This window comes from Kitasatospora sp. NPDC093102, from assembly GCF_040683915.1.
Taxonomy (GTDB): Bacteria; Actinomycetota; Actinomycetes; order Streptomycetales; family Streptomycetaceae; genus Kitasatospora.
Genome location: NZ_JBFBFA010000002.1, coordinates 56,113 through 112,678 on the forward strand (window position 1 = coordinate 56,113; position 56,566 = coordinate 112,678).

Here is a 56,566-nt window from a genome sequence, read left to right on the forward strand (position 1 = left end):
GGTCGGAGCGGCGGGGCCGGCGGTGGGGGAGGAGGTCACCTGGCCCGTCCCGGCGGTGCTCTGCCCGTCCAGGGTGCGGTCCTCGCGCAGCAGCTTCCAGAGGGTGTCGGCGTCCGGCTGGACCAGCCGCACCCGGTCGCCGGCGAACCGCCAGGGGGCGGTGACGAAGGAGACGTCGGAGAGCTTGATGTCCTGGACCGAGCGGGCGAAGTCCACCAGCTTCATCGCGGTGCCCAGCCCCTCGTCCACGGTGAGCGACTTGGTGGCCGCGTCGGCCAGCGGCAGCAGGGTGGGCAGCGAGAAGCCCTGGCCCTGCACCTTCTTGATCATTGAGGAGAGGAAGGCCTGCTGGCGCTTCATCCGGCCTATGTCGGAGTTGTCGCCGATGCCGTGGCGGGCCCGCAGGTAGTCCACCGCGGACTGCCCGGAGAGCTTCTGGAGGCCCTTCTTGAGGTGGATGCCGTACTCGTTGACGTCGTTGGGCACGCAGGCCTCCACGCCGCCCACGGCGTCCGACATCGCGGCCGCGCCCTTGAAGTCGACCACGACGGTGTGGTCGATCCGCAGCCCGGTGAGCTTTTCGACGGTGTTCTGGGTGCAGGCCGGATTGCCCTTCTCGGCCAGGCCCACGGTGAAGGCGGAGTTGAACATCTGGTCGGTCTTCGGCGCCGTCCAGGTGCCGTTCGGCAGCTTGCAGGACGGGATGGTGACCAGGGTGTCGCGGGGTATCGAGACGCCGACGGCGTGCTTGTGGTCGGCGTAGATGTGCACCAGGATCGCGGTGTCCGAGTGGCCGACGCCCTCGTCACCGCCGCCCAGCGAGTCGTTGCCCCCGTCGCGGGTGTCCGAGCCGAGCAGCAGCACGTTGACGGGGACGGAGGCGCCCGGGCTGGCCGGGACGGGGGCCGGCGGGCGCTCGGTGGCGACGCCGCCCGAGTCGAAGGTGGTGATGTTGTTGTCCAGCCGGTGGTAGAACCAGGCTCCGGCGCCCACGACCGACAGCACCAGTACGGCGGCCAGGCCGATGGCGGTCCGCAGGTAGCGGCGCCGACGCGTGCTGCTGCTCATCCTCTGTGCCCCCCGTCTTCAGGTTTCTCGCGTTCGATGTTCGAACGTTAGACGCTCCGGGAGGCGGTTCGGTTACCCCCCCGGGGCCAACGGGCAGCCCCCGGGGTCTGTGATGCTGGTCACGCACCCGGGCCGGAGGCGCCCGCGAGCATCCGCCGGAGCAGGTCGCGCAGGGCCGTCCGCTCCTCCGGGCCGAGCGCGGCCAGCGGCTCGCGTGCGAAGTTCAGCGACTCGCGCAGCTCCTCGGAGGCGGCCGAGCCGGTGTCGGTGGCGGCGACCAGCTTGACCCGGCGGTCCTGCCGGTCGGCCTCACGGGTGACGAAGCCGCGGGATTCGAGCCGGTCGACGATGCCGGTGATGTTGGACGGCTCGCAGCTGAGCGTCTGGGCGATCTGGCGCATCGGCATCGGTCCGCGCCGCAGCAGGGCGAGCACCTTGGCCTGGGCGCCGGTGAGCGAGCGGGCGGCGGCGGCGTCCTCGTACTCGCGGTGGAACAGTGCGACCAGGTTGGCCATCAGGTCGACGACCTCGCGGGTGATCTCGTCGGGCTGCGGCGTGGCGTCCTGGATCGGCTGAGTGTCCATGGTCCAGAGTCTACCTGAAAAGTTGACAAGATGAACCTTTCATGCTCATCGTTACTTAAGTTGCTCAACTTTTCATGCACCTGAACCGCACCTGAACCGCAAGGAGTGCCCCCGATGGCAGAGCAGGCCGCCGTCCCCGCGACCGCCCGTGAATGGCACCTCGCCGCCCGCCCGCAGGGCTGGCCGGTGTCGGCCGACTTCGCCCTGGTCGAGGCCCCGGTCCGGACCCCGGGCCCGGGCGAGATCCTGGTCCGCAACGCCTACCTCTCGGTGGACCCGTACATGAGGGGCAGGATGAACGACGCGAAGTCGTACGTCCCGCCGTTCCAGCTGGGCCAGGCCATGGACGGCGGTGCGGTCGGCCACGTCATCGCCTCCGGGGCCGAGGGCTTCGCCCCGGGCGACGCGGTGCTGCACGGGCTCGGCTGGCGCGAGTACGCCACCCTGGACGCTCGGCACGCGGTCAAGGTCGACCCGGCCGCCGCCCCGCTCTCCGCCTACCTCGGCGTGCTCGGCATGCCCGGCCTGACCGCCTACGCCGGCCTGCTCGCCGTCGGCGGCCTCAAGGAGGGTGACAAGGTCTTCGTCTCCGGCGCGGCCGGCGCCGTCGGCTCGCTGGTTGGCCAGATCGCCAGGCTCAAGGGCGCCTCGCTGGTGGTCGGTTCGGCCGGCTCGGCGGAGAAGGTGGCCAAGCTGGTGGACGAGTACGGCTTCGACGCGGCCTTCAACTACAAGGACGCCCCGGTCGCCCAGCAGCTCGCCGAGGCCGCCCCGGAGGGCATCGACCTCTACTTCGACAACGTCGGCGGCGACCACCTGGAAGCCGCGATCGGTGCGCTGAACGTGCACGGCCGCGCGGTGCTCTGCGGCGCCATCGCCCAGTACAACGACACCACCGCGCCCGCCGCCCCGCGCAACCTCGCGCTCGCCATCGGCAAGCGGCTGCGCCTGGAGGGCATGCTGGTGCGCGACCACGCCGGGCTCCAGCCGCAGTTCGTCGCCGAGGTGGGCGGCTGGCTGACGTCCGGTGAACTGCGCACCGAGGAAACCGTGGTGGACGGCTTCGAGAACGCCGCCGAGGCCTTCCTCGACCTGCTGCGCGGCGTCAACACCGGCAAGATGGTCGTCCGCCTGGACAGCTGACGCCACGTCAGGAACACCGACCGCCCCGCCGCCCCGACCGGGCGGCGGGGCGGTTTGCCGTGGACGGTTCGCGGCCGGGCGCGGGCGGTCCGGTCGCATTACCGTATTCCGGCCGGATCCGATAGTGCGTCATCCATCCTGCGGCGCCGCGCGGTACGGTGGTCCCGCCGGCGATGGGGCCGTTCGGGGGAGAGATCCGGCCGAGGGGTAGACCTCGTTGAGGATTCGACTAGCATTGAGCGAAAGCCTGTCCGTTTTGCTCAATTTAGTAGCTTAATGTCGGCTAACGTGGGTAACTGCGGATCAACTGCAGGCACGAGGCAGCTGGGGAAGGCGACCCTCGTCCACAGCCTGGAGGTCCCGGTGACGACACGTGGAGTTCTGTACATCCACTCCGCGCCCCGCGCGCTGTGCCCGCACGTCGAGTGGGCCGTCGCGGGGGTGCTCGGTGTGCGGGTGAGCCTGGACTGGATCCGCCAGCCGGCCGCACCCGGGCATTGGCGTGCCGAGCTCTCCTGGCAGGGGGAGCCCGGTACGGCTTCGAAGCTCGCCTCCGCGCTGCGCGGGTGGCAGCTGATGCGGTACGAGGTGACCAGCGAGCCCTGCGCCACGGCGGAGGGGGAGCGGTACAGCAGCACGCCCTCGCTCGGCATCTTCCACGCCGTCACGGGCATCCACGGCGACATCCTGATCCCCGAGGACCGGTTGCGCGCCGTCCTGCTGCGCGCCCGCAGCGAGGGGGCCGACCTGGAGGCCGAGATCGCCCGGCTGCTCGGCAAGCCCTGGGACGACGAGTTGGAGCCGTTCCGGTACGCGGGCGAGGGCGCGCCGGTGCGCTGGCTGCACCAGGTGGTCTGAGGCCGCCCAGGAGGATGAGGTCCGGCAGGCACGACGAAGGGGCCGGCGCTCGCGGAGAGCGCCGGCCCCTTCGTCGTGGGCGTCAGCGGGTGCGGAAGGCCAGCACCACGTTGTGGCCGCCGAAACCGAACGAGTTGTTCAGCGCGGCGATCCGGCCCTCGGGCAGCTTGCGGCTCTCGTCGCGGACGATGTCGGCGTCCACGTCGTCGTCCAGCTCGTCCACGTTGATGGTCGGCGGGGCGACCCGGTGGTGCAGGGCCAGCACGGTGGCGACGGTCTCGACGCCGCCGGCGCCGCCCAGCAGGTGGCCGGTCATCGACTTGGTGGCCGAGACGGCGATGTGGTCGAGGTCGTCGCCCAGCTCCTTGCGCAGCGCCTTCAGCTCGGCGGTGTCGCCCTGCGGGGTGGAGGTGGCGTGCGCGTTGACGTGCACGATCTCGGCCTTGTCCAGCTCGTTGCGCTCGAACAGGTCGGCCAGCGCGCGGGCCACGCCGGCGCCGGTCGGCTCGGGCTGGGCGATGTGGTGGGCGTCCGAGGACAGGCCCTGGCCCACGGCCTCGCAGTAGATCCGGGCACCGCGCGCCTCGGCGTGCTCGACCGACTCCAGCACGACCACACCGGCGCCCTCGCCCAGCACGAAGCCGTCGCGGGCCTTGTCGTACGGGCGGGAGGCGCGCTGGGGGTCGTCGTTGTTCTTGGACATCGCCATCATGTTGGCGAACGCGGCGATCGGCAGCGGGTGGATCGCCGCCTCGGTGCCGCCGGCCACCACGACGTCGGCGCGGCCGGTGCGGATCATCTCGATCGCGTAGCCGATCGCCTCGGCGCCGGAGGCGCAGGCGGAGACGGGGGTGTGCACACCCGCGCGGGCGCCGACCTCCAGACCGACGTTGGCCGCCGGGGAGTTGGGCATCAGCATCGGGACGGTGTGCGGGGAGACCTTGCGGGCGCCCTTCTCCTTCAGCACGTCGTACTGGTCGAGGAGGGTGGTCACGCCGCCGATGCCGGAGGCGATGACGGTGCCCAGACGCTCGGGGGCGAGCTTGGAGGACTCGTCGGTGGCGGGGGTCTCGAAGCCGGCGTCGGCCCAGGCCTCCCGGGCGGCGATCAGCGCGAACTGGGCCGAGCGGTCCAGCTTGCGGGCCAGCGGCCGGGGCAGGATCTCGCCCGGCTCGACGGCGGTCCTCGCCGCGATCTTGACGGGCAGGTCCTCGGCCCACTCCTCGGTCAGGGCCGACACGCCGGACCTGCCGGCGAGGAGGCTCTCCCAGGTGGTGGCGGCGTCGGCGCCCAGCGGCGTGAAGGCGCCGATACCCGTGACGACCACGGTGCGGTTTTCAGCGGTCACTGGTTTCTTCTTCTCTCACGTGTGCGGGGGTCGGCGGGGTGCCGAGGACGGGCCCGGCCGGGCGCCCTGGTGAGGGCGTCCCGGCCGGTGGGGTCGGCCAGGCTCCACGAGCCCGGCCGACCGGTCAGCCTTCGCCGGCGTACGGGACGCCGGACGGGCTGGCCGAGTCGAACGAGTCGATCGCTCAGGCGTTGAGGATGTAGTTCACCGCGTCGCCGACGGTCTTCAGGTTCTTGACCTCGTCGTCCGGGATCTTGACGTCGAAGCGCTCCTCGGCGGCCACGACGACCTCGACCATGGACAGCGAGTCGACGTCCAGGTCGTCGGTGAAGGACTTGTCGAGCTGGACGTCCTCGGTCGGGATGCCGGCGATCTCGTTGACGATCTCGGCGAGACCTTCCAGGACCTCTTCCTGGGTAGCCATACTGGCTGCTCCTCTTCGGTGTTGAGCGTGTCCGGCCGGCGGCCGGACACAGGCTGTGGATTGGGCGAATGCGCCTAGGGGAGAGTAACGACTGCCGCGGCGTACACGAGACCCGCCCCGAACCCGATGATCAGGGCCAGGTCCCCGCTGTGGGCCTCACCGCTCTCCAGCATGCGCTCCATCGCCAGGGGGATGGAGGCCGCGGAGGTGTTGCCGGTCTCGGCGATGTCGCGGGCGACGGGCACCGAATCCGGCAGCTTGAGAGCCTTGATCATGGCATCCGTGATCCGCATGTTGGCCTGGTGGGGGATGAACGCACCGAGCTGGTCGGCGGTGATCCCGGCGGCGTCCAGCGCCTGCTGGGCCACCTTGGCCATTTCCCACACCGCCCAGCGGAAGACCGGCTGGCCGTCCATCCGCAGGGCCGGCCACTTGGGGTCCTCGCCCGCGCCGTTGACCGCGTCGGACTTGGCGAAGGCGGTGTCCCAGGCCTCGGTCTGGGTGATGAGGTCGGCCTGCGAGCCGTCCGAACCCCAGACCAGCTTGCCGATGCCGGGCGTGTCGGACGGACCGATGACCGCGGCGCCGGCCCCGTCGCCGAAGATGAAGGCGGTGGAGCGGTCCGACTGGTCGGTCAGGTCGCTGAGCCGCTCGACACCGATGACCAGCACGTACTCGGCGTTGCCGCCGCGGATCATGCCGTCGGCCAGGCCCAGGCCGTAGCCGAAGCCGGCACAGGCGGCCGAGATGTCGAAGGCCGGGGCGGTGCCGCAGCCGAGCCGCTCGGAGATCTCGGTGGCGATCGCGGGGGTCTGCTTGAAGTGCGAGACGGTCGAGACGATCACGCCGCCGATCTGCTCGGGGGAGATCCCGGCCTGGGCGATGGCCTTGCCGGCCGCCTGGACGGACATCTCGGCGACGGACTCGTCCGGGCCGGCCCAGCGGCGCTCGGCGATCCCGCTGCGGGTGCGGATCCACTCGTCCGAGGAGTCGATCCACTCCAGGACCTCGGAGTTGGGGATCACCCGGACCGGACGGTAGCCGCCGACACCGAGGATGCGCGAGTACTGCGCGCCGCTCACCGGACGGATCTGGGGCTTCGTCATGCCTGTGTCTCCTGCTCCTGACCGCCGTGCTCCGCGACGAGCTCGCGGGCCTTGTCCAGATCGGCGGGGGTCTTGAGGGCGAGCGTGGCCACACCCTTGAGGTTGCGCTTGAGCAGTCCGGTGAGGGTGCCCGCGGGGGACAGCTCGATCACGGCCGTCGCGCCCAGCTGCCCGAGGGTCTCCATGCAGAGGTCCCAGCGGACCGGGTTGGAGACCTGCGACACCAGGCGCGCCAGCACCTCGGCGCCGGAGTCCACGACCGCGCCGTCCTTGTTGGAGACGTAGCGGACCTGCGGATCGGCCGCGGTCAGGGTCGGGGCCAGCGCGGCCAGCCGCTCGACGCCCGGGGCCATGTGCTCGGTGTGGAAGGCGCCGGCCACCTTGAGGGCGATCAGCTTGGCGCGGGTCGGCGGGTCCGCCTTCAGCGCCTCCAGCTGGGCCAGCGTGCCCGCGGCGACGATCTGGCCGCCGCCGTTGTTGTTGGCCGGGGTCAGGCCGTGCTCGGCGAGCTTTGCCGTGACCTCCTCCGGCTCGCCGCCGAGCACCGCGAGCATGCCGGTCTCGGTGACGGCGGCGGCCTCGGCCATGGCCCGGCCGCGCTCACGCACGAAGGTCAGCGCGTCGTGGGCGGTGAGCACTCCGGCACCGGCGGCGGCGGTGATCTCACCGACGCTGTGGCCGGCCACGGCGCCGACCAGCTTGCGGGCGGCGTCCTCGTCCGGGAACAGCTCCCGGGCGGTCACCAGACCGGCCGCGACCAGCAGCGGCTGGGCGACGGCGGTGTCCTTGATCTCCTCGGCGGACGCCTCGGTACCGGCGTGCACCAGGTCGAGCCCGGCGACCTCCGACCAGCCGCGCAGGCGGTCGGCGACGCCGTCGAGCTCCAGCCAGGAGCTGAGGAAACCGGGGGACTGGGCACCCTGTCCAGGGGCGACGATTACGAGCACGGTTCAACCCTCTCTCGCCAGGCGCCCAGGGGCGGGTAGGCGACGGTAACGAAGAAAACCATCCGGGATTGTATGGTCCCTACACTCCGGCTCAGCCGGGCTCGCCGACGGCGTCCAGCCGGCCGAGGGCCAGCGCGATCCGCAGAGTGAACGCCGAACGCACGTCGGAGGGGGCGTACCCCGTGACGTCAGTCACACGTCGCAGCCGGTAGCGCACCGTGTTGGGGTGGACGAAGAGCATCCGGGCCGCGCCCTCCAGAGAAGAGGCCTGCTCCAGGTAAACGCTCAGCGTCTCCAACAGGGCGGAGCCGGCCTCGTCCAGCGGTGTGTAGATCTCCTCCACCAGCTGACGGCGCGCGGCCTGATCGCCGGCCAGCGCCCGCTCCGGCAGCAGGTCGTCGGCCAGCACCGGGCGGGGGGCGTCCGGCCAGGCGGCGCAGGCACGCAGGCCGGCCGCGGCGGCGTGGGCCGAGCGGGTCGCGGAGAGCAGGTCGGGCACGGTCGGGCCGACCACCACCGGACCGGGGGCGAACTGGCCGATCAGCGCCCGGGCCGCGTGCACCGGCTCCTTCTCGCCGCCGACCACGACCACCAGGCGCTTGCCCAGCACCCCGGTCAGCACGTTCAGCTTGGCGTACCGGGCGGCCCGCCGGATCGCCTCGACCACCAGCTCGCTGTCGCCGTCCGGCGCGCTGCCCATCACCACCCGGACCTGGCTGGGCTGGCCCCAGCCGAGCGCCGCGGCGCGGGAGAGCACGCCCTCGTCGGCGTCGCCGGACAGCAGCGAGTTGACCACCAGCGCCTCCAGCCGGGCGTCCCAGGCGCCGCGCGCCTCGGCGGCCTGGGCGTACACCTGGGCGGTCGCGAAGGCGATCTCCCGGGCGTAGACCAGCACCGACTCGCGCATGTCCGCCTCGTCGCCGGGGGCGGCCACCTCCTCGATGGCCTCCTCCATCACCTCGATCGTGGTGCGGATCAGTTCGACGGTCTGGCGCAGGGTGATCGCCCTGGTCAGCTCGCGCGGGGCGGTGCCGAAGACGTCGGTGGAGATCGCCTGGGCCGTGTCCGGGTGGCGGTACCACTCGGTGAAGGCGGCGATGCCCGCCTGGGCGACCAGTCCGATCCAGGACCGGTGCTCCGGAGGCATCCGCCGGTACCAGCCGAGCTGGTCGTCCATCCGGGAGATCGCGGCGGTGGCCAGCTTTCCGGAGGACTTCTCCAGCCGCTTGAGCGTCGCCGCCCGGCGCTCGGCGCGCTCGGCGGCGTTTCTGCGCTCCTGCGCGGTCAGACGGGGTGCCGCGCGGCCGGGGCGGTCACGGCCCGGCCGGGCGGCCGGGCTCTTCCCGGTGGGCTCGGGTACGGGGCTGGGACTGGGTTCGTTCTTGGAGTTCGCGGAAGCGGCTGGCACAAGGACAAGACTGCCTCACGAGAGTGACTGCTCGTGCACACACCCCGGTGCAGCGGCGCGGTGGCAAGAGTCACACCCCGGGCCCCAGCCACTACGGTGGGGGCGTGAACGAAGCCGCCGACCGTCCCCGCGCCGACCTGCGCCGCACCGCCGAGCGCTACCGCTCCGCCCCGGCCGAGGGCGTCGAGACCAGGCACGCGTTCTCCTTCTCCGGCCACTACGACCCGAAGAACACCCACTTCGGCGCGCTGCTCGCGTGCAACGAGGAACTCCTCGCCCCCGGCGCCGGGTTCGAGGAGCACAAGCACCGGGACACCGAGATCCTCACCTGGGTGCTGGAGGGCGCGCTGGCCCACCGGGACTCGCACGGCCACAGCGGAGTGGTCCGCCCCGGGATGGTCCAGCACCTCAGCGCCGGCTCCGGCGTCACCCACACCGAGCGCAACGTCGGCGGCGCCACCGGGCCGGTCCGCTTCGTCCAGATGTGGCTCCAGCCTGACGCGTTCGACGCGCCCCCCGCGTACGGCCTGCGCAAGGTGGAACCGGCGGACGGCGGGTTGACGCTGCTCGCCTCCGGGCTGGAGCGCGACGCCGGGACGGACGCCCTGCGGCTGCGCCGCAGCGACGCCGCGCTCTGGCTGGCCACCGCCGGGCCGTGGCAGCCGCTGCCGCCGCTGCCCGAGGCACCCTGGCGGTACGCGCACCTGACGGCCGGCTCGCTGGGCTACCGGACCGTTCCGGGGCCCAAGGGCGGCGGCCGCTCGATGGTTCCGGGCGACAGCGTCCGGATCACCGGCGAGGCCTTCGCTGACCCGGCAGCGGGCGGGACCGGCGCCGAACTCCTGCTCTGGGAGATGCACTCGCCGGTCTCGTACGGCTAGCGCCCCAGCTCCGCGAGCACCGCGTCCGAGAAGGCCGGCCAGGCTTCGACCGCCCACGGCCCGAAATCCCGGTCGGTGAGCGCGATGCAGGCCGCGCCGGCCTGCGGGTCGACCCACAGGAAGGTTCCGGACTGGCCGAAGTGCCCGAAGGTTCCGGGGGAGTTGGCGGTGCCGGTCCAGTGCGGGCTCTTGCCGTCGCGGATCTCGAAGCCGAGGCCCCAGTCGTTCGGGCGTCGGTGGCCGTAGCCGGGCAGCACGCCGCTGGTGCCGGGGAAGGCGACCTCGCGGGTGGCGTGCCGGACGGTGGACGGGTCCAGCAGCTCGGGCGCCTGGAGCTCGGCGGCGAACCGGGCGAGGTCGGCGACGGTGGACAGGCCGCCGGCGCCGGCCGGGGACTTGTGCGAGGTGTGGATCAGGGTGTCGGCCATGCCCAGCGGTTCGAACACCGCCTCGGCGACGTAGCGCGAGAACTCGATCCCGGCGGCCTCGGACAGCGCCCGTGCCAGCGCGTCGAAGCCCGCGTTGGAGTAGAGCCGGCGGTTGCCGGGCTCGGCGAACACCCGGTCCTCGTCGAAGCCCAGACCGGAGGTGTGTGCGAGCAGGTGGCGGACGGTCGACCCGGGCGGTCCGGCCGGGTCGTCCAGCTCGAACACGCCCTCCTCGACGGCGACCAGCGCCGCGTAGGAGGTGAGCAGCTTGGTCACCGAGGCGAGCGGGAACAGGTGCTGCTGCGGCCCGTGCGCGCCCAGCACCGCGCCGTCCGCGGCCCGCACCACGGCCGCCGCGGCATGGGGCACCGGCCAGTTCTCGATCATCCGCAAGCTCTCCATGGGCCCGACTCTAGTCGCCGGGAAATTCGCCGGAAAAGGTGGTGGCGGGACCACCCGGATGTCGGGCTTGCTTGGAGTGCACTCCAACTCGGTAGCGTCGTTCACGTCGCACAGGACAAGGGGAAACGAGCGATGGCCGCACCCGCACGCATCGAGATCGACCTGCGCAGCTGCTCGGAGGTGTTCAGCCGCCCGATGGGCGATCCGGACCGGACGCCGAGGCACACCATCAGCGAGGTCGCCGAGGCGAGCGGGCTGACCGACCACACCCTGCGCTGGTACGAGCGGATCGGCCTGCTGGACCCGGTCGACCGGGCGGCCGGCGGCCGGCGCCGCTACTGCGACGCCGATCTGCACCGGCTGGCCTTCCTGGGCCGGCTGCGGCTGACCGGCATGTCCGTGGCGGACATGCTCAAGTACGTGGACATGGCCCGCCAGGGCGAGCGGACCTACCGGGAGCGGCAGCAGCTCCTGGAGGCCCAGCGCGAGGAGGTCCGGCAGCGGATCGCCGACCTCCAGGCCACCCTCGCCGTCCTCGACTACAAGATCGATCTCTATGCCGGGAAGGCCGCCGACGGCGTCGGCGCCCCCGTCCAATGCCAGAACATCCGAGCAGAGGAAGAGCAGAGCGCATGACTCAGACCGTCCTTCCCACCGTCGAACTCGGCACCGGCGGCCCACTGGTGGGCGTCCAGGGCCTCGGCTGCATGGGCATGAGCGAGTTCTACGGCCCCACCGACGCCGACGAGGCGCTCGCCACCCTGGACGCCGCGCTGGAGACCGGCGTCACCCTCTTCGACACCGCCGACATGTACGGCTCCGGCCGCAACGAGGAGCTGATCGGCCCCTTCGTCCGGGCCAACCGGGACAAGGTGGTGATCGCCACCAAGTTCGCCGTCATGCGCTCCGAGGAGGACGGCTCCGTCCGCGGCATCAGCAACGACCCGGCGTACATCCGGACCGCGGTGGACGCCTCGCTGCGCCGCCTCGGCGTGGACGAGATCGACCTGTACTACATGCACCGCCGCGACCCGGCCGTGCCGCTGGCCGACTCGGTCGGCGCCATGGCCGAGCTGGTGCAGGCCGGCAAGGTGCGCCACCTCGGCCTGTCCGAGGTGACCGGTGCGGAGCTGCGCGAGGCCCACGCGATCCACCCGATCGCCGCGCTCCAGTCCGAGTGGTCGGTGTTCGCCCGCGACGTCGAGCGCACGGCGGTGCCGGCCGCGGCGGAGCTGGGCGTCGCCTTCGTGCCGTACTCGCCGCTCGGGCGGGGCTTCCTGACCGGCGCCTTCCAGGACGCCAAGGAGCTCTCGGCGGACGACTACCGCCGCACCAGCCCGCGCTTCACCGGCGACAACGCGGCCGCCAACGCCGAACTGCTCGACCCGCTGCGGGAGATCGCGGCGGCCCGCGGCGTGACGCTCGCCCAGGTCGCGCTGGCCTGGGTGCACCGGCAGGCCGAGGTGCACGGGCTGGCCGTCGTGCCGATCCCGGGCACCCGCAAGCGCAGCCGGCTCGCCGAGAACACCGCGGCGGCGACGCTGCGGCTGACCGCCGAGGAGCTGGCGCTGCTGGAGCCGGTGGCCGGCCGGGTCGTGGGGAACCGCTACGCGGACATGAGCTCCACCTCGGCGGCGCGGGAGTAGCGGGCACCCACACCCCGGGGGAGCCGGTTCACGCTCCCCCGGGGCCGTGGCCGGGTTCAGACCGTACGGCCCGTCCAGGCGGCCAGCCGGGTGTGCACGTCGGCGTCCTCGGCGACCGGCCGGACGGCGGCGAACGGGACGCCCGGCACCCGCTGCTCGGCCGGCAGCACGAACTCGGCGATGGCCAGCGCGGTCCGCGCGAGGTCGTCGTCCAGGGCGAAGCCGTTGCCGAGGCCGGCGGCGATGTCCCAGGAGTGGGTCACCAGCTCCATCAGGTAGCCGCCGACCGCCACCGCGCCGGGCACCTCGCCCCAGGGGGCGACGGTCGGGCGGCCGAGCTTGGCGTCGTCCGCCCAGGCGGCGGCCACCCGGGTGCGGGCCCGGCCCAGCGCGGCCGGCCAGCCCTCGTCCGAGGGGTCCTCGATGGCGGCCACGACGTCCTCGGCGTGGCCGCCCTCGCCCATGTACGCGAACCGGTGGATGCCGCCGACCACGTGGTTCAGCAGCTGACGCAGCGTGAACTCGGCGCAGGGGGTGGGGCGGTCGAGGTCGGCCGGGGTGATCGTGGCGAACAGCTTCTCCAGCTGGTCGAGGGCGGTCAGGTACTGCGGGCGGGCATCCTGGACGGCGGTCATCTGCGCTCAACTCCCTGGTATCGGGTGGTCTTTCGGGCTCGGAACGCAATCTCCCAGTAAAACCTGACAACTACCGTCAGGATTACTGGGATTCTTGGGACATGAAGGCCGACCGCCTGCTCTCGATCCTCCTGCTGCTCCAGACCCGCGGCCGGGTGCCCGCCACCGAACTCGCCGAGCGGCTGGAGGTGTCCGTCCGCACCATCTACCGCGACGTCGAGTCGCTCTCCGCCGCCGGGGTGCCGGTGTTCACCGAGCGCGGGCGGCACGGCGGCATCGGCCTGCTGCCCGGCTACCGCACCGACGTCACCGGCCTGACCGCGGACGAGGCCCGGGCGCTGTTCGTGCTCTCCGCCCAGGGTGCGCACAGCGACCTCGGGCTGGACGGTGCGCTCGGCTCGGCGCTGCGCAAGGTGATGGCGGCGCTGCCCGCCCCGCACCGGCCGGCCGCCGAGCGGATCAGCGAGCGGATCCTGGTCGACCCGGCCCGCTGGATGCAGACCCCCGGCGCGGCCGGCTCCGTCACCGGACCGGACCTCGGGGAGCTGCAGTACGCCGTCTTCGCCGACCGGCGGCTGCGGCTGCGCTACCGGCACAGCGGCACGCCCGAGCCGGTGGAGTACACCGTCGACCCGTACGGGCTGGTGAGCAAGGCCTCGGTCTGGTACCTGGTGGCCGATCTGCACGGCGAGCCGCGGCTGTTCCGGGCCGACCGCGTGCTGGCCGCCGACACCACCGAGGAGGCGGTGCGGCGCCGGACCGGGGTCGGGCTCGGCGATGCCTGGGCGGTGCTGCGCGAGCAGGTCGAGCGGTTGCCGAAGGACGTGCCGGTGCGGGTGCGGGTCCGGCGTGGACGGCTGGACATGTTCCTGCGCATCCACGGCGGCCGGGTCACCGCATCGCCGCCGGAGCCGGTCACCGGGCCGGCCGAGGAGTGGGCCGAGGTGGCGATGGCCTTCCCCGCCCCGGCGGCCGTCCGGTCGCTGCTGGCCTTCGGCCCGGACGTCGAGGTGCTGGCCCCGTCGGCCGCCCGGCGCGAGCTGGCCCGGGCGGCGGCGGACGCCCTGCGGCTGTACCAGGACCAGCCGGCCTAGGGCCTGTCTTCAAACTCGCGTCTGCGGGACGGCGCCGGGGCACGCACCTCGCCGTGTTGTCGTCGGTCGCCAATGGCCCCCAGCCTTCGGCCGGGAGGTGCCCCCACCGCAGTGGCTCCCTCCTCCGCCTTGCGATGCACGCACCCCAACGCCGCCCCGCCCGCCCTCCGGGCGGACGACGGGAGTTTGAAGACAGGCCCTAAGGGGGGCGTCCTCCCGGGCTTCAGGAGCCGGGGTTGGCCCGGACCACGTCCTGGTAGTGGCCGAGCGAGATCGCCGCGAAGTTGTGCAGGCTGTCGGTGCCCTCGGTGAAGTAGCCGTTGTGGCCGGCCGCGCGGGCCGAGGAGATCTGCTCGGATCCGAAGCCGCTCGCCGCCGGGTCGGCGCCGTGGCCGAGCCCGCCGACCTCCAGGAACGGCACGTTGCCGATCCAGTCGCTGGGGTTGCGGGTGGCCCAGACGTGCACGCCGGCGCCCAGCTCGGTGGTGTTCTGCACGCCCATGCCCGGGCTGCCGAAGACGACCAGGTCGGTGATGCCGGAGGTGTCGGACGGCGAGGCGGCCGCGCGCGGGATGTCCGGGGCGGCGTTGCCGCAGACCACCGAGCCGTACGAGTGGCAGAGCAGCGACGGCGGCGCGTCCGGCCGGGTGGTCTCCTTGAGTCCGGCGAGCAGCCGCTCCAGCCGGGGCGCGGCGACGTCCGCGAGCCGGGAGGTGGCGGCGTCCGGGCCGAGGCCGGAGGGGGTGACGTAGCCGGTCCAGGAGATCACGGCGGTCCGGGTCTTCGGCGCCTGGCGCCGCTCCTCGGTGTACAGGGCGCGGGCCATGCCGGCCGGGGAGCGCAGCGGGTCGGCCGTCTGGTCGTGGTGGCCGAGGTCGGCGTCCGAGCCGGGGACGAGCACGGAGATCCGCTCGGCGTCGGCGAGGTCGCCCCACACCTCGGTGACCAGGCCGCGGCCGCGCGGGTCGAAGGCCAGGACCTGCCGGCCGGGGGCGAGCAGGTGCTCGACGTCGTTGGCGCGGGAGACGGCCAGCGCGCGGGTGTCGGAGTCCAGTTCGCGGTCGGCGGCGCGGGCCCGGGCCCGGTCGCGCTCGGCGGCCAGGGCGATCCTGTTGGCGCGGTAGCGCAGGTCCAGCGGGGCGCCGTCGTAGTTGCCGACGACCAGCGGGTACTCCTGGATCAGCCGGTCCAGCTCGGTGGGCGCGAGTGAGGCGAAGAACCCCGCGGCGGCGGCCGGGGTGGTGGTGGCCGGGTCGGGCAGGGAACGGCCGAAGGAGTGGTCCTGGACCCAGGCGGCGCTGCCGGCCGGAGGCGTGGAGATCGCCAGCTGTTCGGAGGAGACCGCGGCCGCGGCGGCGGAGGCTCCGGCGTCGGCGAGCACCGCGCAGCCGGCGAAGGCCCCGATCAGTACCCGCTTCCAGCGTCGACGGTTGCGCACCGCACCAACTCCCTTGGGGCCCGTCACCGTTTCGCGGGCGGTGCCCGGAGGGTGCGATGGCTCTGCTGACTTCCCTGCGCAAGCCTAGGGGGCCCGGAGGGGCGGCGGAAACGCCTAAACTGTGGGATGGATCACATGAACCGGAGGTGTCCGTGCGACGTCTCCCAGTGGTTCGGGCGGGGGCCGTGCGGCCGTCCGGCCGGGCCGTGATCAGGCGTCGAACTCGCGGACCAGGCGCTTCGGCGCCGTCCGCCGCCAGGCCTCGGTGACCAGGTCGCGCAGCTCGTCCCGGTCCACCAGGTCCAGCCGGACACTCACCCAGCCGTGCCGTCCGACGTACGGGGCGGAGGAGAACACCTCGGGCTCGGCGGCGAGCAGTTCGGCCTGGTCCTCGGGGGAGGCCTTGACGGTGACGCGGTCCCCGTCGGGCGCGCCCATCGCGAAGATCCGGCTGCGGACCCGCAGCGTCTCGATGTCCCAGGTCGGCTCCTGGGCGGCCTCCGGCAGGGCCAGCGCCATCGTGCGGAACTCGTCGAACGTCACCATGGCGGCAGGGTAGGGCAGGGCACCGACAATGCGCCCCCGGCGCGCGGCATGGCGCGCCAGGGGCGGGTGGCGGCGGGCGCAGGGGCGTGGACCGGTCGGTCCACGCCCCGCTGTGCCAAGCTGCGCCGCCCGGAGCGGCCCGCCTCCGACGGATCGTCACACCACGCCCAGCGCGTACGCCGCGAACAGCGCCGCCGCGGCCCCGGTCACCGCCTTGCCGCCCCGGGAGAGGGACGTCCAGGGGCCGTCGAACCGGCGGGTGAACCAGCCGACCGCCACCAGCACGGCGCCGAACAGTGGCAGCAGCGCCAGCCGGGCGGCCACCCAGCCGAGCGAGTCCGGCGCGGTGGTCAGCCCCGGGACGGCGCCCAGGCCGGCCGCGCCCGGCACCGCGACCGCGAGCATCGCGCTCTGGTGCCAGCAGAAGATCGTCATCGCCGACAGGTTGACCACCACGACCGGCAGCCAGAGCAGCGGACGGCGGGTCAGCAGCCGGCCCAGCCGCTCCCGCAGCAGCACCGCGGCGCCGCACTGGAATGCCGCCAGGGCGAGCACCAGCAGGGACGGCGGGTGCGAGTTGGTCCGCGCGGCCCCGGGCACGCCGACCATACTGGCCGGGTAGTGGAAGACCAGCAGCAGCGTGGCGAACAGCGCGCCGCCGCCGAGCAGCAGCACCCGGGCCGCCGGGCGGCCGAGTCGGCCCTGCGCCCAGAGCACGCCCAGCTGGTAGCCGAACAGCCAGCCGGGCAGGATGTTCAGCAGTGCCACCCAGGACGGCACCGCCTCGGCCCACGGCCCGTAGCGCAGCAGGTCGACGGCGGCGACCGAGGCCACCAGCAGGCCCGCCGACCAGCCGCCCAGCCGGCGCCCGGCCGCCACGCAGAGCGGGGTGAGCGCGGTCAGCCCCAGGTAGACCCCGATGTACCAGAGCGGCTGCACCACCAGGGTGGCGCCGGTGCGCAGGGTGTCCGCGGGGACGCCGAGCGCGGGCAGCAGCGGGACCAGCGCCGCCCAGACGGCCGTCACCCCGAGCACCGGGCGCAGCAGCCGGACCGTACGGGCGCGCAGCCAGCCGCCGTACGTGGCGCCCCTGGCCCGGGCCCGCTCCAGCGAGCGGACCGAGGAGTGGCCGCCGACCAGGAAGAACACCCCGAGCATCTGGAGCACCCAGCTGAGCGGGGCGAAGAAGCCGAGCGTGGAGAGCGGGCTGGCGTTGTGCAGGGCGCCGTCGGGGGAGCGGGTGAGGCCGCCGAGCATCCAGTGGCCGACCGGCACGGCGAGCAGGGCGAGGGCGCGCAGCCCGTCCAGGGCGCGGTCGCGGTCGGCCGGGGTCTTCGCGTCGACCCGCGCGGCGGCGCGGCGCAGGGCGGTGAGGGGCCGGGGGGTGCGGGGCGGGGTGGTGAGGGTGTTGGCCATGGTGGTGCTCCTTCCGGTGCGGGCGGTCAGGCGCGGCCGAGCGCGACGGCGGCGTAGGCGGCGAGGGAGGCGGTGCCGGGGGCGAAGTAGCCGTCGTGGCCGTGGGATCCGGTGGCGGGCAGCGGGCGGGCGCCGAAGCCGGGGTCGGTCGGGTCGGCGCCGTGGCCGAGGCCGAACAGCCGGACGCTGGGCACGTCGCCGATCCAGTCGGAGCCGTTGCGGGCGGTGGCCCAGAGCGGGACGCCCGGGTCGAGGTCGGCGGCCGAGCCGATGCCCATGCCGGGCGAGCCGAGCACCACCACGCCGGAGGCCTGCGCGGGGGTGGGGCGGGCCAGGCCGCAGACCACCGAGCCGTAGCTGTGGCAGAACACGGTGGGCGGGGCCTGCGGACGGGTGGTGACGGCGAGTCCGTCGAGCAGCCGGGTGAGGCGGGGGGCGCCGGCCCGGGCGAGGTCCTCGGTGGCGGCGTCCGGGCCGAGGCCGAGCGGGGTGGTGTAGCCGGCCCAGGCGATCACGGCGGTCTGCCGGTCGGTGGCGTCCAGGAGTGCGCGGGCCATGCCGGCGGGGGTGCCGTACGGGTTGCCGGTGCGGTCGAAGCGGAGCAGGTCGGTGTCCGAGCCGGGGACGATCACGGCGGTGCGGCGGGCGGTGGCGAGGTCGCCGTACACCTCGGCGACCTGGCCGCGGCCGCGCGGGTCGAAGGCGAGGATCCGCCGGCCGCCGTCCAGCAGGGCGCGGTAGCGCTCGGCGCGGGTGCGGGCGGCCTCGTGGTCCTGCGGGGTGAGGACGGGGTCGGCGGCCCGGGCGAGTTCGCGGGCGCGCTCGGCGGCGAGGGCCAGGGTGTTGGCCCGGTAGCGGAGTTCGACGGGCGCGCCGTCCAGGTTGCCGACCACCAGCGGGTGCCGGGCGGCCACGGCGTTCTGCTGGGCGGGCGTCAACCCGGCGAAGAAGACGGCGATTTGACCGGGCGTGCTGCCGGCCGGGTCGGGCAGCCGCAGGCCGAGCGAGGTGTCGGCCGTCCAGGCGGCGCTGCCGGGCGGCGGGCCGGTGACGGGCGTCTGGGTGTCGGCGGCCCAGCCGCCCGCGCCGAGCGCGACCGCCAGGGCGACCGCGGCGGCGGCGATCGCCCGCCTGGCTCGAAACCTGCGCATGTCCCTGTTCCCCCCTCGTCCGTTCGGCCGCCGACTCGGTTCGGCTTCCGATGGGGAGGAAGGTAGGAATGCGACGGCCCCGCGGACGTCACGCCGCGGGGCCAACTCCCGGGTGCTACCCGGGTATCACAAAGGGCGGAAGCTACTGACCTGGTGTCACCAGACCGGACTCGTAGGCCAGCACCACCGCCTGGGCGCGGTCGCGCAGGCCGAGCTTGGCGAGGATGCGGCCGATGTGGGTCTTGACGGTCTGCTCGGCGAGGATCAGCTTGGCGGCTATCTCCTGGTTGGACAGGCCGCAGGCGATCAGTTCCAGCACCTCGGTCTCGCGCGGGGTCAGACCGTTGAGCCGCAGCTTGGGGTCGCGGCGCTTGGCGGGCCGGTTGCGGGCGAAGTCGGCGATCAGCCGGCGGGTGACCGAGGGGGCGAGCAGTGCCTCGCCGGCCGCGACCACCCGGACCGCGGCGATCAGGTCGGCGGGCGGGGCGTCCTTGAGCAGGAAGCCGCTGGCCCCGGCGCGCAGCGCCTCGTACACGTAGTCGTCCACGTCGAAGGTGGTCAGCATCAGCACCTTGGGCCGGTGGGCGCCGGGGACGTCCGGGTCGAGCAGTCGCCGGGCGGCCTCCAGGCCGTCCATGACGGGCATCCGCACGTCCATCAGCACCACGTCGGGGTGGGTGCGGCCGGCGACCTCCAGGGCCTGGGCGCCGTCCGCCGCGTCCCCCACCACGTCGATGTCGCTCTGGGCGTTGAGCAGGGCGGCGAAGCCGGCCCGCACCATGGCCTGGTCGTCGACGATGATCACGCGGATGGTCATGCGGTTGTCTCCTGGGGTGGGTCGAGCGGCAGGACGGCGGCCACCTTGAAGCCGCCGTCCGGCAGCGGGCCGGTGTCCAGCCTGCCATCGACCAGCCGCACGCGTTCGCGCATTCCGACCAGGCCCTGCCCGGTGCCCTCGACCGAGGCCTCCAGCGACTCGGTGCGGTGCGGCGGCGGCGCGTTGACCACGGTGAGCCGTAGTTCCGGGCCGTCCGCCGACAGCGACACCCAGACCCGGGCGCCGGGGGCGTGCCGGACCACGTTGGCCAGCGCCTCCTGGACGACCCGGTAGGCGGAGAGGCCGACAGCCTGCGGCACCCGGTCGGCCAGCCCGTCGTCCACGGTCAGCTCGACGGGCACCCCGGCCCGGCCCACCGTCTCGGCCAGCTGGGCGAGTTGGCCCACGCCGGGCTGCGGGGTCTTCTCCCCGGCGGTGTCCTCGCTGCGCAGCACGCCGAGCAGCCGGCGCATCTCGGCCAGCGACTCGCGGGCGGTGCCGGCGATCGCGGTGAACTCCTCGGCGGCACCGGCCGGGACGCCCTCGATCCGGTACGGCGCGCTGGCGGCCTGCACCGCGATCACCGACATGTGGTGGGCCACCACGTCGTGCAACTCCCGGGCGATCCGGGCGCGTTCTTCCAGCAGGGTGCGCCGTTCGCGTTCCACCTCGCTGATCTGCTCCTGCTCGGTGAGCAGCCGGCGGGCGACCGCGCGGTCCCGGACGGCCCAGCCGAGCAGCAGGACGGCGCCGCTGAGCGCGATCAGCAGCACGGTGGTGCCGTCGCCGGACCGGGGCAGGCCGAGGGTGGTGGTGAGGACGGTGAGCAGGAAGGTGGCGATCCAGACCGAGAGCACGGTCGCCCGGCTCTCGCGCAGTCCGAGGGCGAGCAGCAGGAAGAGGTACGAGATGATCATCGGCGCCGTCCACGGCCAACTGCCCATCAGCTGGTGGTGGCGGGCGGTGATGGCGGCGGTGAGGACCAGGGTGGGGGCGCTGATCCACCAGGCGGCCAGCGGCCGGGTGATGGCGAGGAACAGCGGGGTGGTCTGGGCGACGGTGAGCGCGGCGGCGACCGGCAGCACCAGGTCGTAGAAGCCGACCAGGGTGGCGATCCCGGCGGGGATCAGCGAGGCCTGGAGGATGATCGCGACGGCGTACGGGATCCGGCGCACCCAGCGTCGGCGGGAGGTCCCGAGCAGCGGGGTGTCGTCCTTGCTCGGGGTGGTGAGGTGCCGTCGCAGGGTGCGCAGCTGGCGGACGGCGAACCTGCGGCCGTCGGCGATGGTGAGCGTCTTCATCGCGGGCCAGCCTAGGGTGACGGGCCCGCCCGGTGCGTCGCACTGGAGCGCGAACTTCCGGGGGCTACCGGGGTATCGGGTGATACCCCGGTATGACACGGCTGTGCCGCCCGGGACTACGCCGGGCCGCGCCAGTGGCCGGCCAGGGCCGGGCCGAGCTGGTCGAAGTAGCGCTCGATGACGGCGACCATGCCCTCCGGGCCGGCCGGTTCGCGCTCGGCGCTCCAGGACAGGTGGGCCGAGCGCAGCAGGCTGCCGAAGACGGCGGCGAGCACGGCCGGGCGCAGGTCCTCGGCCGGGTCCAGGCCCTCGCGTTCGGCGAGCACCTGGATCACCAGCCGCTCCTGTTCGGTGACCCGACGCAGGTGGGCGGCGAGCAGCGGGGGCGTCTCCTCGATCATCCGCATGAGTTCGAGGGCGCTGTGGATCGAACCGGGGCCGGAGGTCTCCTCGCTGCCGAGGTCGCGCCAGGCCTTGACGATCGAGGCGCGCAGGGCCTGGAGCGGGGCCTCCTCGGCCGGGCGCAGCCGCAGGCACTCGATGAAGTAGTCCTCGGCGACGGCCATCACGGCGAGCGCGACCTCGTCCTTGTTGGCGAAGTAGCGGAAGAAGGTGCGCTGGGAGACGTCGACGGCGGAGGCGATCTCGTCGACGGTCGTGTGGGCGAAGCCCTGTCGGAGGAAGAGCACGTGGGCGGCCTGGATCAGGGCGTACCGGGTCTGCTGCTTCTTGCGCTCGCGCAGCCCGGGCGCGCGTCCGGAGCCCTCCGGGGTGCAGGTGGTGCGGGGGGTGTGAGCGGCCATGGCGGGGGCCTTCCGGAGCGCTGGGTACGGAGGGTGGGAGCACAACCTTAGCGCTCTGACAAATGGCAGCAATGGCCAGAAGTCACTGTTTGCCGATTGTCAGTGGCTGACATAATGTGCCGGGGTGGCGCCCGCCGGGCCGGGGCACCTGTGGGGACGGGTGGGCCGGGGCGCCACGACCATGTCCCGCACCGAGCCATGCCCCCGGAGGGCCCAGATGAGCCAGTCCGTCGTGAAGAACTCCGAGGCGGACGCAGCGCCGCCGCCGAATCCGCCGTCGGGGGGCGGCCTCAAGGGGCACCCCTGGCTGACCCTGCTGACCGTCGCGGTCGGCGTCATGATGGTCGCGCTGGACGGCACGATCGTCGCCATCGCCAACCCGGTGATCCAGGAGAAGCTGCACGCGGCGCCCTCCGAGATCCAGTGGGTCACCAGCGGCTACCTGCTGGCCCTGGCGGTCTTCCTGATCACCGCCGGCAAGATCGGTGACCGCTTCGGCCACAAGACGACCTTCCTGGTCGGCGCGGTGGGCTTCGCGGCCACCTCGGCCGCGATCGGCTTCGCCGGCAGCATCCAGACCGTGATCGCCTTCCGGGTGCTCCAGGGCCTGTTCGGCGCGCTGCTCCAGCCGGCCGCGCTCGGCCTGCTGCGCGGGGCCTTCCCGGCCGAGAGGCTCAACATGGCGATCGGCATCTGGGGCGGCGTGATCGGCGCCTCCACGGCGGCCGGTCCGATCGTCGGCGGCCTGCTGGTCGAGCACGTCAACTGGGAGTCGGTGTTCTTCATCAACATCCCGGTCGGCCTGATCGCGCTGGCCCTGGGCCTGTGGATCCTCAGGGACGTCCGGGCCGAGAACGCCGCCAAGTCCTTCGACCTGCCCGGCATCGCGCTGCTCTCGGTGGGGATGTTCGCGCTGGTCTTCGGCATCATCAAGGCCCCCGAGTGGGGCTGGGGCGACGGCAGGACGCTGCTGTTCCTGGGCGGCGCGGTGGTCCTGATGGTGCTGTTCGCGCTCTGGCAGGGCAAGGCCCGCGAGCCGCTGATCCCGCTCAGCCTGTTCCGCTCGGTGCCGCTGTCGGCGGGCGTGCTGCTGATGGTGCTGATGGCCTTCGCGTTCTTCGGCGCGATCTTCTTCGTGACCTTCTACCTCCAGAACGTGCACGGGATGAAGCCGGTCGAGGCCGGCGTCCACCTGCTGCCGATGACCGGCATGATGATCGTCGGCTCGCCGCTGGCCGGCCTGGCGATCGGCAAGCTGGGCCCGCGCATCCCGATCGTGGCCGGCATGCTGATCACCACCACCGCGATGTTCGGCATGTCCACCCTGGACACCGGCTCCGGCAACGGCGTGATGTCGCTCTGGTTCGTCCTGATGGGCCTCGGCATCAGCCCGGTCATGGTCGGCGCCACCGAGGTGATCGTCGGCAACGCCCCGCTGGAGCTCTCCGGCGTGGCCGGCGGCCTTCAGCAGGCCGCGATGCAGGTCGGCGGCAGCCTCGGCACCGCGGTGCTGGGCGCGCTGATGGCCGCCAAGGTCGGCGACGTGCTGCCCGGCAACTGGGCCAAGGCCGGCCTGCCGCCGGTCGAGGGCGCGGCGGGCGAGGGCCTCAAGCAGGCCGCCCAGCTCGGCATCGCCCCGCCGGCCCCGGCCGGCACCCCGCAGCAGGCGGTGGACGCGATGGCCGGCGCCGTCCACGAGTCCTTCGTGAGCGGCATGTCGCTCGCCTTCGCGGTGGCCGCCGTGGTGGCCTTCGCCGCCGCCGTGCTCGGCCTGCTCACCCGCCGCGGCACCACCGACGCGGGCCCGGCCGTGCACATCTGACCGGCCCCACAACGCCACGGCCCCCGCAACGCCACGGCCCCGGACTCGTTGGAGCCCGGGGCCGTCGTGGTGTCCGGGCGGTGCCGCCCCCGTCGGTCAGGCCCGGGTGAGGGCCACCAGCGGGACGGTCCGGGCCGCGGTGCGGTAGCCGGCGAACTGGGGCTGGGCGGCGATCTGACGGGCCCAGAGTGCGTCGTGCTCGGCCGGGTCGACCGGGGCCGCGAGGGCCGGGTAGCGGTCGGTGCCGACCTCGACGGTCACCTCGGGGTGGGCGAGGAGGTTGCGGTACCAGAGCGGGTCCGTCGGGCTGCCGCCGTTGGAGCCGAAGACCACCAGCCGCTCGCCGTCCGCCAGGTAGACCAGGGGCGTGGTGCGCGGCTCGCCGCTGCGGGCGCCGACCACGGTGAGCAGGAGGACCGGCGAGCCGGCGAGCGCGCCGCCGACGACCCCCTGCCCGGTGCGGAACTCCACGATCACGTTCCGGTTGAACTCGCCCGCGCCGTCGACGGGTTCGGGGTGCCGCCCGGATTGGCCGGGCTTCGTCTCGTTCGTCATGCAGCCGAGCGTAGGACCTCACACCGGTGTGAGGGTCAAAACCACGACACACGGCGAAGGGCCGGACCCCCGTACGGAGGTCCGGCCCCTCACTGCCCATGGGCCGATCAGGCGTCGCCGCCGGCGGCACCCGGGTCGGCCGCGGCCACGTCCAGCAGCTGGTAGCGGTCGATCGCGTCCTTCAGTGCCGAGCGGTCGACCTTGCCCTGCTTGGCGAGCTCGGTGAGCACCGCCAGGACGACCGACTGCGCGTCGATGTGGAAGAAGCGACGGGCCGCGCCACGGGTGTCGGCGAAGCCGAAGCCGTCGGCGCCCAGCGACTGGTACTGGCCCGGCACCCAGCGGGCGATCTGGTCCGGCACCGCGCGCATCCAGTCGGACACCGCGACGAACGGGCCCTCGGCGCCCTGGAGCTTCTGGGTGACGTACGGCACGCGCTGCTGCTCCTCGGGGTGCAGCAGGTTGAACTCCTCGGCCTCCACCGCGTCGCGGCGCAGCTCGTTCCACGAGGTCGCGGACCAGACGTCGGCCTTGACGTTCCACTCCTCGGCGAGGATGCGCTGGGCCTCCAGGGCCCACGGCACGGCCACGCCGGAGGCGAGGATCTGGGCCGGGATCTGGCCGGCGGTGCCCGGTGCGTACTTGTGCAGACCCTTGAGGATGCCCTCGACGTCCACGTTCTCGGGCTCGGCCGGCATCTTGATCGGCTCGTTGTAGACGGTGAGGTAGTAGAACACGTCCTCGCCGTGCGGGTGCTCGGCGCTGGAGCCGTACATCCGGCGCAGACCGTCCTGGACGATGTGCGCGATCTCGAAGCCGTACGCCGGGTCGTAGGCCACGACGCCCGGGTTGGTCGAGGCCAGCAGGTGCGAGTGGCCGTCGGCGTGCTGGAGGCCCTCACCGGTCAGCGTGGTGCGGCCTGCGGTGGCGCCCAGCACGAAGCCGCGGGCCAGCTGGTCGGCCATCTGCCAGAACTGGTCACCGGTGCGCTGGAACCCGAACATCGAGTAGAAGACGTACACCGGGATCAGCGGCTCGCCGTGGGTGGCGTAGGACGAGCCGGCGGCGATCAGCGAGGCGGTGCAGCCCGCCTCGGAGATGCCGTCGTGCAGCATCTGACCGGTCGGCGACTCCTTGTAGGCGAGGAGCAGGTCCCGGTCGACCGACTCGTAGGTCTGGCCGAGCGGGTTGTAGATCTTCGCCGACGGGAAGAGCGAGTCCATGCCGAAGGTGCGGTACTCGTCCGGCGCGATCGGCACGAAGCGGTTGCCGATGCCCTTGTCCCGCATGAGGTCCTTGAGCAGCCGGACGAACGCCATGGTGGTGGCGATGGTCTGGTTGCCGGAGCCCTTCTTGACCGCCTTGTACGCGTCGTCGCCGGGCAGCACCAGCTTGCGCGGGCGGACCTTGCGGGTCGGCACGTAGCCGCCGAGCTCCTCCCGGCGGTCGTGCATGTACTGGATCTCCTCCGAGTCGCGGCCCGGGTGGTAGTACGGCGGGAGGCCGTCCTCGAGCTGCTTGTCGGTGATCGGCAGGTGCAGCCGGTCGCGGAAGCGCTTCAGGTCCTCGACCGTCAGCTTCTTCATCTGGTGGGTGGCGTTGCGGCCCTCGAAGTTGGGGCCCAGCGTCCAGCCCTTGACCGTCTGGGCGAGGATGACCGTCGGCTGGCCCTTGTGCTCGCGGGCCGCCTTGAACGCCGCGTAGATCTTCTTGTGGTCGTGGCCGCCGCGACCCAGGTACTGGATCTGCTGGTCGGTCATGTTCTCGACCATGGCGCGCAGGCGCAGGTCGCCGCCGAAGAAGTGCTCGCGGATGTAGTCGCCGGACTCGGTGGCGTAGGTCTGGAACTGGCCGTCCGGGGTGGTGTTCATCTTGTTCACCAGGACGCCGTCGCGGTCCTGCGCGAGCAGCGGGTCCCAGCTGCGGTCCCAGATGAGCTTGATCACGTTCCAGCCGGCACCCCGGAACTGGGACTCCAGCTCCTGGATGATCTTGCCGTTGCCGCGGACCGGGCCGTCCAGGCGCTGGAGGTTGCAGTTGACCACGAAGGTCAGGTTGTCCAGGCCCTCACGGGCAGCCAGGGACAGCTGGCCGAGCGACTCGGGCTCGTCCATCTCGCCGTCGCCGAGGAAGGCGTAGACCTGCGAGTCGGAGGTGTCCTTGATGCCGCGGTGCTCCAGGTAGCGGTTCATCCGCGCCTGGTAGATCGCACCGAGCGGGCCGAGGCCCATCGAGACGGTCGGGAACTCCCAGAAGTCCGGCATCAGCCGCGGGTGCGGGTAGCTGGACAGGCCGTACGGGGCCTTCGACTTCTCCTGGCGGAACGCGTCGAGCTGCTGCTCGGTGAGCCGGTCCAGCAGGAAGGCTCGGGCGTAGATGCCGGGGGAGGCGTGGCCCTGGAAGAAGACCTGGTCGCCGGACTCGCCCTCGGCGTCCTTGCCGCGGAAGAAGTAGTTGAAGCCGACGTCGTACAGAGACGCGGAGGAGGCGAAGGTGGCGATGTGGCCACCGACGCCGATGCCCGGGCGCTGCGCCCGGGAGACCATGACGGCCGCGTTCCACCGGGTCGCGTTGAGGATCTTCCGCTCGATCTCCTCGTTGCCGGGGAAGAACGGTTCGTCCTTGGTCGCGATGGTGTTGACGTAGTCCGTGCTGCGCATCTCGGGCACGGCGACACGCTTCTCGCGGGCGCGCTCGATCAGCCGCAGCATCAGGTAACGGGCACGCTCACGCCCCCGCTCGTCGATGGCCGCATCGAGCGACTCGAGCCATTCCGCGGTCTCCTCGGGATCGAAGTCCGGGACCTGACTCGGAAGGCCGCCAATGATGATCGGGTTGCGATCGGATCCGGAAGCCACGCTGTTCCTTCACTGTCGGTCGAAACTGAGGTGTGTCGCGCCGCCTCCATCGTGCTACCGCGCTCGGAGATCCGTCATCTCTACCGATCGGTAACCGGTCCGCCTGGTGGGCGGGCCGGTCTGGTGGCGTGCGGCGCGGGCGTCTTCGTCCGCTCCGCACACCCCCGGGTGTTACGAAAAGAGGTGGTCCGACCTGGTGTCCCGTCCGCCCGATGGCGGGCGGCCGGGGTGAGGGCCAACAGGAGACTCTACGCCCGCGCACACGCGGACCCCGAATGCCGTTCGCATCTCGGGCACGCGTACGGCCTGTGGGCCGGGACCACCCGAAGCATCCTTGTCCCACGCAGAGAAGGGCAAATCGGTGTGATTCCCGACACGTCGCGCGGCGTGTCCCGGTGCGACACGTCAACCTTTGGAGGGGATCGGGGGTCGGGTACTTGCGCGAACCGCCGCGCCCGTGTGGACTACGGCCACAGCCTCGGCATGGATGCCGAGCCGAATACTGGAGGTTATTCCCGTGAGCGCGACCGCGGACCCCGCGGACAAGTCCAACCCGGCGACCCGTCTCGGCTTCGAAGAGGGCCAGATCATCCAGGAGCTGGGGTACGACGACGACACTGACCAGGACCTCCGCGAGGGCATCGAGGAGCTCACCGGGACGGATCTCGTCGACGAGGACTATGACGACGTTGCCGACGCCGTCCTGCTGTGGCACCGCGACGACGACGGGGACCTCACCGACTCCCTCGTCGACGCGCTGGAGTACCTGGCAGAGGGTGGCCTCATCTGGCTGATGACGCCCAAGACCGGGCGGGACGGCCACGTCGAGGCCTCCGACATCAGCGACGCGGCCAAGACCGCCGGTCTCTCCCAGACCAGCTCGATCAACATCGTCAAGGACTGGGCGGCCACCCGGCTCGCGACCAAGTCCACGGCGAAGCCGGGCAAGCAACGCTGAACGGGTTCTGAAGCCCCGCACCGGGCCCCGCCGGAGGAATCCCTCCGGCGGGGCCCGCTGCATGTCCGGCGCCCCGGCCGGCCCCGCCCCCCGCGGCGGCACCCCGGCCGGCCTCGTGCCGGCACCCCGGCACCCCGGCGGGCCGCCGGGGCGTTCGCGGACGGCGAACGGGACGGGGCCGCGGCCGCCTGCCTCATCCGTTCGGCCGAGCGGCCGTAAACGAATGCGAGGATGTGGCCTGCTGCGCCCGCCGCGCGGCGCGGTCGCGTCAGAAAGGTCCCGTTCATGGCCATCGAGGTCGGCACCCAGGCTCCGGACTTCGAGCTCAACAACCAGCACGGCGAGGCCGTCCGGCTCTCCGACTTCCGCGGCGGCAGGAACGTCGTCCTGGTCTTCTACCCGTTCGCCTTCACCGGCGTCTGCACCGGCGAGCTGGGCGCGATCCAGCGGGAGCTGGCGGGCCTGCAGAACGACACCGTGCAGGTGCTCGGCCTGTCCTGCGACTCGCAGTTCTCCCAGCGGGTCTTCGCCGACCGGGAGGGGCTGGAGTTCCCGCTGCTGGCCGACTTCTGGCCGCACGGTGAGGTCGCCCGGGCCTACGGCGTCCTCGACGAGGAGCGGGGCTGCCCGCTGCGCGGCACCTTCGTGATCGACACCGCGGGCACGGTGCGCTGGAGCGTCGTCAACGGCCTCCCGGACGCCCGGGACGAGCAGGACTACCTGAAGGTCCTCGCGGCGCTCTGAGGCCCCCGCCCGGGGCCTTGAACGGCGCGGGCACACCCCCGCGGCACCCGCCGGCCGAGTGCCGTGAGGCCGTGTCCGCCCTGATCAGGGGTCCGGACGGGAACCCCGTACTACGCTCTGGCCGTTGGCGGGGTGGGGCGCGGGAGCCGATGGGCCTCCCGCCACCCGGGACCGCACCACCGGGGGCACCACTGGACGTGCCTCCCGATTCTTGGAGGACTAGTGGGAGTCAGCCTCAGCAAGGGCGGCAACGTCTCGCTCACCAAGGAGGCACCGGGCCTCACGGCCGTGGTCGTCGGCCTGGGCTGGGACGTCCGGACCACCACCGGTGCGGACTTCGACCTGGACGCCAGCGCCCTGCTGTGCAACGCCCAGGGCAAGGTCGCCTCGGACGGCAACTTCGTGTTCTTCAACAACCTGAAGAGCCCGGACGGCTCGGTCGAGCACACCGGCGACAACCTGACCGGTGAGGGCGAGGGCGACGACGAGGCGATCAAGGTCAACCTGTCCGGCGTGCCGACGGACGTGGAGAAGATCGTCTTCCCGGTGTCGATCTACGACGCCGAGACCCGTGGCCAGAACTTCGGCCAGGTGCGCAACGCGTTCATCCGGGTGGTGAACCAGGCCGACAACTCGGAGCTGGCCCGCTACGACCTCTCCGAGGACGCCTCCACCGAGACGGCGATGGTCTTCGGTGAGCTCTACCGCAACGGCAGCGAGTGGAAGTTCCGTGCCATCGGCCAGGGCTACGCCTCCGGCCTGCGCGGCATCGCGCAGGACTTCGGCGTCAACGTCTGAGCCGACGCCGGCGCCCTGCGGCGCGGGCCTCGCGCCGTTCTCCCGGGGCGGCCCCGGACCTCCGCGGTCCGGGGCCGCCCCGGCTTCGTACGGCCCGGTGCCGCGGTGGCCCGTCGCGCTGCGAGGATGTGAGTTCAGGAAGTTCAGCCGACCGGAACCGGTCGGCCGGGGCCGCGGGGGACTACACCTGGATGGCGCCCCGGAACAAGCAAGGGAGGAAGAACGTCATGGTGGTCACGCTCGCCAAGGGCGGCAACGTCTCGCTCACCAAGGCCGCGCCGAACCTGACGCAGGTCCAGATCGGCCTCGGCTGGTCCGCCCGTTCGACCACGGGCGCCCCGTTCGACCTCGATGCGAGCGCCCTGATCTGTGGTGGCGGGCGGGTGCTCGGTGACGAGTACTTCGTCTTCTACAACAACCTCAAGAGCCCCGAGGGCTCGGTGGAGCACCAGGGCGACAACCTCACCGGCGGCGACGACACGGGTGACGACGAGGTGGTCCTGGTCAACCTGGACCTCGTCCCGGTGCAGGCCGACAAGGTGATCTTCGCGGTCTCGATCTACGAGGCCGAGGCGCGGCTCCAGAACTTCGGTCAGGTCCGCAACGCCTACATCCGGGTCGTCAACTCGGTCGACGGCCAGGAGATCGCCCGCTACGACCTGTCCGAGGACGCGTCCAGCGAGACCGCGATGATCTTCGGCGAGCTGTACCGCTACGCGGGCGAGTGGAAGTTCCGCGCAGTGGGCCAGGGGTACGCCTCCGGCCTGCGCGGCATCGCCCTCGACTTCGGGGTGAACGTACAGTAAGGGCGAAAATCGGACTTTTCGCACCCGACCCGATCATGAGAACAGAGGGCAGTGCGGGGGTGACCTGACCGGGCCGGGCCCGGTCAGGGGCGTCTCGGGGACGAGGCCGCCCCGGCACGGCCAGAACCCGAAAGGTAGCCAACTCCCGTGTTCCTCCGCACATTCGGCTGGTCGTTCGCGATCACCGCCATCGGCCTGGTCGCGGCCGGACTGCTCTGGGGAGCCCAAGGCTTCGGCATCGTGCTGATCCTCTCCATCCTGGAGATCTCCCTGTCGTTCGACAACGCGGTGGTCAACGCCACGGTGTTGAAGCGGATGAACCCGTACTGGCAGAAGATCTTCCTGACCGTCGGTGTCCTCATCGCGGTCTTCGGCATGCGCCTGGTCTTCCCGCTGCTGGTCGTCGGCCTCACCGCGAAGCTCAACCCGGCGACGGTCATCGACCTCGCGCTGCACTCCGACAAGACCCACGAGGGCCTCACCTACGCCCAGTACCTGGAGGCGGCCAACCCGGCCATCGCGGCCTTCGGCGGCGTCTTCCTGCTGATGATCTTCCTCGACTTCATCTTCGAGGAGAAGGACTACAACTGGCTGGCCTGGATCGAGCGTCCGCTGGAGAAGGTCGGCAAGCTGGAGGCCTTCTCCAGCGTCGTCGCCCTGGTCGCCCTGCTGCTCGCCTCCAACTTCTTCGCCGGGGAGCACGCGGAGACCGTCCTGCTCGCCGGTGTCCTCGGCCTGGTCACCTACCTCGCGGTCAACGGCCTCTCCTCGATCTTCGAGTCGGGCCTGGAGGCCGAGGAGGAGCGCGAGGAGGCGGCGGAGAAGGCCGGCAAGTCGATCATGCAGGTCGGCGGCAAGGCGGCGTTCTTCCTCTTCCTGTACCTGGAGGTCCTGGACGCCTCGTTCTCCTTCGACGGCGTGGTCGGCGCGTTCGCCATCTCCGGCGACATCTTCCAGATCACCCTGGGCCTCGGCATCGGCGCGATGTACATCCGCTCGCTGACCGTCTTCCTGGTCCGCAGGGGCACCCTGGACGACTACGTCTACCTGGAGCACGGCGCGCACTACGCGATCGGCGCGCTGGCGGCGATCCTGCTGGTCGGGATCAAGTACCACATCCCGGAGATCGTCACCGGCCTGATCGGCGTCGCCTTCATCGGACTGGCGCTCGGCTCGTCGATCCTGCGCAACCGGCGTGAGGGCGCGGACGAGGAACCGGAGCTGGTCAGCACCGGCAAGTAGCCGTCCGACCGGCACGCGGAACGGCCGCCCCCGGGAATCCCGGGGGCGGCCGTTCCGTGTCGGTGGTCCGGTGGGTCCGTGGTCCGGTGCGGCCCGTTCGGACCACGGACCGGACCGCTGCTCCGCCGCGGACGCGGGGCCCGGACGCCTCGGATCAGCCCAGCTGCTGCTCGATCGCGCGCAGCTTGCGCTCCAGCGAGTCCAGCTTCGGCATCGACAGGGTGTCGTCGTCGGCCGTCAGGTCGATGGTCGAGCCGCTGCGGGACGACCCGGTGCCGGAGAGCGAGGAGGACGAGTACGAGGAGCCGACCGCGGCGCGCGGGCGGCGGCCGGCGTCCAGGGCGGCCGGCTCCGGCGAGTCGGTGGACTGGCGCGAGGCCGAGGTCGAGGTGGTGGCGTCGGAAGCCGCGGCTAGGGCAGGCTCCGTAGTGCTCGGGCCGTCTCCGGCAGCCGTGAGGGCGGGCACCTGGCGGCCTCCGCGGGCCCGGGCGAGCATGCCGCCCTGGCGGGAGATGGCCTTCAGCTCGGCCCGCTCGCGGCGGTCGGCGGTACGGGCGCGGGCCTTGGCGTCCAGCTTCGCCTGACGCTCCTCGCGCACCTCGTCGACCGCCTCGTCCAGGCTGCGGACGTTCTCCAGCAGCATCAGCGACCAGGCCGCGTAGGTCTCGCGCGGGGCGCGCAGCCAGCGGACGATGCGGATCTGCGGCAGCGGACGCGGGACCAGGCCCTGCTCGCGCAGCGCGGCCTTGCGGGTCTGCTTCAGCGCCCGGTCGAACAGGATCGCCGCCGAGATCGACATGCCGGAGAAGAACTGCGGGGCGCCGTCGTGCGAAATGCCGCGCGGGGCGTGCACCCAGTTGAACCAGGCCGAGGCGATCGCGAACACCCAGACCAGCAGGCGCGAGCCGAGAGCGGCGTCACCGTGGCTGGCCTCGCGGACGGCGAGCACCGAGCAGAACATCGCGGCGCCGTCCAGGCCGAACGGGACGAGGTACTCCCAGCCGCCGGACAGGCCCAGGTTCTCCTTGCCGAAGCCGACCAGGCCGTGGAAGGAGAGGGCGGCGGCGACACCGGCACAGCAGAACAGCAGCGTGTACGAGGAGATGCCGTAGATCATCTCCTTGCGGCGGCGGCGCTCCTCGCTGCGCTCCCAGGAGTCGCCGGACTCGTCCTTCTTCGAGTTCTTGAAACGCAGCGTCGCCATCAGGACGGCGACGAACAGCAGGGCTGCGCCGCCGACGACGGTCCAGACCAGCTGTATGGAGGTCAGGTTCATTGCGGGTCGGGCCTCGGGTTTCCGCAGGGGACAGGATCACAGCGCGACGCAGGCGGTCAGGACCAGTCGTGCGGACACTGCCTGACGGTTCGTTCGTCGCCGCACGGCATGCCCGCCGCGCTCGCGCAGGGGCGGACGGGACACCTGTGCGGCTAGACGATATCGCGTCCGAGGGGGCGGCATGTTACGGGAGGGCGGCTTCCTCCTGCCAATCGACCCGCCGGTCGGTCCGGGTTGGGTAGGGGAGGGGGCGAACGGGGTATCCGACGGCCGGGCCGATGCCCGATCATTGGTCGGCGGACCGTCAGAGCGCCTGGCGGGAGCAGGGGGGAGAGGACTGCATGGTCTCGATCTGGGAGTACCTGCGCGGGGACAAGAGCTACACCTTCGACAACCCCGGCGGTCAGCACAAGGTCACACTCACCAAGTCGGCCCCGCAGCACGCGATCACCGGGTCGGCCGCCACCACCGGCTACCTCTACGTCAACCTGCACTGGACGATGAGCTCCGGCGGCGTCCGGCCGAGCACCCGGGACTCCGTCAAGCGGTTCTTCAGCCCGCGGATCCTGCGGCCGCTGGAGCCGGACTCGCCGCAGGGCAGCGAGCCGGTGAACGTCGACCTCGACCTGGCCTGCATGTACGAACTCGCCGACGGGACCACGGGCGTGGTGCAGCCGCTCGGCGGGCTCTTCGGCGACCTCCAGAACGCGCCGTACATCAAGCTCAGCGGCGACGACCAGTACGGGGCGCCGTCCGGCGAGACGATGTACGTCAACCTGGAGAAGAAGGACAAGTTCAAGCGGCTGCTGATCTTCGTCTACATCTACGACGGCACGCCGGCCTTCGAGCAGTCGCACGCGGTGGTCACGATCGTGCCGCAGGCCGGGCCGCGGATCGAGATCAAACTGGAGGAGCGGGCCCGCGCGGCGCGCTCCTGCGCGGTGGTGCTGATCGAGAACGCGGGGGACAACCAGCTGACGGTGCGCCGCGAGGTGCGGTACGTCAACGGGTTCCAGGCGGACATCGACCGGCTGTACGGGTTCGGGATGCAGTGGCAGCGCGGGTACAAGAGCGACTGACGGCGACCGACGGTCCCGCGGCGGGGTTCCGGCCCGGGCGGGGGCCCGGGCCTGGCGGGGCCGGGGCCGTGGGGCGGCCCCGCCGGGGGCGTCAGCGAGGCTGGAACTGCGGGCCCTGCGGGGGCAGCGCGAACTCCTCGCCGGCGGGCGCCGGGGGCTGGGCCGCCGGCGGCTGCGGCGGGACGGGCGGCTGCTGGCCGGTGCCGGGCTGCGGGTAGCCGTAGCCCGCGGGGCGCTGCTGCTGCGGCGGGACGGGCTGGTTCGGCTGGGGGTAGCCGTAACCGCCCGGCTGCGGGTAGCCGTAGCCGCCGGGGGGCTGCTGCTGGGGGTAGCCGTACCCCGTGCCGGGCTGCTGGGGGTAGCCGTAGCCGGTGCCGGGCTGGTGGCCCGGGGGCGCGGTGGGCGGCGGGGGCACGGTCGGCGGGGCCGCGGGCGGCGGCGGGGCCGTCGGTGCGGGCGAGGCGCCGGTGGCGGCGACCGGGGCCGGGGTGGCGGCCGGCGGCTGGGCGGGCGGCTGGGCGGGCGGCGACTGCGGGGCGGCCGGGGCCAGGGTGAAGGTGCCCGGCTCGGGAGCGGTCGGGCGCGGCTCCGGCACCGGGGTGCTGCGCGGGTCGAGCGGGCCGGTGGGGGTGATGGCCCCGGGCGCCGGGGCCGGCGCCGGGTCGGCCTCCGCCTCGTCGTCCACGGTGATGCCGAAGTCGGTGGCGAGTCCGATCAGCCCGGAGGTGTAGCCCTGCCCGATCGCCCGGAACTTCCAGGCCCCGGACCGGCGGTACAGCTCGCCCGCGACCAGGGCGGTGACGTTCTCGGCGTCGTCGATCCCGAACTCGGCGAGCGCGGGCGCGCCCTCGCCGGCCGTGGCGTCGAAGAGCAGCAGGCGCAGTCCCGGTACCGCGCGGAACGGTCCGCCCTCGGAGGAGCCGGCCAGCACCACGCGGTCCACCTCGGCGGGCAGCTTGCCCAGCTCGACCTCGACCGTGTCGATGATCTCGGCGCCGCCGGAGGTCTGCTGCTTGGGCAGGTGGCGGACCAGGCCGGAGGGGTGGCGGGGCTGGTTGTAGAAGACGAAGTCGGCGTCCGAGCGGACCTTGCCGGTGGCGCCGAGCAGCAGCGCGGACGCGTCCACGTCCGGCGCACCGGGCGTGGCGCTCCAGCGCAGCACGGCGCGGACCGCCGCCGCCGGCAGTGCGATGTTGGCGCCCTTGGCCATCACGTGCGTCATAGCCGACCATCCTGCCTGTTCGCCACCCCTTCGGACAACGTGACCGGACCGCTCCGTGCCGGGTCGGACTTTGCCAAGACTTGCGCTTTCCGAGGTTTGCCGCCGCCGTTTCCGAGGTTCCCCGACGGTGCACCCATGATCGTCCAAGTGGACCGGGATGTTCCGGGAGTTCAGTGCCGGGGAACCGGGAGAGGTCGGATCCCGTCCGTACGATGGGCGGTCGAAAGGTCCCCGGGGGTCCGGCGCAGGGGCGTCCGGCGGAGACGTGCCCGGGAACCATGGCGCCCGGTCGGCCGGTTGACCAGGGTGCCGTCGGCAACGGGCCGGAGGCCGGTCCACTTCCTGGAGGAGAGCACCTTGCGCCATTTCGGCCACCTCGCCGAGGACGTACGCGGCCGGCTCTTCCTGGAGCAGCCGCGTCCCTTCACCGCGCGGAGCGAGCCGGAGGTGCTCGCCACCGCCCTCGGCGGCACCCTCTACAGCCCGGCCACCAGGCCCGCCCTGGCCGCCGACATCCGCAAACTCGCCGGTCGGGGTGTGGTGTCGATGGTGCTCTGCCTGGAGGACGCGATCGCCGACCACGAGGTGGACGCGGGCGAGCGGAACCTGGTCGAGCAACTGAATGACCTGGTCAAGGATTTCACCGACTGTGCACAGAGCCACCCCCTGCTCTTCATCAGGGTCCGTGCCGCCGCCCAGCTCCTCGACCTGGCCGAACGCCTCGGACCGGCCGTCGAACTGCTCAGCGGCTTCGTGCTGCCGAAGTTCACCCCGGCGAACGGCGGCGAGTACCTGGCCGCGCTGGCCGCCGCCGAGGCCGCGACCGGGCGGCGGCTGTTCGCCATGCCCGTCCTGGAGTCGCCCGAACTCGCCCACCTGGAGACCAGGCGGGAGCAGCTGTTCGGCATTGCCGAGCTGCTCGCCGGCCACCGCGAGCGGGTGCTCGCCGTCCGGCTCGGGGTCACCGACCTCTGCTCCGCGTACGGCCTGCGGCGCTCGCCCGACCTCACCGCGTACGACGTGGCGCTGGTCGCCGCGGTGATCGGGGACGTGGTCAACGTGCTCGGCCGGGCGGACGGCACCGGGTACACCGTCACCGGACCGGTCTGGGAGTACTTCCCGGTCCAGGAGCGGATGTTCAAGCCGCAGCTGCGCCGGACCCCGTTCACCGGCGCCTCGGTCTCCGCCGCGGCCGGGGCGTTCCGGGCCTCCGGCGAGGAGGTCCGCCGGCGGATCATCGAACACGACCTGGACGGGCTGATCCGGGAGGTCGAACTCGACCGGGCCAACGGCCTGCTCGGCAAGACCTGCATCCACCCCAGCCACGTGCCGGCCGTGCACGCCCTCTCCGTGGTCACGCACGAGGAGTACTGCGACGCCCGCGACATCCTCCGGCAGGAGCAGGACGGTGGCGGAGTCCTGCGCTCGGCGTACACCAACAAGATGAACGAGGCCCGGCCGCACCGTGCCTGGGCGGAGCGGGTGCTGTTGCGGGCGGAGGTGTTCGGGGTGGCCCGGGAGGACGTGAGCTTCGCGGAACTGCTGTCGGCCTGCCTGTGCGGCTGACTGTTTCCGCGGCCGAGCCCGAGCCGTTCCCCCCGGTTTCCGCAGCGCCGATATGACGAACGCACCACCGCACCATCGAAGGCAGGACCAGCAGTGACAGCAACACCGCAGACGTGGACCGGCCGGTGGGTCGCCGACCGGGCCGGAATCGCGCTGACCGGCTCCGAGCGACTCCCCGAACTCGTCGGCCTGGCCCTCCGGGAGAACCGCAAGCGCGCCCACCTGCTGGTCTCCAACGTGCTCGGCAAGCACGTGCCGCAGCGGCCCTCGGTGGTCCACGGCGCCGGGCTCGAACTCGGCCGCAGGGTCCGCCGGCTGCTCGGCGCGGAGGCGGCCGCGCGGGCCGTCGTGCTCGGCTACGCGGAGACCGCCACCGGCCTCGGCCACAGCGTCGCCGACGGCCTGGACGCCCCCTACCTGCACTCCACCCGCCGCCCGGTGCCGGGAGTGCCCCCGCTCGGCGGCTTCGAGGAGGAGCACTCGCACGCCACCTCGCACCTGCTGCTGCCGGCCGACCCCGCGCTCCTCGCCGGGGACGGGCCGCTGGTGCTGGTGGACGACGAGTTCTCGACCGGACAGACGGTGCTCAACACCATCCGCGAACTGCACGCCCGCCACCTGCGCGGGCACTACGTGGTGGTCGCCCTGGTGGACCTGCGCTCCGCGGCCGACCGGCAGCGGCTCGACCGGACCGCCGCCGAACTCGGCGTCCGGCTGGACCTGGTGGCCACCGCGAGCGGCGGCGTCGAACTGCCCGCCGACCTGCTGGAACGGGCCGAGCGGCTGATCGCTGAGGCGGCGGCGGACGCGCCTTCGCAGGCCGTCACCCCGGGTGCCGTGCCGTCGACGGCCGCCGCGCCGCTGGTCCGGGTCGAGCTGGACTGGCCCGCCGGGCTCCCGGACGGCGGCCGGCACGGCTTCACCGCCCGCGACCGCGCCCGGCTGGACGCCAGCCTGCCCCGGCTGGCCGGGCAGCTGGCCGAGGCCCTGCCCGCCGGGGCGCAGCGGGTGCTGGTGCTCGGCTTCGAGGAGCTGATGTACGCGCCGCTGCGGCTGGCCGACGCCCTCGCCGAGCGGCTCGGCGGCGACCGCGTCCGGTTCTCCACCACCACCCGCTCGCCCGTCCTGGCGGTGGACGACCCCGGCTACGCCATCCGCACCCGGCTCGCCTTCCCCGCCCACGACGACCCGCAGGACGGCGGATCGCACGAGCGCTACGCGTACAACGTCGCCCCCGGCAGCGACCCGGCGCGGCGCTTCGACGCCGTGGTGCTGGTGGTGGACGACGTGGCCGACACCCCGGCGCTGCACGAGGGTGAGCGTGCGCTGCTCGGCCAGCTGCGGCAGGTGACCGGCCGGGTGGTGCTCGCGGTGCTGCCCTCGCACCGGCCGGTGGCCGGGCCGGCCGTACGGCCCGTGTCTGCGTCGGCGTCCGTGCCTGCGTCGGCGTCCGCGCCTGCGTCGGCGTCCGCGCCTGCGTTGGCGTCCGCGCTTGCCTCGACTGCCGCGCTGCCCGTGCCCCCGTCGCCGCCCGCGCTGCTCGTGCCGTCCGCGCTGCCCGCGCCCCTGTTCGGGCCGGCGTTCTCCTCGTACCCGGCCGAGGAGGTGGCCTGGCTGCTCAAGGACCTCTCCGGGGTCGCGCTGGAAGCCCCCACCGAGGAGCGCGAGGAGGCCGTCCAGAACGGCGGCGCGCACTACGCCGAGTCGCTGCCGGTCGAGTACCAGCCCAGCCCCGAGTACCAGGAGCTGTTCCACCAGGCGCTGCGCGGCTCCGCCGGCCGGATCGCGCTCGCCGTCGGCACCGTCGCCGAGACGCTGCTGCGCGAGCGCGGTCCCGGGCTGGTGCTCGCCTCGCTGGCCCGGGCCGGCACGCCCGTCGGCATCCTGGTCCGCCGCTGGCTGTCCTTCGTGCACGGCCTGTCCGTGCCGCACTACGCGGTCTCGATCGTGCGCGGCCGCGGCATCGACCCGGTCGCGCTGCGGTACCTGGCGGCCCACCACCGCGCCGGGGACGTGGTGTTCGTGGACGGCTGGACCGGCAAGGGCGCGATCACCCGCGAACTCGCCGACGCGCTGGCCGGCACCGGCTTCGACCCGGATCTCGCGGTGCTCGCCGACCCGGGCCGCTGCGTGCGGACGTACGGCACCCGGGACGACTTCCTGATCCCGTCCGCCTGCCTCAACTCCACGGTCTCCGGGCTGGTTTCGCGCACCGTGCTGCGGCCCGGGCTGATCGGGCCGGACGACTTCCACGGCGCCAAGCACTACGCCGAACTGGCCGGGAGCGACGTCTCGGCGGCCTTCCTGGACGCGGTGGCCGCCCGCTTCGGCGAGGTCCGTGCCGCGGCGGTCGAGGGCGCCGAGCGGCTCGCCGCCGACCCGCACCGGGCGCCCGACTGGGCCGGCTGGGCCGCCGTCGAGCGGATCAGCGCCGAGTACGGCATCGACAACGTCAATCTGGTCAAGCCCGGCGTCGGCGAGACCACCCGGGTGCTGCTGCGCCGCGTCCCCTGGCGGATCCTCGCCCGGCGCGGCGCCGGTGCGGACCTCGACCACGTCCGGCTGCTCGCCGCCCAGCGCGGCGTCGAGGTCGAGGAGGTGGACGGCCTGCCGTACACCTGCGTCGGCCTGATCCACCCCCGCTACAGCCGCGGGGCGACCGGGGGAGACGGGCGTGCCGTGACCGGCGGGCGCGCCGTGACCGAGACTGCGGGGAGGGATTCCTGATGGGTGTTCTGGTGGCCAGCGACCTCGACCGGACGCTGATCTACTCCGAGCGGGCCATGGCCCTGGGCGCGCCCGACCGGCTCGCGCCACGGCTGCTCTGCGTCGAGGTGTACCAGGGGCGGCCGCTGTCCTTCATGACCGAGCGGGCCGCCGGGCTGCTCGCCGAACTCGCCCGGGAGGCCTGCTTCGTGCCGGCCACCACTCGGACGCCGGAACAGTACGGGCGGGTCAACCTGCCCGGCCCGACGCCGGACTGGGTCCCCGCGTACGCGATCTGCGCCAACGGAGGGCAGCTGCTGGTGGACGGCGTGCCGGACCGCGACTGGCGGGCCGAGATCACCGCGCGGATCGCCGCCGGCTCGGCCCCGCTGGAGGAGGTGGTCCGGCGGCTCGCGCTGTGCGCCGACCCGGAGTGGACGCACAAGCGGCAGGTCGCCGACGAGCTGTTCGCCTACCTGGTGGTCGAGCGGGCCGCGCTGCCGGCGGGCTGGCTGGCGGAGCTGACCGGCTGGTGCGCCGAGCGCGGCTGGACGGTCTCGTTGCAGGGCCGCAAGGTGTACGCGGTGCCCGCGCCGCTCACCAAGAGCGCCGCGCTGGCCGAGGTCGTGCGGCGCAGCGGCGCCGACACCGTGCTGGCGGCCGGGGACTCGCTGCTCGACGCGGACCTGCTGCTCGCGGCGGACGCCGGCTGGCGCCCGGGGCACGGCGAGCTCGCGGACAGCGGCTGGACGGCCCCCGGCGTCACCGCCCTGACGGAGGTGGGGGTGACGGCGGGGGAGGAGATCGTCCGGCGGTTCCTGGCGGGGGCGTCGGCCGTGCCGGTCGGCCCCTGACCGGGGCGATCAGGGGCGGACGGCCGACGGCCGTCGGCCGTCGGTCAGCCGCAGCAGCCGCCACCGCAGCAACCGCCCCCGCCCCCGCCGGCGGGGGCCTGCTGGGCGGCGGCCGCGCCGGTGACGGCAACGGTGGACAGCAGCTTCACGGTGTCCTCGTGGCCCTGCGGGCAGACGGCGGGGTCGTTGGCCTGGGCCATCGGGCGGCGGAGCTCGAAGGTGGCGCCGCAGGAGCGGCAGCGGAAGTCGTAGCGAGGCATACCGGCAGGGTACCCAGCGGGGTGTCCACCGGTCGCCCGGTCCGCGGATCGACTGGCTGCCGATCGCCTGGCCGACGCTCGCCCGGTCCACCGCTCGCCCGGTCCGGTGCTACCGGTGGCCGCCGAGGTCGCCGCGGATCAGGCCGATCACCCGTGCCGCCGTGTCCCGTACCGCCGCGAGCTCGGTCAGGAAGTGCCAGTAGTCGGGGTGCCGGCCGGCCGCCTCCAGCGAGGCCACCGCGCGGTCCAGCCGGGCCACCGCCTCGTCCAGCGGGGCGGCGTGCCGCGGGTCCGGCGCGGTGCGGCCGGCCATCGCCAGCCGCTGCGCGTCCCGGATCGCGAAGCGGGCGCGCTCGATCTCCCGGTTGGGGTCGTGCTGCACCTCGTTCAGCTGCCGCAGCCGGTCGTTCACCGCGAGCACCGAGCCGTCGGCGGTCTCCAGCAGCGCGCGGACCGTCCCGATCGCGGCGGTGGCACCCGCCCAGCGCTGCTCGTCCCGGGCCCGGGCGGCCTCGGCGAGCTTGCGCTCGGCGGCGCGCCCCGTCTCCGCGACCTGGTCCGGCACCCGCTGGAGGTCCTGCCAGCAGGCGGTGCTGAAGCGGCGGCGCAGTTCGCTCAGGGCGGGCTCGACCGTCGCGGCCTTGGTCTCCAGCGCCTGGATGCGGGTCCGCAGGCTCGCCACCCGCCGGTCGATCTCCCGCGCCCGCTCCGGCAGCTGTCCGGCGTCGGCGGCGATCGCCCCGGCGCGCTGCTTCACGTCGTCCGCGCGCCGCAGGGTGTCCGCGACCCCGTGCCGGGCCGGGCCCTCGTTCAGCCGGCCGAGCTCGGGCGCCAGTTCGGCCAGCCGGGCCGCCAGGTCGTCCGCCCGCAGGCCGGCGCCGCGCGCCTCGTCCAACGCGGTGGTGGCCGCGAGCAGCGCCCGCTTGGCCTGTTCGACCGCCGGGGTGACCCGCATCAGCTGCTGCTCGGCGTGCTGGACGGTCGGCTGCAGGCGGCGCAGGAAGTCGTTCAGCTCCGCCCGGGCCGAGCCGAGTTGGCCCTTCACGTCCTCCAGCCGGCGCTTGGCCTGCGCGGCCGCGCCCGCGTCCAGCGTCTCGCTGTCCAGGTTGTGGGCGTCGAGCGCGGCCAGGTAGTTCACGGTGACCTGCTCGACCCGGCCGGAGATCGCCGCCAGGTCGGCCAGCGCGCGCTGCGCCGTCTGGCCCTCCTCGGCCGCGCGGACGGTCTCCACCGCGAGCTGCACCTCGCGCTGGGTCTCCTCCAGCTCGTAGAAGGCCTCCTGGGCCGCCGCCCGGGCCTCCCGCGCCTGCGCCCGTCCGCCCTCACCGCCGCGCCGGCCCCACCAGCCGCCGCTCCCGGCCGACGCCAGTGCGACCGTCCCCAGCGCACCCGTCAGCACCACCGGCAACACCAACGCGTCGGCCAGCGCACTCCCCGCCCGACGCCGCCCCCGCCCGCTCCCGCCGGCCACCGTCACTGCGCGCTCCCTGCTCCGACCCGCTGATCCGGCCTCCATTCTCTCCGATCCCTCCACCGGCCCGTCACCCCCGCCCACCCCACGGCCCGCCCCCTTCCCGCCCACCTGCCGCACCGCCCGCCCGGGCGGCTCCACCGCCTCGCCCGGCACCCCACCGGGCACCCGGCCCACACCACCCCTCGGGACCAGGTACCCTAAGCACTTGTCGTGCGCCCACCGGGCCACGGCAGGGGGCGCGTAGCTCAGTGGTAGAGCGCTGCTCTTACAAAGCAGATGTCGGCGGTTCGAAACCGTCCGCGCCCACCCTCCGAACAGCAGGAACCAAGGCTGCGGCCCAGGCCAGGACAGGTGTCCCGGCCTGGGCCGCAGTCGTTCCGGCGATCTCGCCACGGCCTCGGACCCGCAGCGTCGATGCGGTCACCACCAGCCGCATCGCGGCGATCCCCGATGTCCGTCAGCAGCTCGGGCCCGATGCCGCCGAACGGCGGTGGCGAAGCTCGCCGCGCACCGAGGCCGGCAGCGAAGGAGCCCGGTGTCCCCGACCGCGATGGTCGGGGACACCGGGCTCACGCGGTGTCGGGCAGTCAGACCTCGATCACCCGTAGCGCGGGGTGGTCGACCGTGTTGAGGTAGAGCTTCTCCTTGGTGCCCTCCTGCTCCAGCTCGATGACCAGCCGGTACCGGTACAGGCCGGGCTTGGCGGTGCTGAGCACGGTGCCGGCCCAGTAGTAGTAGACCGGGGTCAGCGGGGAGCGCATGCGGTCGGGCATGCCGTAGATCTTGAGCTCGGTGAAGAGCTTCCGCTCGGCCACGTCCTCCTCGTCACCCAGCTCGGTGTCGAGGATCACGATGTTGTTGATCTTGGGCATGGGCGGCCAGGTGCCGTCCAGCCGCCGCTCCATGTCGATCGGGCGGATGATCCAGTTCAGCACCTGGCCCTGCTTGCAGACCGTCTCCAGCTGCCGGGTGCCCTGGCCGGACCCGCCGACGCTGTTGTCCATCATGTACATCGCGTCGCCCAGCGAGCGGTTGGCCGTGGCCCGCTCCATGTTCACGAGCGTGACGATGTTGAGCTGTACCGAGTTCAGCTGCCCGGGGTTCTGCTTGTCCGCCGAGGCGCTGCGCGTACTGGTTGTCAAGGTTCCTCCTTCGAGCGCGCCGCTCCGGGCGGTCCGCCGCCCGGAGCCGTCCGCTGCTCAGAGCTGTCAGGTGGCCTGGCCGACCAGGACGGGCGACGCAGTGGTGGTGATCGGCTCGGCCTGCGTCCCCAGCCGGAACCTGATCCGGTACGGCACCGGGGACGTGGCGTCCTTCTTCACCGTCCCGGTCCAGTAGGCGACGTCGGTGCCCGGGTACACCTGCCGGACCGGCTCGCACACCTCGGGGTCGATCACGATCCCGTCGATGGCCACGAAGGCCTCGCACTCGAGCGCCAGCACGTTCCAGAGCAGTTGGTCGCCGGCCTTGACCTTGGTCCGCAGCTCCTCGGTGCCGAAGTCGGCGGACCCGCCGGCCTTGTTGGTGTCGTACAGGTACAGGTGGCCGTGGGTGCTCTGGGACGCCAGCATGCCCACGCAGTCCACCACCGCGGTGATCGAGATCGGGCGCTTCGGCGTGGTCTTCAGCCGTGGCTTGGTGGTCATCTACTCCTCCTCGTCCTTACCGGGTCTTCCTGGGTCAGGGGCTCAGCCGAAGGCGGCCGGGGCGATCGGCAGGTAGCCCATGCCGGCCCCGGTGAAGCCGTTCCGCTTGGGCTCCGCGGTGATCCGGAGCTTCGACTCGCAAGTGAGGTTGACCGGCTCCCAGGTCCAGTCGCCTGCCCGCTGGACCAGCTCGTGGAGCTGGATCCGCATCTTGTAGCTGTAGGTCCCGGGCCGGGAGGTGTCGATCGTCGCCGACCAGTACCAGCCGTCGGTCACCAGGTCCGGGGAGCCGTACTCGGCCGGGTAGATGACCTTCTCGTCCACCGCCTCGCCGAAGATGTCGGTGATCACCGGTGCCGGGTAGTTGTGGGTGTTCTGGCCGTGGTCGGAGACCACCCGGCCCGTGATGTCCAGGACCCGCTGCCCGGACAGGGCCCGGGCGCGCGAGGTGCCGTTGACCCTGGTGCCGACGGTCTTCCGGATCCGGGCGAGCGCGGCCTCGGTGTCGCCGTTCGCCACCCCGGGCTTCTCGGTCAGCGTCGCGAGCTCCGCCAGCGCCTCCTTCTCGGCCTCCCGCGCCCGGATGGTGTGGTAGCCGCGGGGCACCGTCGGGGGGATCGAACCGAGGCTGTACGGAAGCCAGTTGAGCACCTGCTCGCCGGCCTGCGAGCCGTCGCTCCAGTAGGCGCCGTTGATCGCGGTGACCAACTCGCCGGTGCCCTGGTTCAGGGAGCCCTGGAGCTTCATGTTGTCGAACAGATAGGTGTTACCGGTCAGCGTTCGGGACTCCAGCGCGTTGCCGACGTCCACGAGCACGATGATCGCCAGTTGTTGGGCCATGCGCCCACCCTCCTTGTCGGTGTTCCGCCTACAGGCACATCAGTGCGGGCGAGTCGACGTGCAGCACGCTGTGCTCGCCCTCGTACATCTGGAGTTCCAGCCGGTACCGGTACGGCACCCCGGGCACCAGGTACGGCGGCACCACGCCGGACCAGACGTTGAGGTCCAGCTGTCCGCCCGCCACCCGGTGGCCGGCCGACGGTGCGCCGTCCGCGCCGCCCGCCGCGCCGCCGTCCGTGCCCTCGGCCGCGGACTCGACCGGGCCGGCGTGGTCGACGCCGTGCGCGGTCGCGCCCGAACCCTCGTCCGCCGGCACGAAGCTGATGCTCCGGATCTCGACGGGGGTCTGCAGGTCCACCGCCAGGGCGGACCACTGGACCACCTGGCCCGGCACCACCACGGTGCACAGGTCGGGCGTTCCCTGGTTCTTGCTGTCGAACGACCCGTCGTCGATCAGGCAGAGGTTGCCGTTGAGCAGCGTCTTGTCCGACAGCGCGCCGATCACGTCCACCACGACGGCGATGTTCACTTGCGGTTTCATACTCACTCCATTCCTCAAACCAACGTTCCGGAGCGGCAGTTGTACCGTCCCGCCGGTTCTGTCAGCCCCGGTCGCGCACCAGCGGTACCTTGCCGACCGACGTCCGCTCGATCTCCGCGGACGCCCTGGGCACGAACTTGATCAGGAACCGGTAACCGGTCTTCTCGATCGAGGCGGGGTTCGCCTCGCCCTGGTTGAACAGCGAGAGCGAGCGGGGCAGCGCGTTGACGAAGACGTGCTGGACGCCGTACGGGCCGAGCGCGGCGTCCATCCGGTACGTCAGACCGGGGACGTCGTCGACGGACGCCAGCAGCGTGATGGTCTTGCCCTCGCGGTGGTTCACGAACTGGATCTCGTGGGCCACCACGTCCAGGTCCGTCGCCGTGGCCTTGAGCAGGTCCTCCCGCAGCGCCTCGTACGCGCGCGGGGCCGAGTACTGGCTGTCGTTCAGGTGCAGGATGTCCCCGGTGCGGCCGGCGAACTCGAACCGGCCGGTCTTCAGCCCCGGCCCGTCCAGCCTCGGGCGGCGGATCATCCGGTCGCCCAGCTTCAGCCGCAGCAGCGGTGCCTCGTGCCCGTGCAGCCGGGTGACGACCAGCTCGCCCTCCTCTCCCTCGGCGACCCAGCGGCCCTGCTCGTCGACGATCTCCACCAGGTGCAGCCCGGGCACGGCCGCCAGGTAGGGGGACTCCTCCGTCAGCTGCAGCCCGATGGTCTCGGCCTGGGTGGCGGCGAAGTAGCTGAGGATCGTCAGGTTCGGGTACATCGCCTTGAGCTCCGCCCGCTTGCGCTGCGGCAGCACCCCGCTCCCGTACAGCGCCACCCGGAAGCTCTCCTTGGCCTCCTGGCTCATGCCCGCGCCGAGCTCGCTGAGGATCGCGATGCCCGCGGTGATCCCCATCAGCGCCTTCGGGCCGGGGTACGAGAACATGTGCTCCAGCACCGGGGCGGTGACCGGCCCCGCGCCGATGTAGTTGACCCCCGGCACCTGGGCCAGCACCCCGCCCACCATGGTGCCGCTGCTCCACATCTGGTAGTCCGCCAGCGTGGTGTACAGCCACTTGGGGTCGCTGCCGGGCAGGTACCCGCCGAGCTGGTAGGCGCCCATGAAGCGGCCGGCCACCTCGTAGGTGTCCCGCAGCTCCCGCAGCGAGTACACCGACTCCAGCGGCTTCCCGCCGCTGGTGCCGCCGCTGGCCACGATCTCGAAGCCGCCGCGCGCCAGCGGCACCACCATGCCCGGACGCGAATCCATGAAGAACTCGCGCTGGGTCTCCTTGTCCGACAGCGGGATCCGCTGCCACTCCTCGTACGTCTGCGGGGCGCCGCTGATGCCGGCGCCCGAGAGGCGGCTGCGCCAGAGCGGGTTGAGCCGCACCGTGTTGACCATCTGCTGGAGGCGGCGCAGCACCAGGGCGTCCTGGATCTCGTGCGAGACCTCGCTGTACGGCGCCTGGCAGACCCGCTCGCACTCGCGGAGCTTGCTCGCGAACGAGGGGAGCTTCTCCACCGCCTCGACCGAGTCCGGCTTCAGTTCCCACTCGGGGATCAGCCAGCTCGCCAGTTCACCGGCGCCGCCGGGTGCCGCCGGCCGGGTGGGCGCGGTGCTCACTGCACTCATCGTCAATTCCTCGTCCTCGTGTTGTTCACTTGTTCATGTGCTGCGGTTCGTTCGGTCTCGGCTCTTCGGCGGTTTTCAGCCGACGCCGGCCAGGACGTCGGCGCCGACCCGCCTGATCTCACCCAGCAGCATCCGGAAGTGCTCGACGGTGATCTGGTGGTTCATCATGACCACGCGCAGCGCGGCGACCCCGTCGATGTTCACCTTGGAGATGAAGAAATTCCCCTGGATTTTGATCCGGTTCCTGATCGCCACCTGGAGGCGGTGCACGTGTTCGTCCGGGAGTTCGGCGGGACGGTAGCGGAAGCACAGGATGTTGGCTTCCGGCCGGTGCACCGTTTCGAATTCCGGTTCGTCCAGAAGGAGCCGGTGGATCTCCTCGGTCAGCTCACAGAGGTACTCGATCTTCTCGGCGAACAGGGCCCGGCCGTAGACGGACCAGAGGGTCCACAGCGGCATGATCATGGGCCGCTTGGTGCACTCGAAGTTCCTGGCACCGCTGTCGAGCTCGGTGTAGCGGTCCGGCTCCTCGTCGAAGACGTAGCTGGCGCGCTGCTGGAAGGCCCCGAGGCTGTCCTCCTTGTTCCGGTAGAACAGCAGCGTGCAGGGCGCCGGAACGAACATCATCTTGTGTGCGTCCCACGCCAGGGAGTCGGCCTTCTCGATTCCCCGCAGCTTGTGCCGGAGCCGGTCGGAGACCAGCAGGCTGGCGCCGTGTGCGCCGTCGACGTGCAGCCAGATGCCCGCGGCCCGGGTGATGTCGGCGAGCCCGTCGAGCGGGTCGAAGGCGCCGACCGAGGTGGTGCCGGCCGAGGCGACCAGGGCGAACACCTTCAGTCCCCGCTGCTCGGCGGCCTCCAGGGCCGGCCGCACCTGCTCCAGGCAGATCTGCTGCTCCCGGTTGATCGGCAGGCGCACGATCTGCGACTCGCCGATCCCCAGGATCCCGGCCGCCCGCGAGACGCTGTAGTGCACGTCCGCGCCGACCGCGATGGCGGGGCGGGGCAGACCGTCCGCCGCCGGGCTGCCGCCCGACCAGAAGTCGGGGAACATCTTGTTCCTGGCCGCCAGCAGTGCGGTCAGGTTGGCCAGTGACCCGCCCGAGGTGGTCACCATGGCGAAGGAGTCGGGTTCCCAGCCGATGAATCGATTCAGCTCCTCGGCCATGATGCGCTCCGCCACGCTGGGCAGCTGGCCCGCCTCGTAGAACGAGGACGGCTGGTTGACCACCGAGCTGACGAAGTCGACGACCCCGCCCAGCGGCACCACGCCCGAGAACTGCCGCCCCATGTAACCGGGTGAGTGGACCTGGATCCCCGTCCTGACGTACAGGTCGGTGATCCCGTCCAGCCGCTTCTCGTCGAAGGCCGCGATCTTCTCGCGCTCGGAGGTCATCAGGGCCCTGGCGGCCTGGGTCAGCGTTTCGGGATCGATCAGTTCGAGCCCTCTGATCGAGGAATCGGCCAGATGGCTTTCCAGCCGGCTCAGTACCGTCTCGGAATTCTCCCGGAAAAGCTCGGGGTCGAACGTGTCGGCCAGCATTTCGCCGGCGCGCGGTTTTCCGACCCTGAGAGATTCGGAGGGACTCGGCTTCCGAGCGCCGAGCAACGGTCCCACTCCGCCTTTTTGCTCGATCATCTTCTGATTCGAGCGAGATTCCACCATAGGAGCCCCCCAATGGCCCTTGTTGAGGACATCGAGACTTTCCCTTTCCGGCGGTGTTCATGTCCAGCCGAGTCACTCCAACGAGTGAATCTTCGTTTTTCGTAGGCGTTCGATTGCGCATCGTCGTGGCTTGACTCCGGCGCGCGACCGCCGGCAATGTCGCTGGCCAGGCCGGTGAAGTGGCCCATCACATTTCGAACGCCAAAATCGAACAGGGCGGCGACTATTCAAACGCCAGCCGGGAATGTGCTGTTTTGGCCCGGCGGTTCGCCCGGCGGGCCGATTTCGGCCTTTCTGGCTGGTAGCAGGCAGGCCTGCGGCCCGGCCCTCGCACCGCACCCGGCCTCGGTGTCCGGCGATCTTGCGCGGTAGGGAGGCGGGATGGCCGGCGTGGTGTTCGACGCGGTGCCGTGTGATGTGGACGGCGTGACCCGGGTCTTCGGCGGCCGCCCACGCGCGACGTCGTGGGCGGGTTGCCGGCGACGGCGGTGACGTACGGCGGCGATGTGCTGCCGGAGCAGGTCACCGGGCGGACACGGACGCCGTGCGGCCGGACGGCGGCGAGGCCCGGGCACGCCGCGTGACGGCCAGGCCGGTTCGACGGGCGAGGCGCCACGGCCTGTGTTTGTGTGGCTGCAAACCGCTTGGGAGAGGTGAATCGCCGTGACCATGCCCCCGTTCGGATCGAACGACCCGTTCTCCGACCTGCTCAGCCGGTTCTTCGGGATGAGCCCGATGGCCTCCCCGCCCGCCGTGCAGCGAGTACCGATCGGGCGGCTGCTCAGCGAGTCCTCGCAGGAACTCCTCGCGCTGGCCGCGCAGCGGGCGGCCGAGGACGGCTCCAGGGACCTCGACACCGCGCACCTGGCCTGGGCGGCCACCCGGGTGGGCCCCTCGCGCCGGATGCTGGAACGGGCCGGCGTCGATCCGGACCGGCTCTCCGGCGACCTGGAGCACGCCCTGCCGTCCGGCAGCCGCGACGCGGTGGACGGCCGGCCGGCGCTCACCCCCTCGGCCAAGCGCGCCCTGCTCGCCGCGCACGCCCGCTCGCAGGCGGTCGGTGCCTCGTACATCGGCCCGGAGCACATCCTCGGCGCGCTGCTCGACCAGGAGCGTTCGGGCGCCGGCGTGGCGCTGCGCAACGCGGCGCCCTCGCAGGAGGCGCTGAAGTCGGTGCTGGAGGAGCGCGGCACCGGCGGCGAGCGCGGCAGTACGGGCGCCCGCCCGAGCGAGACGCCGACGCTGGACGAGTACGGGCGCGACCTCACCGAGGAGGCGCGCTCGGGCCGGCTGGATCCGGTGGTGGGGCGGGCCGAGGAGATCGAGCAGACCGTCGAGATCCTCTCCCGGCGGACCAAGAACAACCCGGTGCTGATCGGCGAGCCGGGCGTCGGCAAGACCGCGATCGTCGAGGGCCTGGCCCAGCGGATCGTCTCCGGGGACGTGCCGCAGAGCCTCAAGGAGAAGCGGGTGGTCACCCTCGACCTGACCGCGCTGGTGGCCGGCTCCAAGTACCGGGGCGAGTTCGAGGAGCGGCTGAAGAACGTGATCGACGAGGTCACCGCGGCCGAGAAGAGCGTGATCCTGTTCCTGGACGAGCTGCACACCGTGGTCGGCGCGGGCAGCGGCGGCGAGGGCTCGATGGACGCCGGCAACATCCTCAAACCGGCGCTCGCGCGCGGCGAGTTGAGCGTGGTCGGCGCGACCACGCTGGACGAGTACCGCAAGCACGTGGAGAAGGACGCCGCGCTGGAGCGCCGCTTCCAGCCGGTGCTGGTGCCCGAGCCGAGCGTCGACGAGACGGTCGAGATCCTCCAGGGGCTGCGCGACGCGTACGAGGCGCACCACCAGGTGCGGTTCACCGACGAGGCGCTGGACGCGGCGGCGACGCTCTCCGACCGGTACGTCAGCGACCGCTTCCTGCCCGACAAGGCGATCGACCTGCTGGACCAGGCCGGTGCCCGGGTCAGGCTGCGCAGCCTGAGCGGGTCCACCGAGGCGACCGGGGTGCAGGACCGGATCACCAAGCTGAAGCGGGAGCTGGACGAGGCCGTCTCGGACGAGGAGTTCGTCCGGGCCGCCAACCTGAAGACCGAGCTGCGGCAGACCGAGGACGAGCTGGCGGCGATCGCCGAGTCCCGCGAGGAGGTCGTCGACGTGACGGCCGACGACATCGCGCAGGTGCTCTCCTCCCGGACCGGCATCCCGGTCGCGGAGCTGAGCGCGACCGAGAAGGAGCGGCTGCTCAAGCTGGAGGAGCACCTGCACGAGAAGGTGGTCGGCCAGGACGAGGCGGTCACCGCCGTCGCCCAGGCGGTGCGCCGCGGCCGGGCCGGGATGGGCGACCCGGAGCGGCCGACCGGCTCCTTCCTCTTCCTCGGGCCGACCGGCGTCGGCAAGACCGAGCTGGCGAAGGCGCTGGCGGCGCTGCTGTTCGGCGACCCGGACCGGATGATCCGCTTCGACATGAGCGAGTTCCAGGAGAAGCACACCGTCTCCCGGCTGGTCGGCTCCCCGCCCGGGTACGTCGGCTACGAGGAGGCCGGGCAGCTGACCGAGGCGGTGCGCCGCAAGCCGTACAGCGTGCTGCTCTTCGACGAGGTGGAGAAGGCCCATCCGGACGTCTTCAACCTGCTGCTCCAGGTGTTGGACGACGGGCGGCTGACCGACGCCCAGGGGCGTACGGTCGACTTCCGCAACACCGTGGTGATCATGACCAGCAACATCGGCTCGCAGCGGATCCTGGACCATGCGGGGAACGTCGATGAGATCAAGGACGACCTGATGCGGGACCTGCGGCGGCAGTTCCGGCCGGAGTTCCTCAACCGGATCGACGAGGTGATCGTCTTCCACGCGCTCACCAGGAAGGACCTGCTGTCGGTGGTCGACCTGCTGCTGGAGCGGACCCGGCGCCGGCTGCGGGCCCAGGACGTCGAGCTGGACGTCACCGGGGCGGCCAAGGAGTACCTGGTCAACCGGGGCTACCAGCCGGAGTTCGGGGCCCGGCCGCTGCGCCGGACGATCCAGTCGGAGCTGGACAACCGGATCTCCAACCTGCTGCTGGACGGTTCGGCGCGGGAGGGGGACACGCTGATCGCGGACGTGAGCGAAGGGGAGCTGGTGGTCACGCTGGCACGGCCGGAGGCGTCGGCGACCTTCGACGAGGCGCAGGCGAAGGCCCGGGCGTCCGCGGCCGCCGAGGAGGGCTGAGGGCGAACCGCGTCCGGGCGTACTCCAGCGGGAGTACGCCCGAACGCCACCGGTGGAGGACGCGCGGGGACGGGGCGCGGGTCTAGCTTGTGGGCATGATGCCGCCCACGTCCCCGCCGACCGAGCCGTGCTCGGCGGAGCAGCCGCCGGAGGAGCCGCCCGAGCCGTGGCGCCCGCCGTGGGTGCGCGCGGCCAAGGCGGGCTACCCGCTCGGGGTGGCGGCGGCGGTCGCGGTGCTCCAGGTGGTCGGCTCGACCTTCGCCGCGCACGACCAGCACGAGAGGGTCCCGCTGGACGCCTTCGGCTACCTGCTGCTGCTGCTCGGACCGGCCCTGCTGGTGCTGCGCGACCGCCGGCCGGTCGCGGTGGTGGCCGGCACCTCGGTGGTCACCGCCGGGTACCTGGCCGGCGGGTACCCGTACGGGCCGGCCTTCGTGAGCTGGCTGATCGCCTGCTGCGTGGCGATCGGCTCCGGGTACCGCCGGGCGGCCTGGGCCGGCGTGGGCGGGGTCTACCTGGTCCACCTCCTGGTCACCTTTGTCCTGCCGGAGAGCTGGCAGCGCGCGGCCCCGCCGTCCGGCAGCATCTGGCCGCAGGAGCTCGGGCTGTCGGCCTGGCTGCTGCTGGTGATGGCGGGGGGCGAGCTGGTCCGGTTCCGGCGCGAGCGGATCGCCGCCCACCGGGCCTACCGGCAGCAGCTGGAGGAGCGCCGGGCCAACGAGGAACGGCTCAGGATGGCCCGGGAGTTGCACGACATCCTGGCGCACAGCCTGTCGCTGATCAACATCCAGGCCGGGGTCGCGCTCGCGCTGCTCGACCGGCGGCCGGAGGAGGCCCGCGGCGCACTGGTCACCATCAAGTCGACCAGCAAGGAGGCGCTCGGCGAGGTCCGTCAGGTGCTCGCGACGCTGCGCGGGCCCGGGGCGGCGCCGCGCGGGCCGGCCCCCGGGCTGGACCGGCTGGACGAACTCACCGAGCAGGCGGACCGGGTGGGCCTGGAGGCGGAGGTGCAGGAGCGCGGCGAGCGGCGCGAGCTGCCCGCCACCGTCGACCTCGCCGCCTTCCGGATCGTCCAGGAGGCGCTCACCAACGTGGTGCGTCACTCGGCGGCCCGGCAGGCGGTCGTGGTGCTGGACTGGAGCGACCCGGCCGTGCTGGTGGTCCGGGTGGAGGACCCGGGGCCCGCGGTCCTCGGTGACGCGGGCGGCTCGGGCAGCGGGCTGGTCGGGATGCGGGAACGCGCGGCGGCGTTCGGTGGCACCATCACCGCGGGGCCGCTGCCGGACGGCGGCTTCCGGGTCCGGGCGGAGCTGCCGACACCGAAGGCGGAGAGCGATTGATTCGGGTACTGCTGGCGGATGACCAACTGCTGGTCAGGGCGGGCTTCCGGGCCCTGCTGGACCTCCAGGACGACCTCACGGTGGTCGGCGAGGCGGGTGACGGCGAGGCGGCGGTGCGGCTCACCCGCGAGATCGTGCCGGACGTCGTGCTGATGGACATCCGGATGCCGCGGATGGACGGGCTGGAGGCGACCAGGAGGATCGCCGAGGACCCGGCGCTGTCCTCCGTCCGGGTGGTCGTGCTGACCACTTTCGAGCTCGACGAGTACGTCTTCGAGGCGCTGCGCTCGGGGGCGGCGGGCTTCCTGGTCAAGGACACCGAGCCGGCCGACCTGCTGCGGGCGATCCGGGTCGCGGTCGCGGGGGACGCGCTGCTCTCGCCGGGGGTGACCAGGCGGCTGATCGGCGAGTTCGCCGCCCGGTCGAAGGCTCCCGAGGCCGTTCCGGAGGGTCTCTCGGACATCTCGATGCTGACCGAGCGGGAGCGCGAGGTACTGGCGCTGGTCGGGATGGGGCTGTCCAACGAGGAGATCGCCCGGCGGCTGGTGGTCAGCCCGCTGACGGCGAAGACGCACGTCAGCCGGGCGATGGTGAAGCTCGGCGCGCGCGACCGGGCGCAACTGGTGGTGCTGGCCTATGAGTCGGGGCTGGTACGGCCGGGCTGGCTGGGCTGAGCGACCCCTACTCCTCCGGGATTATCCCAACTGTCGCTGCTGGTAGGACGCGTGATGAGCCCCCTCGGCGGGACGCTCTGGGCACCTCGGGAACCCCCCGAGGTCCTGGAGGCCCACCACCGAGGAGTTGAACCACCATGTACACGCAGCTGGCCGACTGGCACGGCCCCGGCCCGTGGATCCTGCTGATCCCGCTGGTCTGGATCGCCGTGGTGATCCTGGTGATCGCGGTGCTGCGCCGCACGGTCCGGCGGCAGCACGGCTGCGCGTTCGGGGGCGGGGCCGGAGCCGTGGCGGAGCATCCGTTGGCCGTCCTGGGCCGCCGCTACGCCGAGGGCGACATCGACGCCGAGGAGTACCGCGCCAAGCGGGCCGTGCTCAGCGAGCCGCCGCGGGGCGACGCCAGGGGAGGTGGCGCCAGGTGACCACCCCGGACGTCGTGAGCGGCGCCGCCGCCCGGGTCGCCGATGCCGTGAAGATCTACGGCACCGGCGGCACCGAGGTCCGGGCGCTGGACCACGTGACGGTGGAGTTCCCGGCCGGGCGGTTCACCGCGATCATGGGCCCGTCCGGCTCGGGCAAGTCCACCCTGATGCACTGCGCGGCCGGGCTGGACACGCTCACCGCCGGCAGCGCCTGGATCGGCGACACCGAGCTCGGCGCACTCGACGACCGGCGGCTCACCCTGCTGCGCCGGGAGCGGATCGGTTTCGTGTTCCAGGCCTTCAACCTGGTGCCCACGCTCACCGTCCTGGAGAACATCACCCTCCCGCTCGACCTGGCCGGGGCCGCCCCCGACCAGGCCTGGCTGGAGACACTGGCCGACGTGGTCGGCCTGGGCGACCGGTTGCAGCACCGTCCGAGCGAGCTCTCCGGCGGCCAGCAGCAGCGGGTCGCGGTGGCCCGGGCACTGGCCGGGCGGCCCCAGGTGGTCTTCGCCGACGAGCCGACCGGCAACCTCGACTCCCGCAGCGGCGGCGAGGTACTCGGCCTGCTGCGCCGGGCGGTGGACGAGACGGGCCAGGCCGTGGTCATGGTCACCCACGACCCGACGGCCGCCGGCTGGGCCGACGAGGCGCTCTTCCTCGCCGACGGACGGCTGGTGGACCGGATGCGGCAGCCCACCTCCGCCCTGGTGCTGGACCGGATGAAGGCCTTCGAACGGGGGCGGTCATGAGCGAGCGGATCCGAGCGGATCGACGCGGCCGCACGAACACCGTTCCCCTCCGGCTCAGCCTGCGCTCGCTGCGCGCCCACCGGAGGCGGCTGGCCGGCACCCTCCTGTCCATCCTGCTCGGGGTGAGCTTCCTGACCGGCACGATGGTGCTCGGCGACACCCTGCGGGCCAACTTCGACACCCTCTTCGCCGACGCCAACGCCGGTACCGACGTCGTGGTCCGCAGCGCCGACGTGCTGGACTCGCCGGGCACGGTCGGCGGGGTACGGGCGCCGGTGGCGGCGGCGCTCGCCGACCGGCTGCGAGCCGTACCCGGGGTGGCGGCCGCCGAGCCGTCGGTCCAGGGCGCGGGCCAGCTCATCGGAAGCAACGGCAAACCGATCGGCGGCCAGGGCCCGCCCACCCTGGCGGGCAACTGGCTGACCGATGGCCGGCTCAACCCCTACCGGCTGGCCGAGGGCCGGGCGCCGGCCGCCCCGGGCGAGGTCGTGGTGAACCGCGGCGCGGCCAAGGCGGGCGGGCTGCACCTCGGCTCGACCACCGTGCTGCGCACCCCCGATCCGGTACCGGTCACCGTCGTCGGCATCGCCACCTTCGGGGCGGACGCGGACGGCATGGGGCCGAGCACCTTCACCGCGATGACCTTCGCGGACGCCGAGCGGTACCTCACGCCCGAGGGCGCGGGGCAGGCCGGCTCGATCCAGGTCCGCGCGTCGGGCGGGGTCTCCCAGCGGGAGCTGGTCGACCGGATCACCCCGCAACTGCCCGTCGGCGTCCAGGCGATCACCGGTGCGGCGGCCACCCAGGAGTCCACCCAGGTGCTGTCCGGGCGGTTCCTGACCATGTTCACCACGCTGCTGCTGGTCTTCGCCGGGATCGCGTTGCTGGTGGCGACGTTCACCATCCACAACACCTTCGCCATCGTGGTCGCCCAGCGGAGCAGGGAGCACGCGCTGCTGCGGGCACTCGGCGCGGTGCGCGGTCAGGTGCTCGGGGCGACGCTGGCGGAGGCGACGCTGGTCGGCCTGCTGGCCTCGCTCGGCGGGCTGCTGGGCGGGATCGGGGTGGCGGCCGGGCTCAAGGCGCTGTTCTCGGTGCTCGGCTTCGCCCTGCCGACCGGTGGCATGGTGATCAGCGCGGCCGCCGTCCTGCTGCCGCTGCTGGTCGGCACGCTGGTCGCGGTGGGCTCCGCGCTGCTGCCGGCCGTCCGGGCCGGGCGGACGGCTCCGCTCGCGGCCCTGCGGGACACGGGCGTCGACCGGGCGGCGCAGGGGCGCTCGGGCACCGCCCGGGTGGTGCTCGGCAGCCTGCTGCTGACCGGGGGAGTGCCGGTCGCCTTCCTCGGTGCGACCGACGGCCCGTCCGTGCTGCTGACGGCGCTCGGGGCACTGGCGGTGCTGGCCGGCACGGTGGTGCTCGGCCCGGTCGCCGCGGCCTGCGCGGTGCGGATGCTGGGCGCGCCGCTGCCCAGGCTGCGCGGGGTCTCCGGGGTGCTCGCCCGGCGCAACGCGGCCCGCAACCCGCGCCGGACGGCGGCCACCGCGAGCGCGCTGATGATCGGAGTCGCGGTGGTCACGCTGTTCACCGTGTTCGGCGCCTCGGTCAAGGCCACCCTGGACGACACGGTGAGCAAGTCCTTCGCGGGCGATCTCGCCGTCACCACCGCCTCGTTCGGGGCCGGTGGCAGCGGGATCAGTCCCAAGGCGGCGGACGCCCTGGCCGCCCTGCCCGAAGTGCGGCAGACCGTCGGGCTCGGCCGGGGCGTGGCCCGGATCGACGGGCACGGCCGGACGCTGGACGTGACCGACCCGGCCCGGCTGCCCGGGATCGTCGACCTCGGCCGGGTCGAGGGCTCACTGGCCGCGCTCGGCACGGACGGGCTGGCGGTCTCCCGCAGCGAGGCGCAGCAGCACGGCTGGCGGCTCGGCCAGTCCGTCACCGTGGGCTTCACCGATGGTGCGAGCGCCCCGTTCACCATCCGCGCCCTGTACGAGGGCGGCAGTCTGGCCGGCGACTACCTGATGACCCGGCAGGCCTGGGCTCCGCACCGGGGGCAGGACGCGGACACCATGGTCGCGATCGGGCTGCGTGACGGCGTCTCGGCTGCCGCGGGCAAGGCGGCGGTGGAACGGGCACTGGTCCCGTACGGCAGTCCGCAGGTGCAGGACCGCGCCGAGTACGCGAAGAG

At 72.7% G+C, this 56,566-nt stretch carries 50 protein-coding genes and 1 tRNA gene (2 of these 51 running past the window's edge); 23 read left to right on the forward strand and 28 right to left on the reverse strand.

Annotation, left to right across the window (positions count from 1 at the left end):
* A protein-coding gene (locus AB0O11_RS03580; RefSeq protein ID WP_363381349.1) for an LCP family protein crosses the window boundary here: on the reverse strand, positions 1–1,068 show its 5' portion. Its footprint begins 483 nt before the window's first position; 1,068 of the gene's 1,551 nt are visible here — the first part of the coding sequence; the start codon lies at positions 1,066–1,068; its stop codon lies beyond the left edge, outside the window.
* A 119-nt stretch (positions 1,069–1,187) separates the two neighbouring features.
* A complete protein-coding gene (locus AB0O11_RS03585) occupies positions 1,188–1,652 on the reverse strand; it encodes a MarR family transcriptional regulator (protein WP_363381351.1) in 465 nt (154 codons plus the stop codon).
* Between the two features lie 114 nt (positions 1,653–1,766).
* On the opposite strand from AB0O11_RS03585, the gene AB0O11_RS03590 reads away from it, so the two are divergent.
* The gene (locus tag AB0O11_RS03590) at positions 1,767–2,795 is read left to right on the forward strand and encodes an NADP-dependent oxidoreductase (protein ID WP_363381353.1); all 1,029 of its coding nucleotides are present in this window, start codon (positions 1,767–1,769) and stop codon (positions 2,793–2,795) included.
* Positions 2,796–3,158: 363 nt separating this feature from the next.
* A complete protein-coding gene (locus AB0O11_RS03595; protein ID WP_188296478.1) occupies positions 3,159–3,653 on the forward strand; it encodes a DUF3145 domain-containing protein in 495 nt (164 codons plus the stop codon).
* A gap of 82 nt (positions 3,654–3,735) precedes the next feature.
* On the opposite strand, the gene fabF is transcribed toward AB0O11_RS03595, so the two are convergent.
* From fabF to AB0O11_RS03620, 5 genes are all read right to left on the reverse strand, one after another.
* Entirely contained in the window at positions 3,736–5,001 is a 1,266-nt protein-coding gene (fabF, locus tag AB0O11_RS03600) for a beta-ketoacyl-ACP synthase II (protein WP_363381355.1), read from the reverse strand.
* Between the two features lie 184 nt (positions 5,002–5,185).
* On the reverse strand, positions 5,186–5,425 hold the full coding sequence (locus tag AB0O11_RS03605) for an acyl carrier protein (protein WP_224283099.1): 240 nt from the start codon (positions 5,423–5,425) through the stop codon (positions 5,186–5,188).
* A gap of 74 nt (positions 5,426–5,499) precedes the next feature.
* The gene (locus AB0O11_RS03610) at positions 5,500–6,531 is read right to left on the reverse strand and encodes a beta-ketoacyl-ACP synthase III (RefSeq protein ID WP_363381358.1); all 1,032 of its coding nucleotides are present in this window, start codon (positions 6,529–6,531) and stop codon (positions 5,500–5,502) included.
* Positions 6,528–7,478, reverse strand: a complete 951-nt coding sequence (locus AB0O11_RS03615; protein WP_363381359.1) for an ACP S-malonyltransferase — start codon at positions 7,476–7,478, stop codon at positions 6,528–6,530. Before AB0O11_RS03615 ends, AB0O11_RS03610 begins: the two co-directional genes overlap by 4 nt.
* A gap of 91 nt (positions 7,479–7,569) precedes the next feature.
* The gene (locus tag AB0O11_RS03620; RefSeq protein ID WP_360340793.1) at positions 7,570–8,766 is read right to left on the reverse strand and encodes a helix-turn-helix domain-containing protein; all 1,197 of its coding nucleotides are present in this window, start codon (positions 8,764–8,766) and stop codon (positions 7,570–7,572) included.
* Between the two features lie 224 nt (positions 8,767–8,990).
* Between AB0O11_RS03620 and AB0O11_RS03625 the strand changes: the two genes are divergently transcribed.
* Entirely contained in the window at positions 8,991–9,767 is a 777-nt protein-coding gene (locus AB0O11_RS03625) for a pirin family protein (RefSeq protein ID WP_363381360.1), read from the forward strand.
* On the opposite strand, the gene AB0O11_RS03630 is transcribed toward AB0O11_RS03625, so the two are convergent.
* On the reverse strand, positions 9,764–10,597 hold the full coding sequence (locus AB0O11_RS03630; protein ID WP_363381362.1) for a serine hydrolase domain-containing protein: 834 nt from the start codon (positions 10,595–10,597) through the stop codon (positions 9,764–9,766). The genes AB0O11_RS03625 and AB0O11_RS03630 overlap by 4 nt on opposite strands.
* 195 nt (positions 10,598–10,792) lie before the next feature.
* Between AB0O11_RS03630 and AB0O11_RS03635 the strand changes: the two genes are divergently transcribed.
* Both AB0O11_RS03635 and AB0O11_RS03640 read left to right on the forward strand, forming a co-directional pair.
* The gene (locus AB0O11_RS03635) at positions 10,793–11,233 is read left to right on the forward strand and encodes a MerR family transcriptional regulator (protein ID WP_363381985.1); all 441 of its coding nucleotides are present in this window, start codon (positions 10,793–10,795) and stop codon (positions 11,231–11,233) included.
* Positions 11,230–12,243 (forward strand): aldo/keto reductase, encoded by a 1,014-nt coding sequence (locus AB0O11_RS03640; protein WP_363381364.1) that lies wholly within the window; start codon positions 11,230–11,232, stop codon positions 12,241–12,243. Before AB0O11_RS03635 ends, AB0O11_RS03640 begins: the two co-directional genes overlap by 4 nt.
* 56 nt (positions 12,244–12,299) lie before the next feature.
* On the opposite strand, the gene AB0O11_RS03645 is transcribed toward AB0O11_RS03640, so the two are convergent.
* A complete protein-coding gene (locus tag AB0O11_RS03645) occupies positions 12,300–12,878 on the reverse strand; it encodes a TIGR03086 family metal-binding protein (RefSeq protein ID WP_363381366.1) in 579 nt (192 codons plus the stop codon).
* A 101-nt stretch (positions 12,879–12,979) separates the two neighbouring features.
* Here AB0O11_RS03645 and AB0O11_RS03650 point away from each other — a divergent pair, with 101 nt between their 5' ends.
* The gene (locus AB0O11_RS03650; protein ID WP_363381367.1) at positions 12,980–13,972 is read left to right on the forward strand and encodes a WYL domain-containing protein; all 993 of its coding nucleotides are present in this window, start codon (positions 12,980–12,982) and stop codon (positions 13,970–13,972) included.
* Positions 13,973–14,195: 223 nt separating this feature from the next.
* Here the strand turns inward: AB0O11_RS03650 and AB0O11_RS03655 are convergent, their stop codons facing one another.
* The 7 genes from AB0O11_RS03655 to AB0O11_RS03685 form a co-directional block, all read right to left on the reverse strand.
* Complete coding sequence (locus AB0O11_RS03655; protein WP_363381368.1) at positions 14,196–15,410, reverse strand: alpha/beta hydrolase; 1,215 nt, start codon at positions 15,408–15,410, stop codon at positions 14,196–14,198.
* Positions 15,411–15,620: 210 nt separating this feature from the next.
* A complete protein-coding gene (locus AB0O11_RS03660) occupies positions 15,621–15,956 on the reverse strand; it encodes an MmcQ/YjbR family DNA-binding protein (protein ID WP_363381369.1) in 336 nt (111 codons plus the stop codon).
* A 156-nt stretch (positions 15,957–16,112) separates the two neighbouring features.
* Positions 16,113–17,372 (reverse strand): acyltransferase, encoded by a 1,260-nt coding sequence (locus AB0O11_RS03665; RefSeq protein WP_363381371.1) that lies wholly within the window; start codon positions 17,370–17,372, stop codon positions 16,113–16,115.
* A 26-nt stretch (positions 17,373–17,398) separates the two neighbouring features.
* Positions 17,399–18,523, reverse strand: coding sequence for an alpha/beta hydrolase (locus AB0O11_RS03670; protein WP_363381373.1), 1,125 nt, complete (start codon positions 18,521–18,523; stop codon positions 17,399–17,401).
* A 142-nt stretch (positions 18,524–18,665) separates the two neighbouring features.
* Positions 18,666–19,340 carry a response regulator transcription factor gene (locus AB0O11_RS03675; RefSeq protein ID WP_363381375.1) on the reverse strand — a complete coding sequence of 225 codons (675 nt, stop codon included), beginning with the start codon at positions 19,338–19,340 and terminating at the stop codon, positions 18,666–18,668.
* On the reverse strand, positions 19,337–20,641 hold the full coding sequence (locus AB0O11_RS03680; protein WP_363381376.1) for a sensor histidine kinase: 1,305 nt from the start codon (positions 20,639–20,641) through the stop codon (positions 19,337–19,339). The genes AB0O11_RS03675 and AB0O11_RS03680 overlap by 4 nt, the downstream gene beginning before the upstream one ends.
* A 116-nt stretch (positions 20,642–20,757) precedes the next feature.
* A complete protein-coding gene (locus AB0O11_RS03685; protein ID WP_363381378.1) occupies positions 20,758–21,444 on the reverse strand; it encodes a TetR family transcriptional regulator in 687 nt (228 codons plus the stop codon).
* A gap of 217 nt (positions 21,445–21,661) precedes the next feature.
* On the opposite strand from AB0O11_RS03685, the gene AB0O11_RS03690 reads away from it, so the two are divergent.
* Positions 21,662–23,266, forward strand: coding sequence for an MFS transporter (locus AB0O11_RS03690; RefSeq protein WP_363381380.1), 1,605 nt, complete (start codon positions 21,662–21,664; stop codon positions 23,264–23,266).
* A 96-nt stretch (positions 23,267–23,362) separates the two neighbouring features.
* Here the strand turns inward: AB0O11_RS03690 and AB0O11_RS03695 are convergent, their stop codons facing one another.
* Both AB0O11_RS03695 and aceE read right to left on the reverse strand, forming a co-directional pair.
* Positions 23,363–23,821, reverse strand: a complete 459-nt coding sequence (locus AB0O11_RS03695; RefSeq protein ID WP_363381382.1) for a nitroreductase/quinone reductase family protein — start codon at positions 23,819–23,821, stop codon at positions 23,363–23,365.
* 107 nt (positions 23,822–23,928) lie between these two features.
* Entirely contained in the window at positions 23,929–26,679 is a 2,751-nt protein-coding gene (gene aceE / locus AB0O11_RS03700; RefSeq protein ID WP_363381384.1) for a pyruvate dehydrogenase (acetyl-transferring), homodimeric type, read from the reverse strand.
* 517 nt (positions 26,680–27,196) lie between these two features.
* On the opposite strand from aceE, the gene AB0O11_RS03705 reads away from it, so the two are divergent.
* The 5 genes from AB0O11_RS03705 to AB0O11_RS03725 all read left to right on the forward strand — a co-directional run bounded on the left by AB0O11_RS03705 (position 27,197) and on the right by AB0O11_RS03725 (position 31,227).
* Entirely contained in the window at positions 27,197–27,637 is a 441-nt protein-coding gene (locus AB0O11_RS03705; protein ID WP_363381385.1) for a DUF3052 domain-containing protein, read from the forward strand.
* Between the two features lie 285 nt (positions 27,638–27,922).
* On the forward strand, positions 27,923–28,381 hold the full coding sequence (locus AB0O11_RS03710) for a peroxiredoxin (RefSeq protein ID WP_363381386.1): 459 nt from the start codon (positions 27,923–27,925) through the stop codon (positions 28,379–28,381).
* Between the two features lie 222 nt (positions 28,382–28,603).
* Complete coding sequence (locus tag AB0O11_RS03715) at positions 28,604–29,179, forward strand: TerD family protein (protein ID WP_363381387.1); 576 nt, start codon at positions 28,604–28,606, stop codon at positions 29,177–29,179.
* A gap of 227 nt (positions 29,180–29,406) precedes the next feature.
* Positions 29,407–29,985, forward strand: a complete 579-nt coding sequence (locus tag AB0O11_RS03720; protein ID WP_224284048.1) for a TerD family protein — start codon at positions 29,407–29,409, stop codon at positions 29,983–29,985.
* Between the two features lie 147 nt (positions 29,986–30,132).
* Positions 30,133–31,227: a DUF475 domain-containing protein gene (locus AB0O11_RS03725; protein WP_363381389.1), complete on the forward strand. Its 1,095-nt coding sequence runs from the start codon at positions 30,133–30,135 to the stop codon at positions 31,225–31,227.
* A gap of 154 nt (positions 31,228–31,381) precedes the next feature.
* Here AB0O11_RS03725 and AB0O11_RS03730 read toward each other — a convergent pair whose 3' ends face one another.
* Complete coding sequence (locus AB0O11_RS03730) at positions 31,382–32,503, reverse strand: DUF2637 domain-containing protein (RefSeq protein ID WP_363381391.1); 1,122 nt, start codon at positions 32,501–32,503, stop codon at positions 31,382–31,384.
* Between the two features lie 341 nt (positions 32,504–32,844).
* Here AB0O11_RS03730 and AB0O11_RS03735 point away from each other — a divergent pair, with 341 nt between their 5' ends.
* On the forward strand, positions 32,845–33,582 hold the full coding sequence (locus AB0O11_RS03735; protein ID WP_363381393.1) for a Tellurium resistance: 738 nt from the start codon (positions 32,845–32,847) through the stop codon (positions 33,580–33,582).
* Between the two features lie 91 nt (positions 33,583–33,673).
* Here the strand turns inward: AB0O11_RS03735 and AB0O11_RS03740 are convergent, their stop codons facing one another.
* A complete protein-coding gene (locus AB0O11_RS03740) occupies positions 33,674–34,804 on the reverse strand; it encodes a TerD family protein (RefSeq protein ID WP_363381395.1) in 1,131 nt (376 codons plus the stop codon).
* A 357-nt stretch (positions 34,805–35,161) separates the two neighbouring features.
* On the opposite strand from AB0O11_RS03740, the gene AB0O11_RS03745 reads away from it, so the two are divergent.
* From AB0O11_RS03745 to AB0O11_RS03755, 3 genes are all read left to right on the forward strand, one after another.
* Positions 35,162–36,370 carry an HpcH/HpaI aldolase/citrate lyase family protein gene (locus AB0O11_RS03745; protein ID WP_363381397.1) on the forward strand — a complete coding sequence of 403 codons (1,209 nt, stop codon included), beginning with the start codon at positions 35,162–35,164 and terminating at the stop codon, positions 36,368–36,370.
* Between the two features lie 93 nt (positions 36,371–36,463).
* Positions 36,464–39,097, forward strand: a complete 2,634-nt coding sequence (locus tag AB0O11_RS03750; RefSeq protein ID WP_363381398.1) for a phosphoribosyltransferase — start codon at positions 36,464–36,466, stop codon at positions 39,095–39,097.
* Positions 39,097–39,930, forward strand: a complete 834-nt coding sequence (locus AB0O11_RS03755; RefSeq protein WP_363381400.1) for an HAD family hydrolase — start codon at positions 39,097–39,099, stop codon at positions 39,928–39,930. The genes AB0O11_RS03750 and AB0O11_RS03755 overlap by 1 nt, the downstream gene beginning before the upstream one ends.
* Positions 39,931–39,974: 44 nt before the next feature.
* Here the strand turns inward: AB0O11_RS03755 and AB0O11_RS03760 are convergent, their stop codons facing one another.
* Complete coding sequence (locus AB0O11_RS03760) at positions 39,975–40,190, reverse strand: zinc ribbon domain-containing protein (protein WP_363381402.1); 216 nt, start codon at positions 40,188–40,190, stop codon at positions 39,975–39,977.
* A 109-nt stretch (positions 40,191–40,299) separates the two neighbouring features.
* Positions 40,300–41,706 carry a hypothetical protein gene (locus tag AB0O11_RS03765; RefSeq protein ID WP_363381404.1) on the reverse strand — a complete coding sequence of 469 codons (1,407 nt, stop codon included), beginning with the start codon at positions 41,704–41,706 and terminating at the stop codon, positions 40,300–40,302.
* 192 nt (positions 41,707–41,898) lie between these two features.
* On the opposite strand from AB0O11_RS03765, the gene AB0O11_RS03770 reads away from it, so the two are divergent.
* A tRNA-Val gene (locus AB0O11_RS03770) sits at positions 41,899–41,970 on the forward strand.
* A gap of 281 nt (positions 41,971–42,251) precedes the next feature.
* Here AB0O11_RS03770 and AB0O11_RS03775 read toward each other — a convergent pair.
* From AB0O11_RS03775 to AB0O11_RS03800, 6 genes are all read right to left on the reverse strand, one after another.
* Complete coding sequence (locus tag AB0O11_RS03775) at positions 42,252–42,806, reverse strand: hypothetical protein (RefSeq protein ID WP_363381406.1); 555 nt, start codon at positions 42,804–42,806, stop codon at positions 42,252–42,254.
* 66 nt (positions 42,807–42,872) lie between these two features.
* On the reverse strand, positions 42,873–43,310 hold the full coding sequence (locus tag AB0O11_RS03780; RefSeq protein WP_363381408.1) for a hypothetical protein: 438 nt from the start codon (positions 43,308–43,310) through the stop codon (positions 42,873–42,875).
* A 42-nt stretch (positions 43,311–43,352) separates the two neighbouring features.
* Positions 43,353–44,150, reverse strand: a complete 798-nt coding sequence (locus AB0O11_RS03785; RefSeq protein ID WP_363381410.1) for a hypothetical protein — start codon at positions 44,148–44,150, stop codon at positions 43,353–43,355.
* Between the two features lie 28 nt (positions 44,151–44,178).
* Positions 44,179–44,691: a hypothetical protein gene (locus tag AB0O11_RS03790; RefSeq protein ID WP_363381412.1), complete on the reverse strand. Its 513-nt coding sequence runs from the start codon at positions 44,689–44,691 to the stop codon at positions 44,179–44,181.
* Positions 44,692–44,752: 61 nt separating this feature from the next.
* Positions 44,753–46,312 (reverse strand): hypothetical protein, encoded by a 1,560-nt coding sequence (locus AB0O11_RS03795; protein ID WP_363381414.1) that lies wholly within the window; start codon positions 46,310–46,312, stop codon positions 44,753–44,755.
* 75 nt (positions 46,313–46,387) lie between these two features.
* Entirely contained in the window at positions 46,388–47,854 is a 1,467-nt protein-coding gene (locus tag AB0O11_RS03800) for a pyridoxal-dependent decarboxylase (protein WP_363381416.1), read from the reverse strand.
* A 792-nt stretch (positions 47,855–48,646) separates the two neighbouring features.
* On the opposite strand from AB0O11_RS03800, the gene AB0O11_RS03805 reads away from it, so the two are divergent.
* From AB0O11_RS03805 to AB0O11_RS03830, 6 genes are all read left to right on the forward strand, one after another.
* Positions 48,647–51,187 carry an ATP-dependent Clp protease ATP-binding subunit gene (locus AB0O11_RS03805; RefSeq protein WP_363381987.1) on the forward strand — a complete coding sequence of 847 codons (2,541 nt, stop codon included), beginning with the start codon at positions 48,647–48,649 and terminating at the stop codon, positions 51,185–51,187.
* Between the two features lie 95 nt (positions 51,188–51,282).
* Entirely contained in the window at positions 51,283–52,527 is a 1,245-nt protein-coding gene (locus AB0O11_RS03810; RefSeq protein ID WP_363381418.1) for a sensor histidine kinase, read from the forward strand.
* Positions 52,524–53,201, forward strand: a complete 678-nt coding sequence (locus tag AB0O11_RS03815; protein ID WP_363381420.1) for a response regulator transcription factor — start codon at positions 52,524–52,526, stop codon at positions 53,199–53,201. Before AB0O11_RS03810 ends, AB0O11_RS03815 begins: the two co-directional genes overlap by 4 nt.
* A 137-nt stretch (positions 53,202–53,338) precedes the next feature.
* Positions 53,339–53,626, forward strand: a complete 288-nt coding sequence (locus AB0O11_RS03820) for an SHOCT domain-containing protein (protein WP_363381422.1) — start codon at positions 53,339–53,341, stop codon at positions 53,624–53,626.
* Positions 53,623–54,378, forward strand: a complete 756-nt coding sequence (locus tag AB0O11_RS03825) for an ABC transporter ATP-binding protein (RefSeq protein WP_363381423.1) — start codon at positions 53,623–53,625, stop codon at positions 54,376–54,378. The genes AB0O11_RS03820 and AB0O11_RS03825 overlap by 4 nt, the downstream gene beginning before the upstream one ends.
* Positions 54,375–56,566, forward strand: the 5' portion of a protein-coding gene (locus tag AB0O11_RS03830; protein WP_363381425.1) for an FtsX-like permease family protein. Its footprint extends 418 nt past the window's final position; 2,192 of the gene's 2,610 nt are visible here — the first part of the coding sequence; it begins with the start codon at positions 54,375–54,377; its stop codon lies beyond the right edge, outside the window. The genes AB0O11_RS03825 and AB0O11_RS03830 overlap by 4 nt, the downstream gene beginning before the upstream one ends.

Coding starts and splice junctions, on each gene's coding strand:
- AB0O11_RS03590 (WP_363381353.1), top strand. CDS start 1,767: ATGGCAGAGCAGGCCGCCGTCCCCGCGACCGCCCGTGAATGGCACCTC.
- AB0O11_RS03605 (WP_224283099.1), bottom strand. CDS start 5,425: ATGGCTACCCAGGAAGAGGTCCTGGAAGGTCTCGCCGAGATCGTCAAC.
- AB0O11_RS03780 (WP_363381408.1), bottom strand. CDS start 43,310: ATGACCACCAAGCCACGGCTGAAGACCACGCCGAAGCGCCCGATCTCG.
- AB0O11_RS03660 (WP_363381369.1), bottom strand. CDS start 15,956: ATGGTGACGTTCGACGAGTTCCGCACGATGGCGCTGGCCCTGCCGGAG.
- AB0O11_RS03695 (WP_363381382.1), bottom strand. CDS start 23,821: ATGACGAACGAGACGAAGCCCGGCCAATCCGGGCGGCACCCCGAACCC.
- AB0O11_RS03810 (WP_363381418.1), top strand. CDS start 51,283: ATGATGCCGCCCACGTCCCCGCCGACCGAGCCGTGCTCGGCGGAGCAG.
- AB0O11_RS03675 (WP_363381375.1), bottom strand. CDS start 19,340: ATGACCATCCGCGTGATCATCGTCGACGACCAGGCCATGGTGCGGGCC.
- AB0O11_RS03690 (WP_363381380.1), top strand. CDS start 21,662: ATGAGCCAGTCCGTCGTGAAGAACTCCGAGGCGGACGCAGCGCCGCCG.
- AB0O11_RS03800 (WP_363381416.1), bottom strand. CDS start 47,854: ATGCTGGCCGACACGTTCGACCCCGAGCTTTTCCGGGAGAATTCCGAG.
- AB0O11_RS03760 (WP_363381402.1), bottom strand. CDS start 40,190: ATGCCTCGCTACGACTTCCGCTGCCGCTCCTGCGGCGCCACCTTCGAG.
- AB0O11_RS03790 (WP_363381412.1), bottom strand. CDS start 44,691: ATGAAACCGCAAGTGAACATCGCCGTCGTGGTGGACGTGATCGGCGCG.
- AB0O11_RS03805 (WP_363381987.1), top strand. CDS start 48,647: ATGCCCCCGTTCGGATCGAACGACCCGTTCTCCGACCTGCTCAGCCGG.
- AB0O11_RS03610 (WP_363381358.1), bottom strand. CDS start 6,531: ATGACGAAGCCCCAGATCCGTCCGGTGAGCGGCGCGCAGTACTCGCGC.
- AB0O11_RS03820 (WP_363381422.1), top strand. CDS start 53,339: ATGTACACGCAGCTGGCCGACTGGCACGGCCCCGGCCCGTGGATCCTG.
- AB0O11_RS03710 (WP_363381386.1), top strand. CDS start 27,923: ATGGCCATCGAGGTCGGCACCCAGGCTCCGGACTTCGAGCTCAACAAC.
- AB0O11_RS03585 (WP_363381351.1), bottom strand. CDS start 1,652: ATGGACACTCAGCCGATCCAGGACGCCACGCCGCAGCCCGACGAGATC.
- AB0O11_RS03630 (WP_363381362.1), bottom strand. CDS start 10,597: ATGGAGAGCTTGCGGATGATCGAGAACTGGCCGGTGCCCCATGCCGCG.
- AB0O11_RS03720 (WP_224284048.1), top strand. CDS start 29,407: ATGGTGGTCACGCTCGCCAAGGGCGGCAACGTCTCGCTCACCAAGGCC.
- AB0O11_RS03730 (WP_363381391.1), bottom strand. CDS start 32,503: ATGAACCTGACCTCCATACAGCTGGTCTGGACCGTCGTCGGCGGCGCA.
- AB0O11_RS03740 (WP_363381395.1), bottom strand. CDS start 34,804: ATGACGCACGTGATGGCCAAGGGCGCCAACATCGCACTGCCGGCGGCG.
- AB0O11_RS03735 (WP_363381393.1), top strand. CDS start 32,845: ATGGTCTCGATCTGGGAGTACCTGCGCGGGGACAAGAGCTACACCTTC.
- AB0O11_RS03645 (WP_363381366.1), bottom strand. CDS start 12,878: ATGACCGCCGTCCAGGATGCCCGCCCGCAGTACCTGACCGCCCTCGAC.
- AB0O11_RS03795 (WP_363381414.1), bottom strand. CDS start 46,312: ATGAGTGCAGTGAGCACCGCGCCCACCCGGCCGGCGGCACCCGGCGGC.
- AB0O11_RS03685 (WP_363381378.1), bottom strand. CDS start 21,444: ATGGCCGCTCACACCCCCCGCACCACCTGCACCCCGGAGGGCTCCGGA.
- AB0O11_RS03665 (WP_363381371.1), bottom strand. CDS start 17,372: ATGGCCAACACCCTCACCACCCCGCCCCGCACCCCCCGGCCCCTCACC.
- AB0O11_RS03635 (WP_363381985.1), top strand. CDS start 10,793: ATGGGCGATCCGGACCGGACGCCGAGGCACACCATCAGCGAGGTCGCC.
- AB0O11_RS03670 (WP_363381373.1), bottom strand. CDS start 18,523: ATGCGCAGGTTTCGAGCCAGGCGGGCGATCGCCGCCGCCGCGGTCGCC.
- AB0O11_RS03785 (WP_363381410.1), bottom strand. CDS start 44,150: ATGGCCCAACAACTGGCGATCATCGTGCTCGTGGACGTCGGCAACGCG.
- AB0O11_RS03765 (WP_363381404.1), bottom strand. CDS start 41,706: ATGGAGGCCGGATCAGCGGGTCGGAGCAGGGAGCGCGCAGTGACGGTG.
- AB0O11_RS03650 (WP_363381367.1), top strand. CDS start 12,980: ATGAAGGCCGACCGCCTGCTCTCGATCCTCCTGCTGCTCCAGACCCGC.
- AB0O11_RS03640 (WP_363381364.1), top strand. CDS start 11,230: ATGACTCAGACCGTCCTTCCCACCGTCGAACTCGGCACCGGCGGCCCA.
- AB0O11_RS03755 (WP_363381400.1), top strand. CDS start 39,097: ATGGGTGTTCTGGTGGCCAGCGACCTCGACCGGACGCTGATCTACTCC.
- AB0O11_RS03680 (WP_363381376.1), bottom strand. CDS start 20,641: ATGAAGACGCTCACCATCGCCGACGGCCGCAGGTTCGCCGTCCGCCAG.